This window comes from Calothrix anomala FACHB-343 (assembly GCF_014696435.1).
Taxonomy (GTDB): Bacteria; Cyanobacteriota; Cyanobacteriia; order Cyanobacteriales; family Nostocaceae; genus Aulosira; species Aulosira anomala_A.
Genome location: NZ_JACJQG010000022.1, coordinates 57672 through 115342, shown reverse-complemented (window position 1 = coordinate 115342; position 57671 = coordinate 57672). Strand labels below are relative to the sequence as shown.

Annotated in this window: 53 protein-coding genes and 1 CRISPR repeat array (2 of these 54 cut by a window edge); of the genes, 20 read left to right on the top strand and 33 right to left on the bottom strand. The window is 41.0% G+C overall.

Annotation, left to right across the window (positions count from 1 at the left end; translation table 11 throughout):
• Positions 1–497 carry the 5' portion of a dienelactone hydrolase family protein gene (locus H6G08_RS14770; RefSeq protein WP_190543779.1) on the bottom strand. It extends 244 nt beyond the left edge of the window, so 497 of the gene's 741 nt are visible here — the first part of the coding sequence; its start codon is at positions 495–497; its stop codon lies off the left edge, out of view.
• A gap of 177 nt (positions 498–674) precedes the next feature.
• Between H6G08_RS14770 and plmA the strand changes: the two genes are divergently transcribed.
• The 3 genes from plmA to H6G08_RS14755 all read left to right on the top strand — a co-directional run bounded on the left by plmA (position 675) and on the right by H6G08_RS14755 (position 3426).
• Positions 675–1658: a transcriptional regulator PlmA gene (gene plmA / locus H6G08_RS14765; RefSeq protein ID WP_190543776.1), complete on the top strand. Its 984-nt coding sequence runs from the start codon at positions 675–677 to the stop codon at positions 1656–1658.
• A gap of 77 nt (positions 1659–1735) precedes the next feature.
• Positions 1736–2320: a Uma2 family endonuclease gene (locus tag H6G08_RS14760; protein WP_190543773.1), complete on the top strand. Its 585-nt coding sequence runs from the start codon at positions 1736–1738 to the stop codon at positions 2318–2320.
• A gap of 317 nt (positions 2321–2637) precedes the next feature.
• Positions 2638–3426 carry a DUF4058 family protein gene (locus H6G08_RS14755; RefSeq protein ID WP_190543770.1) on the top strand — a complete coding sequence of 263 codons (789 nt, stop codon included), beginning with the start codon at positions 2638–2640 and terminating at the stop codon, positions 3424–3426.
• Between the two features lie 175 nt (positions 3427–3601).
• Positions 3602–5377: direct repeats of the CRISPR family, unit length 37 nt; unit sequence GTTTCAATCCCTAATAGGGAGTAAATGAAATTTCAAC.
• A gap of 252 nt (positions 5378–5629) precedes the next feature.
• Here H6G08_RS14755 and H6G08_RS14750 read toward each other — a convergent pair.
• The 5 genes from H6G08_RS14750 to tig form a co-directional block, all read right to left on the bottom strand.
• The gene (locus H6G08_RS14750) at positions 5630–6541 is read right to left on the bottom strand and encodes an alpha/beta fold hydrolase (protein WP_190543767.1); all 912 of its coding nucleotides are present in this window, start codon (positions 6539–6541) and stop codon (positions 5630–5632) included.
• 188 nt (positions 6542–6729) lie between these two features.
• The gene (gene clpX, locus H6G08_RS14745) at positions 6730–8073 is read right to left on the bottom strand and encodes an ATP-dependent protease ATP-binding subunit ClpX (protein WP_096644909.1); all 1344 of its coding nucleotides are present in this window, start codon (positions 8071–8073) and stop codon (positions 6730–6732) included.
• Between the two features lie 9 nt (positions 8074–8082).
• Positions 8083–8781, bottom strand: a complete 699-nt coding sequence (gene clpP, locus H6G08_RS14740) for an ATP-dependent Clp endopeptidase proteolytic subunit ClpP (RefSeq protein WP_190543764.1) — start codon at positions 8779–8781, stop codon at positions 8083–8085.
• Positions 8782–8885: 104 nt separating this feature from the next.
• Complete coding sequence (locus H6G08_RS38190) at positions 8886–9017, bottom strand: hypothetical protein (RefSeq protein ID WP_277877829.1); 132 nt, start codon at positions 9015–9017, stop codon at positions 8886–8888.
• Between the two features lie 108 nt (positions 9018–9125).
• The gene (gene tig, locus H6G08_RS14735) at positions 9126–10538 is read right to left on the bottom strand and encodes a trigger factor (protein WP_190543761.1); all 1413 of its coding nucleotides are present in this window, start codon (positions 10536–10538) and stop codon (positions 9126–9128) included.
• Positions 10539–11361: 823 nt separating this feature from the next.
• Here tig and H6G08_RS14730 point away from each other — a divergent pair.
• The 3 genes from H6G08_RS14730 (at position 11362) to H6G08_RS14720 (ending at position 15483) form a co-directional block, all read left to right on the top strand.
• Positions 11362–12399, top strand: coding sequence for an aspartate-semialdehyde dehydrogenase (locus H6G08_RS14730; protein ID WP_190543759.1), 1038 nt, complete (start codon positions 11362–11364; stop codon positions 12397–12399).
• 138 nt (positions 12400–12537) lie between these two features.
• The gene (dapA, locus tag H6G08_RS14725; RefSeq protein ID WP_190543756.1) at positions 12538–13422 is read left to right on the top strand and encodes a 4-hydroxy-tetrahydrodipicolinate synthase; all 885 of its coding nucleotides are present in this window, start codon (positions 12538–12540) and stop codon (positions 13420–13422) included.
• A 288-nt stretch (positions 13423–13710) separates the two neighbouring features.
• Positions 13711–15483 carry a ribonuclease J gene (locus H6G08_RS14720; protein ID WP_190543753.1) on the top strand — a complete coding sequence of 591 codons (1773 nt, stop codon included), beginning with the start codon at positions 13711–13713 and terminating at the stop codon, positions 15481–15483.
• Between the two features lie 350 nt (positions 15484–15833).
• Here the strand turns inward: H6G08_RS14720 and H6G08_RS14715 are convergent, their stop codons facing one another.
• Positions 15834–16397 carry a hypothetical protein gene (locus tag H6G08_RS14715; protein WP_190543750.1) on the bottom strand — a complete coding sequence of 188 codons (564 nt, stop codon included), beginning with the start codon at positions 16395–16397 and terminating at the stop codon, positions 15834–15836.
• A gap of 251 nt (positions 16398–16648) precedes the next feature.
• Positions 16649–17845, bottom strand: coding sequence for an anion transporter (locus H6G08_RS14710; RefSeq protein WP_190543728.1), 1197 nt, complete (start codon positions 17843–17845; stop codon positions 16649–16651).
• Between the two features lie 568 nt (positions 17846–18413).
• Between H6G08_RS14710 and H6G08_RS14705 the strand changes: the two genes are divergently transcribed.
• The gene (locus tag H6G08_RS14705; RefSeq protein WP_190543725.1) at positions 18414–18791 is read left to right on the top strand and encodes a Mo-dependent nitrogenase C-terminal domain-containing protein; all 378 of its coding nucleotides are present in this window, start codon (positions 18414–18416) and stop codon (positions 18789–18791) included.
• A 458-nt stretch (positions 18792–19249) separates the two neighbouring features.
• Here H6G08_RS14705 and H6G08_RS14700 read toward each other — a convergent pair whose 3' ends face one another.
• On the bottom strand, positions 19250–21271 hold the full coding sequence (locus tag H6G08_RS14700; RefSeq protein WP_190543722.1) for a caspase family protein: 2022 nt from the start codon (positions 21269–21271) through the stop codon (positions 19250–19252).
• Between the two features lie 193 nt (positions 21272–21464).
• Between H6G08_RS14700 and H6G08_RS14695 the strand changes: the two genes are divergently transcribed.
• From H6G08_RS14695 to H6G08_RS14675, 4 genes are all read left to right on the top strand, one after another.
• Positions 21465–21929 (top strand): hypothetical protein, encoded by a 465-nt coding sequence (locus H6G08_RS14695; protein WP_190543719.1) that lies wholly within the window; start codon positions 21465–21467, stop codon positions 21927–21929.
• 255 nt (positions 21930–22184) lie between these two features.
• Positions 22185–22361, top strand: coding sequence for a 50S ribosomal protein L32 (gene rpmF / locus H6G08_RS14690; protein WP_190543716.1), 177 nt, complete (start codon positions 22185–22187; stop codon positions 22359–22361).
• 294 nt (positions 22362–22655) lie between these two features.
• Complete coding sequence (locus H6G08_RS14685; protein WP_190543713.1) at positions 22656–23249, top strand: sulfite oxidase-like oxidoreductase; 594 nt, start codon at positions 22656–22658, stop codon at positions 23247–23249.
• Positions 23250–23541: 292 nt separating this feature from the next.
• Entirely contained in the window at positions 23542–23949 is a 408-nt protein-coding gene (locus H6G08_RS14675; RefSeq protein ID WP_190543708.1) for a helix-turn-helix domain-containing protein, read from the top strand.
• 205 nt (positions 23950–24154) lie between these two features.
• On the opposite strand, the gene H6G08_RS14670 is transcribed toward H6G08_RS14675, so the two are convergent.
• The 3 genes from H6G08_RS14670 to H6G08_RS14660 form a co-directional block, all read right to left on the bottom strand.
• Entirely contained in the window at positions 24155–25537 is a 1383-nt protein-coding gene (locus tag H6G08_RS14670; RefSeq protein ID WP_190543705.1) for an aldehyde dehydrogenase, read from the bottom strand.
• A gap of 147 nt (positions 25538–25684) precedes the next feature.
• Positions 25685–26830: a hybrid sensor histidine kinase/response regulator gene (locus H6G08_RS14665; protein ID WP_190543702.1), complete on the bottom strand. Its 1146-nt coding sequence runs from the start codon at positions 26828–26830 to the stop codon at positions 25685–25687.
• Between the two features lie 310 nt (positions 26831–27140).
• A complete protein-coding gene (locus H6G08_RS14660; RefSeq protein ID WP_190543699.1) occupies positions 27141–27371 on the bottom strand; it encodes a hypothetical protein in 231 nt (76 codons plus the stop codon).
• Between the two features lie 155 nt (positions 27372–27526).
• Between H6G08_RS14660 and H6G08_RS14655 the strand changes: the two genes are divergently transcribed.
• Together H6G08_RS14655 and H6G08_RS38185 are read left to right on the top strand one after the other, a co-directional pair.
• Positions 27527–29914: an NACHT domain-containing protein gene (locus H6G08_RS14655; RefSeq protein ID WP_190543696.1), complete on the top strand. Its 2388-nt coding sequence runs from the start codon at positions 27527–27529 to the stop codon at positions 29912–29914.
• 147 nt (positions 29915–30061) lie between these two features.
• Complete coding sequence (locus tag H6G08_RS38185; RefSeq protein ID WP_277877830.1) at positions 30062–30193, top strand: hypothetical protein; 132 nt, start codon at positions 30062–30064, stop codon at positions 30191–30193.
• A 117-nt stretch (positions 30194–30310) separates the two neighbouring features.
• Here H6G08_RS38185 and H6G08_RS14650 read toward each other — a convergent pair whose 3' ends face one another.
• The 4 genes from H6G08_RS14650 to ureC all read right to left on the bottom strand — a co-directional run bounded on the left by H6G08_RS14650 (position 30311) and on the right by ureC (position 33786).
• Positions 30311–30766: an HNH endonuclease gene (locus H6G08_RS14650; protein WP_190543693.1), complete on the bottom strand. Its 456-nt coding sequence runs from the start codon at positions 30764–30766 to the stop codon at positions 30311–30313.
• Positions 30685–31008 carry a hypothetical protein gene (locus H6G08_RS14645; RefSeq protein ID WP_313941855.1) on the bottom strand — a complete coding sequence of 108 codons (324 nt, stop codon included), beginning with the start codon at positions 31006–31008 and terminating at the stop codon, positions 30685–30687. The genes H6G08_RS14650 and H6G08_RS14645 overlap by 82 nt, the downstream gene beginning before the upstream one ends.
• 105 nt (positions 31009–31113) lie before the next feature.
• Positions 31114–32067 (bottom strand): RpnC/YadD family protein, encoded by a 954-nt coding sequence (locus H6G08_RS14640; RefSeq protein ID WP_190543690.1) that lies wholly within the window; start codon positions 32065–32067, stop codon positions 31114–31116.
• A gap of 3 nt (positions 32068–32070) precedes the next feature.
• Positions 32071–33786 (bottom strand): urease subunit alpha, encoded by a 1716-nt coding sequence (gene ureC / locus H6G08_RS14635; protein ID WP_190543687.1) that lies wholly within the window; start codon positions 33784–33786, stop codon positions 32071–32073.
• A 79-nt stretch (positions 33787–33865) separates the two neighbouring features.
• Between ureC and H6G08_RS14630 the strand changes: the two genes are divergently transcribed.
• Positions 33866–34243, top strand: coding sequence for a GxxExxY protein (locus H6G08_RS14630; protein WP_190543685.1), 378 nt, complete (start codon positions 33866–33868; stop codon positions 34241–34243).
• Between the two features lie 63 nt (positions 34244–34306).
• Here H6G08_RS14630 and H6G08_RS14625 read toward each other — a convergent pair whose 3' ends face one another.
• The 3 genes from H6G08_RS14625 to H6G08_RS14615 are packed head-to-tail and all read right to left on the bottom strand — an operon-like array spanning position 34307 to position 35830.
• Positions 34307–34612: an urease subunit beta gene (locus H6G08_RS14625; RefSeq protein ID WP_190543682.1), complete on the bottom strand. Its 306-nt coding sequence runs from the start codon at positions 34610–34612 to the stop codon at positions 34307–34309.
• 18 nt (positions 34613–34630) lie between these two features.
• Positions 34631–34933: an urease subunit gamma gene (gene ureA, locus H6G08_RS14620; protein WP_190543679.1), complete on the bottom strand. Its 303-nt coding sequence runs from the start codon at positions 34931–34933 to the stop codon at positions 34631–34633.
• A 39-nt stretch (positions 34934–34972) separates the two neighbouring features.
• Positions 34973–35830, bottom strand: coding sequence for an urease accessory protein UreD (locus H6G08_RS14615; RefSeq protein WP_190543677.1), 858 nt, complete (start codon positions 35828–35830; stop codon positions 34973–34975).
• 79 nt (positions 35831–35909) lie between these two features.
• Between H6G08_RS14615 and H6G08_RS14610 the strand changes: the two genes are divergently transcribed.
• Complete coding sequence (locus tag H6G08_RS14610) at positions 35910–36233, top strand: hypothetical protein (protein WP_190543674.1); 324 nt, start codon at positions 35910–35912, stop codon at positions 36231–36233.
• Positions 36234–36356: 123 nt separating this feature from the next.
• Here H6G08_RS14610 and H6G08_RS14605 read toward each other — a convergent pair whose 3' ends face one another.
• From H6G08_RS14605 to groES, 3 genes are all read right to left on the bottom strand, one after another.
• The gene (locus H6G08_RS14605; protein ID WP_190543670.1) at positions 36357–37169 is read right to left on the bottom strand and encodes a DUF4351 domain-containing protein; all 813 of its coding nucleotides are present in this window, start codon (positions 37167–37169) and stop codon (positions 36357–36359) included.
• 313 nt (positions 37170–37482) lie between these two features.
• Positions 37483–39120 carry a chaperonin GroEL gene (gene groL / locus H6G08_RS14600; protein WP_190543667.1) on the bottom strand — a complete coding sequence of 546 codons (1638 nt, stop codon included), beginning with the start codon at positions 39118–39120 and terminating at the stop codon, positions 37483–37485.
• Positions 39121–39230: 110 nt separating this feature from the next.
• Complete coding sequence (groES, locus tag H6G08_RS14595) at positions 39231–39542, bottom strand: co-chaperone GroES (protein WP_096644939.1); 312 nt, start codon at positions 39540–39542, stop codon at positions 39231–39233.
• Positions 39543–39984: 442 nt separating this feature from the next.
• Here groES and H6G08_RS14590 point away from each other — a divergent pair, with 442 nt between their 5' ends.
• Both H6G08_RS14590 and H6G08_RS14585 read left to right on the top strand, forming a co-directional pair.
• Positions 39985–40443, top strand: coding sequence for a ferredoxin (locus tag H6G08_RS14590; RefSeq protein WP_242046159.1), 459 nt, complete (start codon positions 39985–39987; stop codon positions 40441–40443).
• A 348-nt stretch (positions 40444–40791) separates the two neighbouring features.
• Positions 40792–41469 (top strand): response regulator transcription factor, encoded by a 678-nt coding sequence (locus H6G08_RS14585; protein ID WP_010997804.1) that lies wholly within the window; start codon positions 40792–40794, stop codon positions 41467–41469.
• A 569-nt stretch (positions 41470–42038) separates the two neighbouring features.
• Here the strand turns inward: H6G08_RS14585 and H6G08_RS14580 are convergent.
• The 9 genes from H6G08_RS14580 to H6G08_RS14540 all read right to left on the bottom strand — a co-directional run bounded on the left by H6G08_RS14580 (position 42039) and on the right by H6G08_RS14540 (position 53836).
• Positions 42039–43367, bottom strand: coding sequence for a sensor histidine kinase (locus H6G08_RS14580; RefSeq protein ID WP_190543666.1), 1329 nt, complete (start codon positions 43365–43367; stop codon positions 42039–42041).
• A gap of 235 nt (positions 43368–43602) precedes the next feature.
• Complete coding sequence (locus H6G08_RS14575) at positions 43603–44601, bottom strand: chemotaxis response regulator protein-glutamate methylesterase (protein WP_190543663.1); 999 nt, start codon at positions 44599–44601, stop codon at positions 43603–43605.
• 2 nt (positions 44602–44603) lie between these two features.
• Positions 44604–46874 carry a hybrid sensor histidine kinase/response regulator gene (locus tag H6G08_RS14570; RefSeq protein WP_190543660.1) on the bottom strand — a complete coding sequence of 757 codons (2271 nt, stop codon included), beginning with the start codon at positions 46872–46874 and terminating at the stop codon, positions 44604–44606.
• Between the two features lie 485 nt (positions 46875–47359).
• Positions 47360–48058 (bottom strand): chemotaxis protein CheW, encoded by a 699-nt coding sequence (locus H6G08_RS14565; protein WP_190543657.1) that lies wholly within the window; start codon positions 48056–48058, stop codon positions 47360–47362.
• The gene (locus H6G08_RS14560; protein ID WP_190543654.1) at positions 48058–49740 is read right to left on the bottom strand and encodes a methyl-accepting chemotaxis protein; all 1683 of its coding nucleotides are present in this window, start codon (positions 49738–49740) and stop codon (positions 48058–48060) included. Before H6G08_RS14560 ends, H6G08_RS14565 begins: the two co-directional genes overlap by 1 nt.
• Before the next feature lie 339 nt (positions 49741–50079).
• Positions 50080–51273: a CheR family methyltransferase gene (locus H6G08_RS14555; protein ID WP_190543651.1), complete on the bottom strand. Its 1194-nt coding sequence runs from the start codon at positions 51271–51273 to the stop codon at positions 50080–50082.
• Positions 51270–51764: a chemotaxis protein CheW gene (locus tag H6G08_RS14550; RefSeq protein WP_190543647.1), complete on the bottom strand. Its 495-nt coding sequence runs from the start codon at positions 51762–51764 to the stop codon at positions 51270–51272. The genes H6G08_RS14555 and H6G08_RS14550 overlap by 4 nt, the downstream gene beginning before the upstream one ends.
• A gap of 125 nt (positions 51765–51889) precedes the next feature.
• Positions 51890–53281 (bottom strand): asparagine--tRNA ligase, encoded by a 1392-nt coding sequence (gene asnS, locus H6G08_RS14545; protein ID WP_190543643.1) that lies wholly within the window; start codon positions 53279–53281, stop codon positions 51890–51892.
• Positions 53282–53467: 186 nt separating this feature from the next.
• Positions 53468–53836, bottom strand: coding sequence for a sll0565 family protein (locus tag H6G08_RS14540; RefSeq protein WP_190543641.1), 369 nt, complete (start codon positions 53834–53836; stop codon positions 53468–53470).
• A 116-nt stretch (positions 53837–53952) separates the two neighbouring features.
• Here H6G08_RS14540 and H6G08_RS14535 point away from each other — a divergent pair, with 116 nt between their 5' ends.
• Entirely contained in the window at positions 53953–54243 is a 291-nt protein-coding gene (locus tag H6G08_RS14535; protein ID WP_190543639.1) for a DUF6439 family protein, read from the top strand.
• 85 nt (positions 54244–54328) lie between these two features.
• Here H6G08_RS14535 and H6G08_RS14530 read toward each other — a convergent pair whose 3' ends face one another.
• Positions 54329–54784, bottom strand: coding sequence for an ATP-binding protein (locus H6G08_RS14530; protein ID WP_190543637.1), 456 nt, complete (start codon positions 54782–54784; stop codon positions 54329–54331).
• A gap of 424 nt (positions 54785–55208) precedes the next feature.
• Positions 55209–56576, bottom strand: a complete 1368-nt coding sequence (rlmD, locus tag H6G08_RS14525) for a 23S rRNA (uracil(1939)-C(5))-methyltransferase RlmD (protein ID WP_190543634.1) — start codon at positions 56574–56576, stop codon at positions 55209–55211.
• Positions 56577–56870: 294 nt separating this feature from the next.
• Between rlmD and apcD the strand changes: the two genes are divergently transcribed.
• Together apcD and H6G08_RS14515 are read left to right on the top strand one after the other, a co-directional pair.
• Positions 56871–57356, top strand: a complete 486-nt coding sequence (gene apcD / locus H6G08_RS14520) for an allophycocyanin subunit alpha-B (protein ID WP_096644945.1) — start codon at positions 56871–56873, stop codon at positions 57354–57356.
• A gap of 241 nt (positions 57357–57597) precedes the next feature.
• Positions 57598–57671, top strand: partial view of a hypothetical protein gene (locus tag H6G08_RS14515; RefSeq protein WP_190543632.1) — the 5' portion only. It continues 106 nt past the right edge of the window; only the first 74 of its 180 coding nucleotides appear in the window; its start codon is at positions 57598–57600; its stop codon lies off the right edge, out of view.

Below are 57671 nucleotides of genomic sequence, written 5' to 3'. Positions count from 1 at the left end.
ACAGTCGGTTCACCTCCCCCTGGTGTACGGGTAGTAATTCCTGCACCATAAAATGAAGCAGTGGCTTTGATATCTGGTATGGTAGCAGCAAGATATGCTACATGAGCGCCAAAACAGAAGCCAATACAGCCAAAGCTATCTTGCTTAACATTTGGCAGTGTTTTGAGGTAATCGATTGCAGCTTGAATATCGCCCAATAACTCAGAGGCTTTGGTTTGCATGGCATAGCCTCTACCAATTTCGATATCTTCAGAAGTATAGCCAGTTTCAAAGCCCGGTGCTTGGCGTTGGAACAGTGCAGGAGCGATCGCCACATAACCCTCCTTGGCGATCCGTTCTGTGACATCGCGAATATGCTCATTCACCCCAAAAATCTCCTGTAACACGACAATTGCTGGGTAAGAGCCTGATGCCTGTGGTTGTGCTAAGTAAGCTACTATTGAAAGATTATCTTGAGAAATTTGAACTGTTGTGGTGTCGATTGCTTGCTCTGTCATAATAGTTTTTACCAGGGTTGCACGAACATTTGATATAAATATGCCAGTATCTCGAAGCTTTCTGCCATCAGATTATCAACTAACAAAAGTCAGTATACGAAAGATTTTCCTTAGAGAAATTCCAAGTAGCAGATGCAGCTGGTAACATGCCGCTATTAGCACTTAAGAGGTTTGGTGATGATTCAGTTCCGTATTCAGCCAGACAGTGAAATTCCCGCATCCACCCAGCTGTTTAATCAAATCCGGTTTGCGATCGCTTCCCGGCAATATCCACCTGGGTATAAACTACCAAGCACGCGGGCACTGGCAATGCAAACAGGTTTACACCGCAATACAATTAGTAAAGTTTATCGTCAGTTAGAAGAAGACGGATTTGTCGAAAGTCTAGCTGGTTCAGGGATTTATGTCCGCGCCCAAGGACATGAGGGTGGTAGCAAATTGCAATCACCCATTCTCAAACAACATCCCGAAGCAGATAAAATTGTCCAGCAAGCACTTGATGAACTACTTTCTCAAGGCTGTTCGCTGTCGGAAGCGCGAGAATTATTTTTAGCAGAAATAGATTGGCGCTTGCGTTGTAGCGCCCAAGTGCTTGTAGCTGTACCTGCTTACGACATCGGTGCAGGGGAGTTAATGGTTTATGAATTAGAAAAAGACTTGCGCATACCGATCCAGTTGATCCCAATGGAAGAATTATCATCTGTTCTAGATAAAACTTCCTCGGCTACAGTCGTCACTAGTCGGTATTTTATTAGCGAGGTAGAAAGTATCGCCGCGCCAAAAGCGGTGAGGGTGATTCCTCTAGATATCTACGACTATTCTAAAGAACTAAACCTGCTGAAAACCTTACCTAAAGAAAATTGCGTCGGCATAGTTAGCCTTAGTTCTGGAATCGCCCGCGCGGCTGAAGTGATTCTTCACGGGTTGCGGGGAGATGAACTACTGGTGATGACTACCCAACCAAAAGACGCTTACAAACTGCAAGCGATTGTCAAGCGGGCTGAGGTAATTATCAGCGATCAACCAAGTTTTGCCCTAGTGCAAGCAGCAGTACAAGCTGCTGTGGAAGATATTATTCGTCCGCCCAAGTTGATTAAGGTTGATAATTATATTGGTGCTAAGTCGATTAATTTATTAAAACGGGAATTGGGTTTAGGTTAATTTTTATCTCTGTGTCCTTTGTGGTTATTTTTGCTCGCCCAAAGGCGCAGAGAAAAGAAATTAGGAGAGCGATCGCTATGACCGCAGTCACCAAAAAACTAACTTTTACAGAGTATCTTCAGTATAGGGATGGTACAGATACCCAATATGAATTAGTTGATGGAGAATTAATCCCCATGAGTCTTGGTACTGGTAAGCATGGCGGAATTGCCAAGTTTTTAGAGCGAACCTTTGATGATGAAAGTACCAAAATGGGGAAAAATTGGACAGCACAAAAGTTTGCTGTCGGGATTCGTTCGCCTCGTGGGGGACGTTGGGAAACTTCGCGCATACCTGATGTAGTAGTTTTACCTACAGAGCAATGGGAAGCACTCTTTAACCGAGAAGCGATAATAGAACTCAACGAACCTCCACCAATACTAGTTGTGGAAGTAGTGAGCGAATCTACTCAAACCACAGATTACCGCAGCAAGCGTTCTGAGTATGCTGTCTTGGGAATTCCTGAATATTGGATTGTCGATCCGATTCAAGGGATAGTAACAGTATGTACCTTAGTAGAAGGGTTTTATGATGCGATCGCATTCCCCAACCAAGAACGCCTCATCTCTCCCACCTTCCCAAACTTGGATTTAACTGCTGCACAAATTCTGGCAGGACGATAAAATAATTCGTAATTCGTAATTCGTAATTCGTACAGCGAATTGCAAGTTGGTGAGGTACAGATAATCGTTAATTGTAGGGGCATTGGCACTGCCATGCCCCGAAGCGCGTACCTCATTTACCTGAAATATGCTGTAATTCAAAATTGACTATTCTGAATTGGCGATCGCTATTTAAATTTTAGTAATTAAATAATATTTTGACGCCCTTAGTAAATGAGCTATTTTCTCAATTCTTAATTTCTCAAAAAACAGTAAACCGAATGCAATTTACCCAAAAATTACGAATTACGAATTAGTAATTATTAAAGGTTGTAATCATGGCTTCACCATTTCCGGGGATGAACCCATATTTAGAGAATCCCTTATTTTGGTCAGAAATCCACAATCTGCTCATAGCTGCTATTTTCCGAAAATTGAATCCCCAATTGCGTCCTAAATATAAAGTTGCTATTGAAAAGCGAATCTACCAAACAATTGATGAAGATTCCCTACTAGTTGGTGTTGCTGATGTCGCGGTGCAGAATACGCAACAAAAATCATCACTAGAACCAACTAATATCGCTGTTGCATCACCATCTATCGCAGCTGTAACAGTTGATGTTCCTATGCCAGAAACCGTCAAAGAGACTTACTTAGAAGTGAGAGATGTAGCTACCCAAGAAGTCGTCACTATAATCGAAATTCTCTCGCCAAAAAACAAACGTCCAGGTGAAGGACGAAATGCATATACAAAAAAGCGGTTACAAGTTTTAGGAAGTTATACCAATTTAGTAGAAATTGATTTGCTGCGAGATGGAAAGCCAATACAGCAACTACAAAATAATTTGCAAACTGACTATAGAATCTTGGTAAGTCGCGCCACCAAACGTCCTAAAGCCGATTTATATCCATTTAATTTACCAGATTCTATACCTTCTTTTCTGTTACCTTTACGTGAAGGTGATACAGAACCTTTAGTAGATATTCAAACCTTAATTAGTGAACTCTACGATGAAGGTAATTATGATTTAGTGATTGATTATAGTCAAGAACCTGTACCTGGGATTTCACCAGAAAATTTAGCTTGGTTAGATGAGGTTTTAAAAGAGAAAGGATTGAGAAATTAATAAATAAGACTTCCGAAAATGTCACAAAAAACTCAACTTTTTCTTGGTAGTAAGGGCTAAAGCCATTACTATGCTGAAAAACAATTTGGATTTTCTAACCTTGGTTTAAATCCCTAATTAGGAATTAATAGAAATGTCAACTGTGATCACCGGCTCACTTACTTGTCTCAATTCTGTTTCAATCCCTAATAGGGAGTAAATGAAATTTCAACTACTACAACAGATTTTAGTTCTGTTAGCGCTTCTTTGTTTCAATCCCTAATAGGGAGTAAATGAAATTTCAACAAAAAGGTGGCAGATAGCAAAATATATTTACTGCGTTTCAATCCCTAATAGGGAGTAAATGAAATTTCAACAACAACCAACCACCGATAGTCTCAGATTGTCTCTGTTTCAATCCCTAATAGGGAGTAAATGAAATTTCAACATTGTGAATGATTTATGGCAGTATTTTGAGTCTTCGTTTCAATCCCTAATAGGGAGTAAATGAAATTTCAACATTATGTTCAGTACATCGACAACGATCGCGTTTATTCGTTTCAATCCCTAATAGGGAGTAAATGAAATTTCAACCCCTTTATACCTTGTTCTTATGGGTATGGGCATTTTTGTTTCAATCCCTAATAGGGAGTAAATGAAATTTCAACAATATTCAAGCTATATCCCCCTAAGCATTGGAAATCGTTTCAATCCCTAATAGGGAGTAAATGAAATTTCAACTTTGTGGGCTGTCCCGTGGTTGCGGCTACCAAAGTGTTTCAATCCCTAATAGGGAGTAAATGAAATTTCAACTTCTAATAAATACCCGGCATTACGGATGGTACGCGTTTCAATCCCTAATAGGGAGTAAATGAAATTTCAACTTGATATTTAATATCTCCATCTTTAGTTATGAATATGTTTCAATCCCTAATAGGGAGTAAATGAAATTTCAACGAAGGGGCTTGATAAAGCTAATAGCTTATGGAGTGGTTTCAATCCCTAATAGGGAGTAAATGAAATTTCAACTTCAGGACAATCAGTTAAGTCAGAAATGGTTAAAAATGTTTCAATCCCTAATAGGGAGTAAATGAAATTTCAACTTGCTAAACCTAGCTTATCAGTGGGTGTCTTGAGTTTCAATCCCTAATAGGGAGTAAATGAAATTTCAACCTAAAGCCCCCGCAATAGCTAAAGAAATCTGCGCAGTTTCAATCCCTAATAGGGAGTAAATGAAATTTCAACCTAGTTTCCCAAAGTCCGATTGTGTCTTGGTTGTTTCAATCCCTAATAGGGAGTAAATGAAATTTCAACCTACGAATCTTTCAAAAAAATGGGATTGCCATTAAATGTTTCAATCCCTAATAGGGAGTAAATGAAATTTCAACTTTTCTGGCTTGTAACTCGTGCCATACGCTAATCGGTGCAGTTTCAATCCCTAATAGGGAGTAAATGAAATTTCAACCTTAACTTCTATTAATAATTCTACTTTATCCTGTTTCAATCCCTAATAGGGAGTAAATGAAATTTCAACCTAAATCCTCTGAACTAAAATGTTCCGGCTTCATTGTTTCAATCCCTAATAGGGAGTAAATGAAATTTCAACAGTAAAAGTTTTAGGCTCAATAGGATTAATATCAGGGTTTCAATCCCTAATAGGGAGTAAATGAAATTTCAACCAGACATGCCAGGAGGAACGGGAACACCAGCAGCTTTAGTTTCAATCCCTAATAGGGAGTAAATGAAATTTCAACTTTTTAGCATCTGAGGGGAAATGCCCATATCTAAGTTTCAATCCCTAATAGGGAGTAAATGAAATTTCAACATTACAGTAACACATTGAGAATTTACACGTTGAATTTTGTTTCAATCCCTAATAGGGAGTAAATGAAATTTCAACACCATTTTGCGATCGCCCGGAAGCATCATATTTTTGTTTCAATCCCTAATAGGGAGTAAATGAAATTTCAACTGCGGAAGCCTGAAAGTTAAGCAATATGAGGTTTTCAAGGTTCTGGTGCGCGGATGAGTAAATCATAACACAAGCAATAGAAAACAAGCAAACCCAAAATCGCTGAAAGCCAGTCTGTGTAAGGTGCGCGGGCGATAGATAAGTAATTAACCTGTGAAAGTCTTACAGATAAGGAGTTTCAGCTATGTGTGCCAAAATCCTATTTTCCACACCTACCCATCCGCGCATTCTGCGGAGAAAATCGTCATTTCCTCAATCAACTGCTACGGGAATTTGCAAAAACTCCCCCACCATTCGCAGGTAAGTAGAAGCATCTTCTAACATTGGGAAATGCGCTGTATCGGGAATCATCGCAAACTCAACCTTATCACTCATCGCCGCAGCTTGTCGTCCCATTTTTGCGGGAATAATCTTGTCATACTCCCCCGCAACTAACAGTACTGGTACTGTCAATTTAGCAAACTCCTGGGGCATAACTTCCGATTGTGCTTTACTCACCGAAGTAAAAATTGTCCCTAAAGCCGCATCATAATCAGCTTCGAGAAAATCTTGTAAAAAAGCTTGGCGTTCTGCTTTGGGTATGGAGCGATGCAGAAACCTCGCCATAAACATCCTGTCAACAAAGGGTATTTTTCCTAACCACTGAGGACGAAATTTAACTACATAGCCGCCGAATTTATGAAAAGCTGCAAAGGCTTTTTCGTCGTACTCAAAAATTCCGCTACAAGTCAAAATTCCCCGTTCAACTTTTTGCGGATAGCGGTTAAAAAACAAAGCTGCAACAGATGCGCCCATCGAATGAGCGTTAATATAAACACGCTGAAGCTGCAATTGTTCTAACAATGCAGCCAAATCATCAGCATATTCTTCTAATTCATAAGTTAATTCTTGAATTGCTGCGGCTTCTTCAGCAAGCGATCGCGATTCGGCAACAGATTCGCTAGCTTGGACTATACTTGGTTTACCACGAGAACGCCCAAATCCTCGTAAATCGTACAGTAAACAATCAAATTGATCTACTAAAGCGTTAGCTGTACTGCGCCAGTACCTAGCCGAACCAGCCCAACCGTGGATGAAAACCATCACTGGCTTTACCCAGGAATTAGATGGTTTTTTCACCCACTCGTAATAATGCTCAACACCACGAACATTAATGTAAGGCATTTATCATTTGTCCTCTCTTACAAAGTTCGGATCGCCGGAAGCCGGCGCTCCGACTTTGCGCTTTGTCATTTGTTCTTTATTATTTATTATTGCTTACTAATGACTAATGACTAATGACTCTTGTACAGACAAGGGTTATCGCGTCTCTCTTGTACAGACGCGATTAATCGCGTCTCTACTCTTGACTACTATGCCGATTCTGGCTTGGGTAGGGAAGAGGGATGTACTAAAAGTTCGGCTGTGGAACGCTTCTCTACCATTTCTCGTGTCACTGTACAGCGAGTTACGTCTTTACGGGATGGTAACTCATACATGACATCTAACATCAGTTCCTCGACAATGCCCCGTAATGCTCTCGCACCAGTTTTCCGGCGATAGGCTTCTTGAGCGATCGCTCGCAAAGCTTCTGGTTTAAAGTCTAATTGGACATTATCCATCTTCAGCAGTTTTTGGTACTGCTTAACTAAGGCGCTGCGTGGTTGGGTGAGAATCGCCATCAAAGCTTCTTCATCTAACGGATCTACCACAGCTACCATGGGTATCCGTCCGATAAATTCCGGAATCATGCCAAATTTGACCAAATCGTCCGGTTCTAGATACCTTAGGGTATCTGCTGCCCGTTTTTCTTTGGTTTGCCCTTCTCCAGGTTGTACAAAGCCAATTGACTTTTTACCCACTCTCTGATCTACAACCTTTTCTAAACCTACAAAGGCTCCACCACAGATAAACAGAATGTTGCTGGTGTCAATCTGGATGCAATCTTGATAGGGATGTTTCCGGCCGCCTTGGGGTGGTACATTAGCGATTGTGCCTTCGAGCATTTTCAGCAAAGCTTGCTGCACGCCTTCACCAGAGACATCGCGGGTAATTGAAGGGTTCTCACTCTTACGGGCAATTTTATCAATTTCGTCGATGTAGATAATTCCCCGTTGCGCTTCTTCCACATCCAAATCTGCCACCTGTAACAGTCGGAGCAAGATGTTTTCCACATCTTCGCCGACATAGCCTGCTTCTGTTAAAGTTGTGGCATCAGCAACCGCAAAGGGGACATCAAGAATTTTTGCTAGGGTTTGCGCTAAGAGTGTTTTGCCACAGCCAGTAGGGCCGATTAACAAAATATTTGATTTTTGCAGTTCTACAGCGTCTTCTGTCCCTGGTTTACCACTAGCTTTAGACTGAACTATTGCCAGCCGCTTATAGTGATTGTAAACCGCCACTGACAGGACTTTTTTGGCTTCGTCTTGACCAATAACATGTTCGTCTAGATACTTTTTAATCTCTCTAGGTTTAGGTATTTGGTTAAACGAAAGACTGGAAGAGCGGGTACGGCGTTTTTGCGGAGGCTCAGACTTAGGTGCTGGTTGCGACGCGGCCGCACCATTGGTATCGAGCAATTCCTCATCAAGTATTTCATTACACAAGTCAACGCATTCATCGCAGATGTAGACTCCCGGCCCTGCGATCAACTTACGCACCTGCTCTTGAGACTTGCCACAAAACGAACATTTTAAATGGGAGTCGTACTTAGACATACCAGCCTCTTATTTCAGAATGGTGACGTTTTCCCCTGGTGTGGGAATATTTTGTCTGGAAATGACTTGGTCAATCAAACCGTAGGTTTTCGCTTCTTCTGCCGACATAAAAAAGTCGCGTTCTGTATCTGCTTCAATTCTTTCTAAGGGTTGACCAGTATGCTCAGACAGTAACTGATTTAATTTACCCTTAATGTAAAGAATTTCTCTGGCTTGAATTTCGATGTCAATGGCTTGCCCTTGCGCACCACCAAGCGGTTGGTGAATCATAATCCGAGAGTCGGGTAAAGACATACGCTTACCCTTAGTCCCTGCTGTGAGCAAAAAGGCCCCCATGCTAGCGGCTAATCCAAAACAGATAGTTACAACATCGGGACGGATTTGTTGTATTGTATCATAGATTGCCATACCTGCGTAGACCGAACCACCAGGAGAATTAATGTATAGCTGAATATCTTTTTCAGAGTCTTCAGCATCCAGGAATAATAATTGAGCAACAATCGAATTGGCAACAGCATCATCGATTGGCGTTCCCAAAAAGATAATCCGCTCTCTAAGCAGGCGGGAGTAGATATCAAATGCCCTTTCTCCCATACCCGATTGTTCTACCACCATCGGTACAATGTTGTTTGGGCTGCTCAAGTGAGAATTGATATTGATTCGACTTAAGCTGTTAATTGGGTAATTTCCCGACTGCGATAAAAGCATAAAAAAACATTTGACAACTAAGTGGGACAAACATCGAAGCAGCAATACACTGCCTCTTTCACTAATTTAGATTTTTATTTGGGCTATGTGTTAACCATTATGCCTCATCTAAATTGTTCTCGTGTAACCCAGTATCTCGCGAAGATAGCACCAGATGTGGTGATTTCTTTAACATTTGTTAACCATTCTAGCGGGAAAATTGGGATGTGGGGCATGGGGCATGGGGCATGGGGCATTGGGCATTGGGCATTGGGTAGAGACGCGATTAATCGCGTCTTTACAATTGTCTCCCTTGTCTCCCTTGTCTCCCTTGTCCCCTTCCCTGCTCCCCTACTCCCTAAAATCTATTCCCCTTCAGTTGCAGCCGCTTCGCTAGTTTCTGCTGTGCTTTCTGCTTCTGCTTCTGCTTCCTCGTCTGGGGTACTCAAAGAACCTTCAGGAACAAGTTCAACTGTTGAGTGTTCTAAAAGCCAGTCCATGATTTTGTCTGTGGCTAGTTCGTTTTCCACGACTGAACGTAGTCTATCTTCGTCTACTTCTTCGTCTGGGTACTCCTGAATTAACTCTGTGACTCTAGCTTGAATTTCTGCGTCTGTCACCTGGAGAGATTCGCGTTTGCTGATTTCCCGTAAGGCGAGGGAACGTTGTAGGCGTTCAATGGCTTCATCGCGCGATCGCGCCCGTAACTGGGAAATAATATCTTGGGTGAATAATTTCCGCACATCCAATCCTTGCTGTGACAGCCTGATAGCTGTTTGTGTCAGCATGGCATCGACTTCTTGCTCAATTAAAGTTCCGGGTAAATCAACTTTAACCTGCTTGAGTAGTTCTGCTAATAAGGCTTCTTGCTGATTGGTTTTGGTTTTTTGTTCTGCTTCTTTTTGATAGCGCTCTTCTAAAGAAGCTCTTAATTCCGCTAAGGTATCAAAGTCGCTGACTTCTTGGGCAAAGTCATCATCTAATTCTGGTAATTCTTTTTCCTTGATTTCCTTAAGCGTCACGGTAAACACAGCGGGTTTACCTGCTAACTCTTCATTGGCATAAGGATCGGGGAATTGGGCGGAAATTTCTTTGGTTTCCCCAGGATTCATTCCCACAATTCCCACGACAAATCCGGGAATAAACCGATCTTCGTATAATTCCACTTGAAAATCAGATGCTTCGCCGCCAGGAATCGGGGTAGGTTCTGCGGATTCGTCTTCACCCTCAGCTTTAGCCAATACGCCTTTAAAATCTAAAACCGCAGTATCGCCAATTTGGGCTGCACGCCCTTCCACAGGAATCAAAGTGCCGAGTTTTTGCCGTTCTTGATCGAGAACTTCATCAACGCGAGCCGGATCGTATTTAATTTCCTCAGCTTTGGCTTGTAAGCCTGTGTATTTCTCTAGCTCGATTTCTGGTTCTACATCCACAGCCGCAGAAAAAGTTAGCGGTTGCCCTGGTTGATAATTTTTAATTAATTCTTCAAAGTCAGAGCGTAACTGAGGTTGCCCAATAGCTTTAATGTCTTCTTGTTTAACAGCTTTTTCTATGCCATCTTGAATTAATTCTTCTAAGGCGGCTGCTTTAATCCGAGTGGTACCTAGTTGCTGTAGCAATATTTGCCGAGGCACTTTGCCTTTGCGAAACCCAGGAATATTGGCGGTACTGGCTAGGTTTTTAATTACCTGTTCGTAGGTTTGTTTGGTAATCTCTGGTGTAATCTCTATTTCCAGCCCTATTTGACTGGCGGGAAGTTTTTCCTGGGTGACTTTCATGCTTTGTCTCTGAATTTCTGGTATTTTTAACTCCGAGTACAGACACGCACGCGATCGCTCGCTGCTGTTCGTTGCTATCTCTTGGCTGGATCGGGGATGATGAGAATCCTACTCTCAATCTCTGCCCGGCAGCAGAGATCCAGTGTACTGCTAATGGCAAATGACTGAACACTTTAGTGCAATAAGTTTACCCATCGCCTCCATCCTCAAGACTGTTGCCCGATCCCCAACCACAAAGTTATCTACTGATATTGGGGGTTGCACACTCCATATCTAAGCACATAAGTGGATTTATGATTCAGAGGGCTAACAGCGTGATATCCTGGTCTTCGAGTAGAAATTTGCATTTCCAGTTGGGATTTATTGCCACTGATGGCACTACTGCATCGCTCAGTTGATTGTTTTGCTGGTTTTCGTTCACTTGGATCATAGTACATCCATCATCTAGACAGCACAATTTCTCAGACAAAATTGTTGACTGAACTGGAAAATTATGAAACTCCCACAATAATTAATTACAGAATTTTAATTCTTTGATCGCTAATAAATTCGTTGTATAATAATATAACTTAAATAAAAGTAACAAAATATGAATGTCAGCAAAAGAAAGTAAATAAGCAAAAAGCAAAGCGTTACTAAATTTATTAAAATCAAAAAATCTTCATCAATGTCCATCGGCAAAGCCTTTGGAAGCATAAAAAGTAATAAAAATATATTTAATGTTAATGTTTTTTACTACTACTATTCCTTAATGAAATAAGTTTTGTATTTTTTGCATCTGTTCAATAAATCATAAAATAACCTCTTAAAGGAGGAAGTAAGGTTGTCTAAATCCTATAATGTAGCTATTTTGGGCGCAACTGGTGCCGTGGGTACGGAGTTGTTGGAATTACTGGAAAGTCGGAATTTTCCGGTAGCAAATTTAAAATTGTTAGCCTCCGAGAGGAGTGTAGGGCGCACAATCTCCTTTAAAGGAGAAAGTTTAGCAATAGAGGCGGTAAGCGATCGCGCCTTTGAAGGTATAGATATAGTCCTCGCCAGTGCTGGCGGTTCCACATCTAAAACTTGGGCACCAAAAGCCGTAGAAAAAGGCGCAGTCGTCATCGATAACTCCAGTGCCTTCCGGATGCAAGAATCTGTACCTTTAATCGTTCCAGAGGTAAATCCCCAAGCCGCAGAGTCCCATCAAGGTATCATTGCCAACCCCAACTGCACGACAATTTTAATGGCAGTGGCAATCTGGCCGTTACACCAAATTCAACCAATCAAAAGGCTGGTAGTAGCAACCTATCAATCTGCCAGTGGTGCTGGTGCCAAAGCAATGGCAGAAGTGCAAACCCAATCCCAGGCAATATTAGACGGCAAAACCCCAGTTGCAGAAGTATTACCTTATCCGTTAGCATTTAATCTCTTTGCCCACAATTCCCCCTTAACCGATTGGGGCTATTGTGAAGAAGAAATGAAAATGGTCAACGAAACCCGCAAAATCTTTGGTAACCAACAAATAAGAATTACTGCCACTTGTGTGCGGGTTCCCGTACTGCGCGCCCACTCAGAAGCAGTTAATATAGAATTCGAGACCCCCTTTAGCCCAGAGTCAGCTAGAGAAATTTTAAGCCACTCTCCTGGAGTTAAGTTGGTAGAAGATTGGCAGGCAAATCACTTCCCCATGCCAATTGAAGCCACTGGTCGAGATGAAGTTTTAGTAGGCAGAATTCGTCAAGACATTTCTCATCCTTGTGGCTTAGAACTATGGCTATGTGGCGATCAAATCCGTAAAGGTGCAGCATTAAACGCAGTGCAAATTGCTGAGTTATTAGTAGAGAAAAATCTACTAAAACCATTAGCTATTAGTCATTAGTCAATTGTCATTAGTCAATTGTCATTGGATTTAGACAACTGTACAGACAAGGGTTATCGCGTCTCTGACAAATGACAATTATGAAATAAAACCACCAAGTGACAAACAATAAGAAGGATAATCAGGAGTAGAAAAAGGGTGGGAGATTTTGGTAGAGTTTTAACCGCTATGATTACGCCGTTTAAAGCAGACGGCAGCGTCAACTATGATGTAGCGGCAGAACTAGCAGCACATCTAGCGAATAACGGTACAGATACATTGGTGGTATGTGGTACAACAGGTGAATCTCCTACCCTAACTTGGGATGAGGAGTATCAGCTGTTTGTGGAAGTGTTGCAGGCGGTAGCAGGAAAAGCCAAAGTCATCGCCGGCTGTGGTTCTAATTCCACCAAAGAAGCGATCGCCGCCACCCAAAAGGCAGCTAAAATAGGAGTACATGGGACTTTACAAGTCGTGCCCTATTATAATAAACCGCCCCAAGCTGGACTTTACCAGCACTTTCAGGCGGTAGCGCAAGCCTGTCCCGACTTACCTATCCTGTTGTATAACATTCCCGGTCGTACTGGACAAAACCTCAGTTCAGAAACAGTTGCCCGGTTAGCGGAGATTAATAATATTGTTGGTATAAAAGAAGCTAGTGGGAGTTTAGACCAAGCCAGTGAAATTCGCCGCTTGACACCCAAAGAATTTCAGATTTACGCTGGAGATGATTCTTTAACTTTGCCTTTGTTAGCGATCGGTGCTAAAGGTGTGGTGAGCGTAGCTTCGCATCTGGTAGGCAACCAACTACAGCAGATGATCCAAGCCTTTGGTGTGGGAAAAATTGAGGTGGCGACTGAAATACATCTGCAACTTTTTCCACTGTTTAAAGCTTTATTTTTAACGACAAATCCCATTCCCGTAAAAACAGCATTAAAAATTCAAGGTTGGGAGGTTGGTTCAACTCGGCTACCTTTATGTGAAGCTGAACCAGAAATTAGTCACAAGTTAGAGGTGGTTCTCAAAGAACTTAGTTTAATCTAAGTACCAGCTTGCTATTTACTAGCAAGTTCAGTGTTACTACAGATACATAAGAAACAAGGAAAATACATAATTTTTACCAGGTACAGTAGCAACTCCTGTGTTACGACTGAATAGCTATAATATGAATCCTTCAGCGTAAAATCCATTTTTATTGAACAAACAATAGAAAAATCAGATTTAAATTAGGCTGCTTTGGGAATGTCCGGATAAGACAGCTAATGTTGTCTTTGATACAAGATGCTAACTTTATTAACTTAAATTAACCACAAACAACAATTCAAGGAGCAAATGGCTAAAAACGATACAAGCTCCGCCCTAAAAATTATTCCTTTGGGCGGATTACATGAGATTGGTAAAAATACCTGTGTTTTCGAGTACGATGACGAAATTATTTTATTAGATGCAGGTTTAGCCTTTCCCACAGAGGCGATGCATGGTGTAAATATTGTCCTGCCAGATACCACCTATCTCCGGGAAAATCGCCATAAAATCAAAGGCATGATTGTTACCCACGGTCATGAAGACCACATAGGCGGGATTGCATTTCACCTCAAACAATTTGAAATACCTGTAATTTATGGCCCCAGACTAGCAATGGCCATGCTAGAAGGGAAATTAGAAGAAGCAGGAGTACGCGATCGCACAGAGTTAAGATCGGTTTTACCCCGCGATGTTGTCAGAATTGGCAAATCCTTCTTTGTCGAATACATTCGCAACACCCACTCCATTGCTGATAGCTTTACCGTAGCGATTCATACACCCATAGGTATAGTTATCCACACCGGAGATTTTAAAATTGACCACACCCCAGTTGATGGGGAAAGATTTGACTTACAACGACTAGCAGAACATGGCGAAAAAGGCGTGCTTTGTTTGTTGAGCGATTCCACAAACTCAGAAGTACCCGGATTTACCCCTTCAGAACGTTCTGTCTATCCCAATCTTGACCGGGTATTTGCACAAACCCCAGGACGATTATTTGTCACTACCTTTGCTTCTAGCGTCCATCGCATCAACATGATTTTGGAACTGGCGCAGAAGTACAACCGCACAGTGACAGTTGTCGGTCGTTCGATGCTGAATTTGATTGCCCATGCGCGTAATCTAGGCTACATCAAATGTCCCGATCATTTGTTGCAACCGCTACATACTGTCCGCAGCCTTCCTGATGAGAATGTGTTGATTCTGACTACAGGTTCTCAGGGCGAACCGATGTCAGCAATGACGCGAATTGCGAATAAAGAGCATCCCCATATTAAAATTCGCCCAGGGGATACAGTAGTATTTTCCGCTAACCCAATTCCGGGAAATACCATCGCCGTTGTAAATACTATAGATAAACTGATGCTTCAAGGCGCAAACGTTGTCTATGGACGGGAGAAAGGAATTCACGTTTCAGGACACGGTTGTCAAGAAGACCAAAAACTGATGATTGCTTTAACCAAACCGAAGTTTTTCGTACCATTTCACGGCGAACATCGGATGTTAGTGAAGCACGCGCAAACAGCGCAAAGTATGGGTATTCCCGAAGAAAATATGGTGATTCTCCAGAATGGCGATATTGTTGAGTTGACAGAAGACGCAATTCGTGTATCTGGTAAAGTGCCATCAGGAATTGAATTGGTAGATACTACGAGTTCTGGGATGGTTAGCGCTAAGGTATTACAAGAACGCCAGCGCATGGCTTCAGAAGGTATTGTCACTATTGCCGCAGCTATTGATTGGAGTGGTAAATTATTAGCCAAGCCAGAAATTCACCTCAGAGGTGTGGTAACTAGTATAGAGCGATCGCTTTTACAAAAATGGGTACAACAGCGAATTGAAGAAATTTTGGGCGTTCGTTGGTCAGAATTTACACAACCCGGTGAAGGAGAGCAAACGGAAGTCGATTGGGGTGGTTTGCAAGGGATGTTAGAAAGAGAATTGCAACGCTCTATCCGTCGGGAATTGCAATGTCAACCTACAGTAACATTGTTAATGCAGATTCCTGATGAGCCACCTGTCAAAGTCAGCGATGGGAGAAGACGCCGGCCTAGGACTGCTGCGCAGGTAGCTTCGTAAAGAATTTAAGATAAGAAATCTCACGCATTCGACGAAGTCGTTCCCGCAGGGTAGACGCAAAGACGCAAAGTTTTTCTGAGTGTCTTTGCGTTTTGGCGTGAGAAAAATACACTCAAATGGCTTAATTTCGTATCGGATTTTATAGTGACTCATAAAATCTGTTTTTTCTCTATTCTCTCTGCGTCCTCTGCGGTTCAAAAGAAATTTATCTAACCACAGAGAAAACAGAGATAAGTTGAGTAACGAAACTCAAAATTTTTCGTGCTTTGTTACCTTTCACGAAGTGAAACTCAATTTATGATTATAATTATTGGTGAATTAAATTTAATTCAACCTGTAAATATAATTTATTATTTCATTGTTTCTAATATTTGTTCGCAAATACTTGGATTTTGACTATATATATCACTTCTACAAAAGAACGCAAATTGATCGGACATACTTGTGATTACTTCTGCTTTAGCTACTGGGACTTCGTAGCTTTTAATAGGCTTATAAAGCTTGTCTACTACTCTCTTTTTATAGGATGAAAAACCTTCTAAAAATAACATAGCCTGTCTCGCTTCCTTACAAGTTCTTGTATATTTTTCAGTTTTTCCAGCAGAGTATTTATAAGTAAAGTTAAATTTTTGAGTAGTTAATAACGAATCTTTTTGACATAAATAATGAGTAATAGCATCACCTTGAATAATAACAATATTATTGATTGATATTCCTTCTTTCTGTTTATCAAAATGACCTTTATAAACTAGTTCATTATTTTTTTTAGAAGTTTTAATAACAAAATTAAATTTAGAAGTTTCTTGAATTTCCAAATCTACAATTGATGCTTCCATTGCATTAACATGATTGATTAGAAAGCTAGATAGAAAAATAGTTCCTACAAGTAAATTGCTGAATTTAGGTAAGAACATTGACTTTTAACTCCTAGTTTTATTTTCTAAATGCTTTATAACAACTTAAAAATAACTGTTTTTCAATAAAAAAATAATGCTAAAAATACTGAAATAGCTTATATGGCTGATTTTTGAGTAACCGATACCAGTTCCAAGAATATTTGCGACACATAAATTATTGATAAGGCTACAACAATGTTGTGCCCCTACCAATATGTCGCATTTTTTTTCAAATTGGTATTATCTCTAGCCCAATAATCTTCTTTTACCTAGTGAATCCACAGATAAGCTAAAATTAAAGTACATAATGTTAGCGGTACACCAAAGCGTAGATGCTCGATAAATGTTAACTTATAGCCTAAATTTGTAGCAGCTTCGACAACTATTAAGTTAGCGACTGAGCCAAACAAAGTAAGATTACCTGCTAATGTAGATCCGGCTGCTAGCAATAGCCAATATTGGGTATTATCCTTGGGGATCAAAGGATGCAATAAGAGTACAGCCGGAACATTGGAAATTAGATTAGATAAAATAACAGTTACACTCAAAAAACTTGCAGAAGTATTAACTGCATGAGTAAATAATTGCAATAAATTTAATTTTTCTGTAACTCGCGTCAAAATAAACAAGCCGGAAAACATCACTAGCAAATTCCAATCGATTCTTTGGAGAATGCGCTGAGGTTTGATTCGTCGCGTAATCAACAGCAAACTAGCAGCAACTAAAGCCGACTCCGCTAGCGGTAAACCAACAGCAAAGGCGATAAGTAATCCTGTGGTGATGACTAATGTTTTATTAAATAAAGGTTTGTAAATCCGATGATTTCCAGTCGCTAATTGTTGACAAGGTTGAGTGGAACGAACATCAGGATAAAGTAACCATAGCAAACCTATCTGTATTATTAAGCCAATTAAGGCGACTGGAGCGAGTGCGCCCAGAAAATTTAGGTAGGGAATTCCAGAGAAAGAACCTATTAAAATGTTTTGGGGATTACCACTTAAAGTGGCTACAGAACCTATATTAGTTGCACCTGCGATCGCTAATAAATAGGGTATGGGATTTAAACTCAAGGCTTGAGTTAAGCCTAAAACCAATGGTGTAAAAATTAATGCTATGGTATCGTTGAGAAATACGGCAGATAGGATACCGCTAGCAAAGGTTAGAGCAATTAATAATCCCAGAGGACTGCGGGTAATGCTCAATAATATAGAGAGCGATCGCGCAAAAAATCCGGCGTAAGTTAGACTAGCATTGACTACCATCATACTCAGCAAAAACACGATGGTGTTAGCATCAATAGCTTGCCATGCTTCTGTTAAATTTACAGCGCCCAGCGCAATTAAAAAAGCAGAACCCACTAGGGCAATTGTGGCACGGTTCATGCGTAATCCAGGAATGTAGCCCAACGCTAACCCCAGGTAAGTTAAGCCTAGTACGCCATAGATTGCAAATTGTCGGATAATCACTCGCGTTACTTAGTCTTGAAGGAGACAGGGACTGGAAAGTAGGAAAAAGAGGAAAAGAAATTTTTTTCCTGATAGTTGACATATATAACAGCACATGGTAGAAAACTGCTGTCCAGTTAATAACAGTTCTCCAAAATCTTGCTATATCATTCACCCCATCTTTACTTCCCTATAACCTTGTATCTGTTTAATTTTTACAGACAGGAAGCGCAATAGGATTCTGCATCAGCTGTGAGATTTGTATAGAATCTAGCAGTTAGTATTTTTACTCAGTGTTATACTATCTAATAAAGTTTTGTAACAAATATTGCAAAATCAATCCAAAGATAGATGTCTTCACTAAAATCTTAACTATGTCAAGTTATGAACAAGATCGGAAGATCACACTTCCGCTTCCGGGAAAATTGCGTTTAACTTGACGTAGTTATAAATGAGTTCCAAATTAAGTGGCTACGGATAACAATCAGATTGCATCTAGTAGAAACAAGATTTTTCCGGGAACGGTCTAAGCCACTATGTATATGTTCATCGTAAAGGTGAATACCCTCCATCAAATAGAGGAGTAACCATGAAGGTATTCGATAATACCACAAAAAGAATTTTCTTGGCAAGCTGGGTATCTATTAACCAAGCAGAAGCTACTAATACCCCAGTAAACCAGCTGCCACATCCTGCTACTAAGTCTTCTGGCCATATCCTCCAGCCCTTACGACAAAAAGTAGACAACATTCAAGTACGCGATCGCGATTTGGCGCACCGCTTGTGTAAGTTAATTCCGGCTCAGTGTCCTTTTGAGCGTGATGTCAAGTTATTTGGCAAAACTTTATTTCATATTCCGCCAATGTGTAAGCTGAATCCTTTGTATGAAGAATTAGTCAGCTTACGTTTCCGGGCGTTATGCTATCTAGCTGATGAATGTGGAGAGGATGTTTCTCAGTACTGTTAGGGGCTAGGGACTAGGGACTAGGAGCTAGAGGAGAGAGATTTTCTGGTGATTAGTTGATTTGTTATTTGCAAGTTATTATTTCTCAAATCTGAGTCAATAAATTAAACAAGAGTCCAGAATTAAAGCAAGCTGCTAGTTAATTCTGGACTCTTGAGCAATTTGATACCAATTTGAAAACAGAATGCGACAGATGGTAAGGACATGGCAATGCCCACCTGTGTCAACTTAACGCAAAACCCATCTACCGCAAGGAACTGAAGTTCCTTGCTCATAGCCAAAGTCATCTTTAGATGACTAAATATCCTTCAAATCTTGAGTCTACTTTAGTAGACTTGGGCTTTGGCCCTGAGAATTCATTCTCAGGCGGGTGACAAAGCTAAGACAGAGGCTATTTTTAAATTAAATTGACACCAATGGGCAATACCATGCCCTGTAGAATATATTAATTGCCGCTCAGACTAATTTTTGATCCGCCTTACTTGCCATTTTTGAATAGCTTCTTGCGCATCTTCATAAGCTGATGTCATTTCTGGGATTAAAGCTGCAGTTTCAATTGCGGCATTCAGTTCACCTTTGACAGCACGATTTTTTGCCAAATCCAGAATCTTCTCGCTCCATTGATTAATGGATTTTTGCGCAACATCGAAGCCTGGTTGTCCTGGTGGAACTTTCTTTGCTACTTCAATAGCACGATTATATGTAGATGCTTGTCCTGGTCTAATTAAAGCATTAGCGGCGTCTAAGAGAGTTTTATTACTAACATATTGCTTGGCTTCTAGTCGCCATTGGTTAATCAGTGCTTGGGCTTTGGGATACAGTTCTTCTTCTTTAGTAATTAATTGTGCCGCAGCGATCGCATTTGCATACTGTTTTTGTTGGGCGCGACCTTCTGCTAAATCTAAAATCATCCGACTCCAGATTTTAATGTCTTCTTGGGCTTGTTCGTAAAGTGGTTCCCCTGATTGTATTTTCCTCGCAGTAGCGATCGCTAAACTTAAATCGCTGGCTTGAGTTTCCCGCAAAGACATTTTCGCCAAGTCCAATACAGCTTGATTGCGCTGTTGCGATTCGGAATTCGTAACTGTTGTTGTAGATGTTGCTGTAGATGTTGTTGTGGGTGCTGGTTTTGGCGTTGGCGATTGAGTTGGTGTTGGGGTAGTGGAATTAGAGACTGCGGTACTATTATTAGGCAAATTAGTTAGGTCTTTCGCCTCATTAGTCGCCGTATTAGCCGATGTGGTCAATACTTGAGACGTTTTCAATCTGGTTTGATTGCGGAGAAAAACTACTGCAACTAAACCTAAGATTAATAAACTTCCTCCTAGCCACCACAAAAGCTGGCTCCAAAATGATTTTTTTACCTGAGTTGCAGGTGCTTGAGAAATAAAACCTGAGGAAGAGGTGGGAAGAAACTGTTCCTCATTACTTGTCTGTGATGCTGCTGGGAGTACCTGAGATTGCTTTTGTGTCACTGATTGGGAAGCTACATTCCCCGCAAACCCTTGGGCTGCTTGATTTGGAGATTTCTGGCTGATGGCTGTAAATTGTGGTGGCTTTCCTGGGGGAGATTTGGGACTAATAGTAGTTTCTAACCCAGGAATTGTTTGATTATTGCTCGTTGTTTGGACTTTTGTGGCAGTTTTGGCAGAATTCACAGCGAGAGAAGGTGCTGCACGGGCTACCGCAAAAGATTCTTCAGGAAAAATAACGTTTCCTACGTCGCTTCTAGCTGGTGTAATCTTACTGCGCAATGGCGGTAAAATTACTTGCTGCGGCGATGGTACAACCGCAACGGGGTTTTGTGCTGGTCGCCAATGATGCTGACATAATTCTGGGGTGAGTATGCTCAGTTGATTAACTAAATTCCCCAGGTTACTACCATGCCCAGAACCTAAAGCTTGTAATAATGCTGCGGTGAAAAATCCGTGACCTAGTTCTCGGCTTTCATGGGAAAATTGCTCTGGTTGGCAAGAAAGAATTGTTGCTAATTGTAGCTCTTGAGCTAGTTCGAGAGTTTCTTGACCAACGGGAGCATCAGCTTGGGTACCAAAAGCGCGGTTGATATCCAGGATGAGTAATACATTTAACTCAGTTAGCTGCAAACTCTGTAAGAGCGATCGCAATTCTATGCCAGTTTCCTGAACTAAATCGGGATTTCCCTCGACCGGCATTAAATAATCTTGTCCCTTGTAGTTAATGGCATAGCCGCTAAAGAATAACCAAAGATAGTCCCGTGGTTGCCAATAATTTGCGGCTAAATCTTCTAATAACAGCAGGATATTCTCGCGCGTCGGATAAGTAGATTTGTCTCTCATTATCGGTGGCGAGGTATCCGTCATCAGTAGGCAGTTTTGCGGTAAAAAACCTGCCTCTGTAGCCAAAAAGTCTTTCAGCGCTTCGGCATCGGCTTGAGCGCAACTTAAAGGTTGAAATAAATGATATTGATTGATGCCAATAGTAATCGCCCAGTAATTTACCATCCCCTCTGTGTCGCTTCTTGTTTGCTTGAAATTGCTGTTGGCTTTGCGGAAAAAACAAAGTTAACCTATGTCTTATAGTCTAGGAGATTCTTATCGTCACCCCGATAGTATGTGATTTTTATTACATAAAATAGCCGGAAATTACTTTCACTCAATTTAAATTAAAGATTCTGTAGACAGGAGCGAAAAAATCATGAGTAGAAGTGTTGCTCATCAACTATCATCGATCATTTCCTTTTCAGTTATTAGCCAAATTGCCAGAAAAATCCGGATAGTTCAGTTAGGAGTTTTGCTATTTTCGGCGGTTCCGGTGTGGTTTGCTTATGAGGCGATCGCCCCGCAGATGGTAAGAGCTTACACAGCCAGAGTTGACTTGGCAATCGATCGGCTACCAGAGGAAACTTACGAAACCATACTCAGAAGGGCAGAAGCAGTAGCGAGAGCCGCAGCTCAAAGGAGCTTCGACCAAGATATTTTAGTTACAGATGTATCCGTAATTGTCTCCGTACAAAGTCTAGGAGCGATCGCCCCAGTTTTAGCCTTAGAAGTCACTCGTCAACAATGGCGTACTCGTCCCGATGCGCAACGTTGGGCAACTTATTTTAAAACAGCGCGATCGCTTTTGTTATTTGACCCCAAGCCCACAGAGAAAAAGTAGGGAAGAGAGACAAGGGAAGGGAGACAAGGAGGACAAGGGGGACAAGGGGGACAAGTAAGACAAGGAGGACAAGGAGGACAAGGGAGACAAGGAATTTTAGATTTGAAATTTGCAATTGTGGATTCCAATCTAAAATCCAAAATCCAAAATTGTTTCAATGCCCCATGCCCCATGCCCAATTCCCATTTTTATGTTGCCAGTGTCAATTGATGGCTTAGAATAAAAAGGTTGTCAAGAATTGCGATATCCGCTATCATGGCTGTTCCAAAGAAGAAAACATCTAAGTCTAAAAGAGATAAACGCCGAGCTAACTGGAGACATAAAGCTGCTGTTGAAGCACAAAAAGCTCTTTCCCTAGGCAAGTCGATTTTGACTGGACGCTCTACATTTGTCTACCCATCTGCTGAAGACGAAGAAGCAGAAGACGAATAATAATGTCGATGGTTAAGAAAGGCACGAACAGCGCTGTTAGATTGGCGCTTTTTCGTTGCTTTTCTCATGGCATTATCCATACATAGTTATAGTTAATTGGACAAGCTCCATTAACTATTGCCTATGGGTGATGAGCAAATAATTTATCGAAATTAAGCTATCTGTAGTTTCTGGATTTTTAGTATTCTGTGCAATTGATATTTTTTATCCTTTTTGAGTAGCGCAGATGCTCAAATCCTTAGAAAATTATCTCAAGAAAACCAATTATCTTGAAAAATTAATTTTTCTGAGATTATGTTAGGAAAATTTTTTCAGAAACCAGAGCAAGAAGATAACGAACGGGTTCCGCCTGGTCAATATTTGGCTAAAGGCTTTCCCGTTTTAACTTATGGTGCAACACCAAAGATAAATATAGAAGAATGGGAATTTAAAGTTTGGGGTTTAGCCAAACCTGCTACCTTTACTTGGGCAGATTTTATGGCTTTACCTCAATCTGAATTCACAGCAGATTTTCACTGTGTAACGCGCTGGTCTAAACTTGATGTTAAATGGACTGGGATTAAAGTTACAGAGTTTATGAGTTTGTTAGAGGTTGATCCCCAAGCAGTTCATGTGATGGAACATTGCTATGGTGGCTACACTACTAACATCTCAATGGCAGATTTTGTCAGGGAAGAAAATTTCTTTGCTTTTCAACTATTTGGTGAACCTTTACCAGCAGAACATGGCGGGCCGATGCGCTTAGTTGTTCCCCATCTTTATGCTTGGAAAAGCGCTAAATGGATTAATGGTTTAGAGTTTCTCAAAAGTGAAGAACTGGGTTTTTGGGAACGTAATGGTTACCACCAACGGGGTGAACCTTGGGCAGAAGAAAGGTATAGTTACTAACTAGAAAATGGGCATTGGGCATTGGGCATTGGGCATGGGAAAGAAAGATTTTCATGTTTGGTTGTAGTTTTTCCCATGAGGGGCTAATTTGTAATTCTTAATTCGTAATTAATTAATTAAGAATTGCTGAGAAATAGTCTAAAAAAAACACTACCGAGCATGTCAATTTTTTGGCTGGGTAGTGTCTTTGTATTTGCGAAAATTTATGACATTAATATTGTTTTCATCCGCTTTATAGGTACGCACTCTGAATACGATAACGTCAATGCGGCAACAATTTGAGGTAATATGTATGCTCGAACTCCGACCAATCCGAAATGAAGCTGATTATCGTGCTGCACTTGATGAAATAGAAAGATTATTCGATGCAGAACCTAATACAATAGAGTGCGAAAAGCCCTTCGGGCATGGCTTCGCTTACCGCTTAGAAGTTTTAACAACTCTAGTAGAAGCATACGAACAACAACACTATCCAATTGCAGCACCAGAACCAATAGAAGCTATTTTGTACTATCTTGAATCTCGTGGTTTATCTACTCACGATTTAGAACCTATTATTGGAAGTCTGGAAGAGGTTGCAGCAATTTTAAATCGCCAGCAACCTCTAACATTAGAGATGATTCGGCGTTTAAATCAACAATTGGGAATTCCTGCTGATGTGTTGATTCAACCATACTCTCTCATGAAAAATTCAGCTTAACCCTCTTCTATCACTTTGGGAAGAGAACAATAAATGTAGGTTGGGTTGAACGGAGTGAAACCCAACAATACCAAAGTTTTCGGGTGTTGGGTTTCGTGCCTCAACCCAACCTACACCTAAATTGGTAAAAGTATTGAAAAATAAAGGTTTGAGATTTTTATTTGGCAAGAGTGATTAAAGAGGGTTAATGCAAAATGTGAACTAATTAACCCAGGAATCGCTTGAGGAAAGCTAACTTTCCTTGATAGGGAGCGTAACGCCAATTTAAATCAAATAAAAATGAGTTTTGCAAGACGCTTTTGCGGTGGGAAAAGGTGTCAAAACCAGCTTTACCGTGATAACTACCAATACCACTATCACCAACACCGCCAAATGGTAAAGATGAAACACCATATTGCATGATTGTATCGTTAAGACAAACTCCACCGGATGTAGTTTCCTGCAAAATGCGCTGTTGCAGGTTTTTGTTTTGCGAAAATAAGTATAAAGCTAGGGGTTTTGGTCGAGAGTTAATTAGAGCGATCGCTTCTTTGATGTCATCATATTCAATAATGGGTAAAATCGGACCAAAAATCTCTTCCTGCATAATTGCATCATCCAAAGAGACGTTCTCAAGCAGCGTGGGAGCTATATAACGTTCCGCCGGGTTCGTTTCTCCACCAATGATAACTTCACCATTTTTTAGAAGATTTACTAATCTATCAAAGTGTTTTGCAGAGATAATACGAGCATAATCAGGACTCGTTTCTGGCTTATCTCCATAAAATTCTTTGATAGTTTTTTTCAGCCCTTCTACTAAATTTGTTTTGATTCTTTTATCAACTAAAATATAGTCAGGGGCGATACAAGTTTGTCCAGCATTGACAAACTTACCCCAAATAATCCGCTTGACGGTGTGTTCTAAATTAATTTCTGTATCTACAATACAAGGGCTTTTACCACCTAATTCTAAAGTAACTGGTGTGAGGTGTTTAGCCGCCGCTTCCATAACAATTCTGCCGACATTTGTACCACCAGTAAAAAAGATATAGTCAAATTTTTCTGCTAACAGATTTTGACTGGTTTCTACACCACCTTCTACTAGTGCAATATATGCTGGATCAAAATATTTAGCAATTATCCCAGCCAGCAAACTAGAGGTATGAGGCGCAAGTTCTGAAGGTTTGAGAATTGTGCAATTTCCCGCCGCGATCGCACCAACTAAAGGCCCTATCATTAAGTTAAATGGATAGTTCCAAGGGCCGATAATTAAAACTACTCCTAAAGGATCTGGATAAATTTTAGCTGAGTATTGCAAAAATTCCAGAGAAACGGCTGCTTTTTGAGGCTTAGTCCAAGTTTTGATATGCTTAATAGCGTAATCAATTTCTTTATATACTAAAATTTCTGTAGCATAAGCTTCAAATTCTGGTTTATTTAAGTCAGCTTTTAATGCTTGAATTATTGCTTGTTCATTTTCTAGAACTGCTTGTTTGAGAATTTTAAGTTGTTCAATCCGAAAAGCAACATCTTTAGTTTTACCAGTTTGAAAAAATTCGCGTTGTTTACGAATAATATCGTTGATAGAAATTGATGATTCAGTAATCATGTTTTTTATAGAGGCTAGGGGCTAGGGGCTAGGGAAGGGAGAAAAGAGGGATAAGGGAAGGGGGACAAGGAGGACATGGGGGACAAGAAAGAAAGGATCAATGACTATTAACTATTGACTATTGACTATTGACTATTGACCATTGACTTATATTTTTACAGGTAGCATAACAATAAATACACTACCTTTACCCAACTCAGATTTAACTAAAATATTTCCTTGATGAGCTTCAACAATTCGCCGGGAAAGATACAGCCCTAAGCCACTACCAGAACTCTTGTGACTTCCTTGGCGAAAACGCTCAAATAATGTGGTTTGTTCTTCAGGAGAAATACCGGGGCCTGTGTCTTCTACTTCAACAATTAGGAATTCACTAAAAGCGGAATTTTCCACAGCATCTAAATACGACTTTTTGCTGTTTTGGGTTGTTGAACCAAGATGAATATTTACTGAGCCAGAATCGGTAAATTTTATAGCATTACCAATTAGGTTAGTAAATAGACGATGCAATTCTAAGCGATCGCCCATGACTGAGTTGCTGGTTAACTCTTGAGCAATTCCTAAATTTATCGATAGTGATTTTGCTTCAGCTAAAGGTGTTAATTCTCCTACTACCTCCTCTAATAATTGGCGGAGGTTCACTGGTTGAAAAGCCAAGGTTTTGCGACCAGCTTCAAAGCGGTACACTTCCAGTAAGGTATTAACCATTGACAGCAAATTAGTATTGCTACGCGCCATGATCGCGATCACTTCCTCCATTTGCGGCGATAATGCTCCCAAAGCACCCTGCTGAAACAGCATGAGTACGCGATCGGCAGCTACAAGGGGGGTGCGTAAGTCGTGGGTGAGACGGGAGACAAAATCTTCGCGCTGGCGAGCAATTTCATCACGTTCATCGATACTATGTTTTAAACGTAAGAGCGATCGCACTCGTGCTAGCAATTCATCCACCGTCACAGGCTTGCGGATAAAGTCATCAGCACCTAAATCTAATCCCTTGGCAACATTTGGCGCATCATGAGCAGTAATCAGCAGTATGGGGATATATTGCTGCATGGCAGTATTTCCACGTATGCGCCGAGTAACTTCGTAACCATCCATTCCCGGCATCATTAAATCCAGCAATACCAAATCACAAGGAGATGCTTCTAATTGTGATAAAGCTGAAGCACCATTTTCTGCTGTGCTAACTGTGTAGCCTTCTTCCTCCAAAATAGTTTTGATTAAAAACACATTATCTGGAGAATCATCTACAACCAAAATTTTGTCAGAGCGAGAATTTTGTGAGTTCATGTAGCGGGTCTCGGTAAAATTTTCGGGGTTTGTAATCTTAGATATATTTATATCAATTTTAGTTAACCTTCTCTTGAATAAAGATTATTTACCTAAAAGCTGCAATAGATTTTTTTATTTTATCTTATATAAGATTTACTAGTTTTTCATAGGTAAATAATTACTTGCTAATCTAACTATTTTGGGTTAAATTTTCAAACTAAATGGGTAGCTAGTTGATATATCGTAAACCTTTTGATAGTTGGACATAGACACAGGTTTAGCTGCGAAAGTAAGCCTTGAGCCTGTGCCATATTCTCCCTATTTGATACTAATCATTAATTTCTGAATTACTCTCTTGTACGGATTCAGGTAGATATTTTAGAGGTTTTTTGAGCAAAACCCAATTGAGATACAGTGCTAGAACCTGCATTTTCAGGAATTGGTTCAGGCGTTGATAGTTATTATCCTTCAAAACCCAAGCCCAGAATTTTTCCAGCAGTAGCCCCAGAATAATTTCTACAGACTTGTTGATAACTAGGGGAATTAGTGTTTCGAGCATTGCGATCGCCTCAGTAAGCAATAGTGTATTTACGCCCTTCTAAAATCCCTCAAACTATGTAATCACAAGGCTTCCTGGGTGTGTGAGTTATGTACGCGGTAAGTATAACTTTTGTTTTAAGTCGTTAAAATGGGTAAAAAGTTGTTCATCAAAATATGGTCAAGCGATCGCTTCAGGCTTCTCATCAAGGTATTCAGTCTGCAAAGTTAGCTTTAATCGACAAATTTGGAACACAGCAAAAGCTAGCGGACGCTTTATCCGTTACCCGTCAACCAGTCAATAAATTTTTTAACCGTAAGCCTGTTGATAGCAGCTTATTTGTTGAAATATGCAAAAAATTGGGGCTGGAGTGGCAAGAAATTCAAGAAAATCGACAATCTGAAGTAAAACAAACTTCAGAGCAAGACTCTGATATTGATGCTCTAGTTCAAGAAATCCGCGAACAGGTTAAATCCAGCATTAAAGAAAAGTGTGGAACCATGCGGGTGCTAGATATGCCCCAACCAATAGAGTTAACAGGTGAACGGGGTATCTATACCAACGTCAACATTCTGGAGAAAATCACCGGACGTAGGCGATTAGATATCTCTGAACTGTTGCAAAATTCTGAGCCAGATAACTTTGAGCGGTTTGGACTTAACAGAGTTAAAGAGAAGCGAATACCTGGTATAGAAGCAGTACAGCGTCATTACAAACTGATGGTATTCGGTAAACCGGGCGCAGGAAAGACTACATTTTTGAAGTATCTGGCTATGCAATGTATTGAGGGGCAGTATTTGACAAATCGAGTTCCCTTATTTATCACCCTAAAGGATTTTGCAGAAACGCCCAAACAACCAGATTTATTGGAATATATTGCCCAAAAATTGACAGTTTGTGGAGTACAGGATGCTAGCGTTAAAGCAAACAAGCTTTTGAGACAGGGTAAGCTATTGGTTTTATTGGATGGTTTGGATGAAGTTCGAGCGGAAGATACAAAACGTGTCTTACTGCAAATTAGAGATATTTCTGATCAATTTCATAGCAATCAGTTTGTCATTACTTGTCGGATAGCTGCCAATGAATACACCTTTGAAAGTTTTACAGAGGTGGAAGTAGCAGATTTTGATAAAGAACAGATTACCATCTTTGCTGAAAAGTGGTTCCGACTAACTGATCTAAACGAAGCAAAACGATTCATCAATAAATTGGCAGAGAACAAGGGAATTCAAGAACTGGCAACTAGCCCATTACTGCTAACTTTGCTGTGTCTGGTGTTTGCAGAGAAAAAAGATTTTCCTAAAAAGCGTTCTAAACTTTATCAAGAGGGCTTGAGAATTTTACTAAAAAAATGGGATGCAAAAATTTTCAATGAACGAGATCATGTTTATAAAAATCTCTCAATGCAGTGTAAGGAAGACTTACTCAGTCAAATTGCTTTGGCTACATTTGAACAGCAGAACTATTTTTTCAAGCAAGAAACAGTAGAGGTATACATTACTGAGTTTTTCCGCAAACTATATCATCCTGACCTAGACACAAAAATATTAAGACTGGACAGTGAAGCAGTTTTAAAATCGCTTGAAGCACAACATGGGCTGTTAGTAGAAAGAGCAAAGAGGATTTACTCTTTTTCTCACCTGACATTTCATGAGTATTTTTCAGCCAGAAAAATTGTTGCTAATTCTGCCTGGGAAAAAATAGTTGATTATCTTACGGAAAAACGCTGGCAAGAAGTAATTTTTATAACTACTGAAATGATGCGTAATGCTGATGATTTGCTACTCTTGATCAAGCAAAAAGTTGATAGTTTATTAGCGCTTGATGATAATTTACAGGAGTTTTTAGTATGGGTAGATGAAAAAACAAGGTCAGTTAATACACCTTACAAATCTGTTGCAGTTCGAGCTTTCTACACTTCAGAGTTAATAGATTATATTCATTTTCTTGACGGCGCTCTGAGTTGGGAACTTGCTGGTTACTATGAACCTGCTATCGATCCTGATTATGAGAGGGGTTATGATGAATGGCTACAACAACAATTACAAGAAATAGAAGCTTTTAGATTTGGGGATGATGACTCCAGCTACAATCCCACGCAGTGTACTAGCCAAATAGATAGAACTCCCTTTAACTGGGATCTTGCAATTGATTTTGATCTTGAGCAGATTCTGTCTCAAAATTTAAAATTTATTAATTATGACGGACTTTCTACTCAACTTGAACATGCTATTTCCCACGCTCTTGATTTCCAGTTACAGCAAAAATTGCAAATTTTACATATCAAATTGTCAACTTCTGTAACTAATAATTGGGAGGATTGGTTGCAGGAAAATAGTCAAGTCTGGATTGAACAACTCAGAGATATTATGATAGAGCATCGTAATATTGGACACGATTGGCAATTCAACTCTTCTCAGAAGCAAATGTTGCAGCAGTACTATGACGCTAATAAGTTGCTAGTCAATTGTATGAATAAATATTCTAATATTAGCTGCAAAATTAGGCAAGAAATCGAAGATAGTTTGCTTTTACCAGTGACGAGATTAAAACATAAAAATTAGAGATTTGTTAGATTAGATAGATTTTTATTATTACCAAGATAGGTATATATTTTGTTCAGAATAAATTGGGCGGTCACTCTCTGATCACAAAACAGGCGATCGCTCATTCTCCAGAAGGCAGATTATCTAATAGTTGCTGAAATTCTGATGTGGAAGGAATTGCGTAGACGCAAAGCGGCTTGTCGTTCGCGCAGCGTCTCGAAGAGAAGACATCGCATTCTCAGCACAAAACAGGCGATCGCTCATTCTCCAGCAGTGAGATTATCTAAGAGTTGCTGAAATTCGGCTGTGAAAGGAATTGCGTAGACGCAAAGCGGCTTGTCGTTCGCGCAGCGTCTCGAAGAGAAGACATCGCACTCTCATCACAAAACAGGCGATCGCTTGTTTAAGCTTAAATTAATTACCACTTTCTTGGCGTGGATCTTCCCGAGGAGGATGCCAACCTACTTGCACCCAAAGCCGACGAGATTTTTGAATGAACCCGTTACTATGACGTTGATCGTTCATATCAAGTCGATTACAGGTAGCTCTACCTGTTGGGGTTATTCCTACGATGTTTGTTCCATTTACAGACCAGATAAAATGTTCTGACCACTGTTGTGTACGAGGATTAAATAGAGGTATTTCCTTTTGAGTTTGCGGGTCAATTCCTGATGTAAAATTATAGCGACGTTCATTGCAACGACGGCAACATAAAGCTAGATTTTCCAGTTCATCTGAGCCACCTAAAGACTGTGGAATGAGATGATCGACAGTGAAGCGGTCAGTATTTACAAATTCTGGGGAGTGGCAATATTCGCAGAGGTATTTTGCTCTGTCAGCGATGATTTCTCGGATGGATTGGGGAACCATTTTGATTCAGCAGCTAAAACAGAATTAGCGTAGGTAAAAATCTGCGCTAAATCAGATATACCATCTAATTCCGCTTTTTCTTCTACTGTGATTAATCCAGATTTGCTCCGTTCTAATAGTTCATCTGAACGTGCTTGCAGTTCATCGGTAAACTTAAAAAAATTAAGATTATTAACTTTTTCTAGTTTGATTCCTGTTCCCAACCAATATGAAGGTTCAATCATCAATTTCGGAGTCATCATAAATTGAACATGGAATGCTGCACTTTGATTTTAGCTTTTAAAAAGTGCTAATGCTGACGCTCTCAAGAAAAGCGATCGCTCTCTCAGCACAAAATAGGCGATCGCTCATTCTCCAGTAGTAAGATTATCTAAGAGTTGCTGAAATTCAAATGTCGAAGGAATTGCGATCGCTCTTTTATGAAGTGTCTTTAATACCGATGGTTCTTCTATCCCATTGATAGCTTCCACAATAACACTTGGCACTTCTCCAAAGCGAGTTTCTAGAACTTCAATCACGCTTTCTCTAGCAGTCTCAATAATCCCTTCTTCTTTTGCTAACCTTTCAATACTCGTTACGTACCGCATTCTATTTGTCTCCTCGTAATTTCTCACTTCAGTTTTGAAACTACTTGTCAATTCTTTTGGTAAAACCATCACCCAGTCGATAAACCGGAAGATTTCTTGAATATCTCCCCGGCTGTATCCCTTTTCAAAAAGTCGTCTAACTAGGCTTAGTTTCCACTGTAGCCGACTTTCTGGGTTTCGTTGCGTCGCTTTGGTTTTGAGATGTGCCATCACTATTATCCCAAAGGGATTGGTGGTTTGCTCTAGGGTTTCCCAAGCTTGTTCATAGTCCAATAACTTCGCGACGGGAAACTCTAAGCTGACACGACATCCCGCCAGTTCATAGCTGTAGCTGCAGGGTCGCCAATTTGCTTGTTCATCGGCTAATACCGCCAAGCTGATGACTCGCTGTTTATGGCGGTCAAACAAGCGGTAATTGTAGGTGTACATCCGTTCAGCAAATTGGCTGTCATATTGTCCTTGGACTTCTACGTGAACTAATACCCAAGCTTCTTCTCCATCAAGTAACCAAACTTTGGCGACTTTATCAACGAAACGCCGCCCAATTTCCGCATCAGGTTCTAGCTGTTGCAGTTCTGTGTCCAGAAATTCATAGGGTCGCGTCCAGTCGATCGCGTCGTAAGCTAGGGTAAAAAAGAATTCCAGAAACCGGGGAAAATATAACTCTATGATTTCTTTCCAAGGACTATCGTAATCGGTAGATTGCTCGGTCATGGATTAAAACAAAAAGTATCTTTGCGCCATTGGTAAAACTGTCGCAGGTTCACAAATCAACAATTCGCCATCAGCCCTAACTTCATAGGTTTCGGGATCTACTTTAATATGAGGTAGCGCATCATTTAGCTTCAAATCTCGCTTAGTTATTTGGCGTGTCCCGGAAACTGCTACGGCTGATTTTTTTAAACCTAACTGGCTGGGAATCTCCCTTTCTAACGCCGCTTGGGAAACAAAAGTTAATGATGTGGCGTGACGCGCCCCAGCAAAACTACCAAACATCGGTCGCATGTGTACTGGTTGCGGTGTGGGAATGCTGGCGTTAGCGTCGCCCATTTGCGACCATGCAATCATTCCGCCTTTAATGACTATCTCTGGCTTCACCCCAAAAAATGCCGGTCGCCACAAACACAAATCTGCAAGTTTACCCTCTTCCACTGACCCGACATACTGGGCTATTCCGTGGGTAATTGCTGGGTTAATGGTGTACTTGGCAACATATCTTTTCGCTCGAAAATTATCTGCCCGTTGCTCATCTCCTTGCGGGTTAAGGATTCCCCGTTGCACCTTCATTTTATGAGATGTCTGCCAGGTGCGAATTATTACTTCGCCTACACGCCCCATCGCTTGGGAGTCGGAAGAAATCATGCTAAACGCGCCTAAATCGTGCAAAATATCTTCGGCGGCGATGGTTTCCCGACGAATGCGGGATTCAGCAAAAGCGACATCTTCCGCGATCGCAGGATCGAGATGATGACATACCATCAACATATCCAGGTGTTCGTCTAAGGTGTTGAGGGTGTAAGGGCGTGTGGGGTTGGTGGAAGATGGGAGAACATTCACCTCGCCACAAACTTTGATAATATCTGGTGCGTGTCCGCCACCTGCGCCTTCGGTGTGGTAGGTGTGGATAGCACGATTTTTGAAAGCGGCGATGGTATCTTCAACAAATCCGGCTTCGTTGAGGGTGTCGGTGTGAATTGCCACTTGTACATCATACTCATCGGCGACGCTGAGGCAAGTGTCAATGGTTGCGGGTGTGGTTCCCCAGTCTTCATGCAGCTTTAACCCCATTGCACCGGCTTGTACTTGTTCCACAAGTCCTTGGGGTTGACTGGCGTTACCTTTCCCTAAAAATCCCAAATTCACGGGAAACGCATCAGCAGCTTGCAACATCCGGTACATATTCCAAGGGCCTGGGGTGCAGGTGGTGGCGTTTGTCCCTGTAGCGGGGCCTGTACCACCGCCAATCATCGTGGTAATTCCGGAGGCGATCGCAACTTCTATTTGCTGTGGACAAATAAAATGAATATGGCTATCGATACCGCCAGCCGTGAGAATCATCCCTTCCCCAGCTAAGGCTTCAGTTCCAGGGCCAATAATAATATCGACATTATTTTGAATATAAGGATTTCCCGCTTTACCAATTTTAAATATCTTCCCGTCTTTAATGCCAATATCGGCTTTAACTACGCCCCACCAATCAAGAATTAAAGCATTTGTAATCACTAAATCTACAGCACCATCGGCGTTAGAAATGGGGGATTGTCCCATCCCATCGCGGATGACTTTACCGCCGCCAAATTTCACTTCATCGCCGTAGGTAGTGAAATCTTGTTCTACTTCAATAAATAATTCTGTATCCGCAAGTCGGACGCGATCGCCTACTGTGGGGCCATAGGTTTCTGCGTAGGCGTGGCGAGACATATTGTAAGGCATATTACATTCCTGGTAAGTGAGAGTAGAATTGAGTTTAAACGCAAAGTAGCGCGAAGGTAAGCGCAAAGGTACGCGGAGTATGGATGAGAATGATTTGAGTGGGGCGATAATTGGTTGTGGGATGCGAGTGCATACAGCATTGGGGCCGGGGTTGTTGGAGTCAGCTTATGAGGAGTGTTTGCATTACGAATTAAAGAAGAGAGGATTTAATGTTGGTAAACAAGTTCCCGTACCACTGGAATATGAAAGAGTGCAATTAGATTGTGTATATCGATTAGATTTAATAGTAGAAAATAAAGTAATTATTGAAATTAAATCAGTAGCATCTATTCACCCAATCCACTCCGTACAACTTTTAACTTATCTCAAACTCACTAATTGCAAACTCGGTCTCATTCTCAACTTTAACGTTCTCCACCTCAAAGACGGCATCAAACGTGTCGCTAACAAACTCTAACTCTCTAACTCCGCGTACCTTTGCGTTTCCCTTTGCGCCCCTCTGCGTTAAAAACCTCTTCCTTTAAAGTCCTCCATTAACTCTGCCATTAAATCCATAAACCTGACGCATACCAACCAGCGGTACAAGAGTAATTTCCTTTTCATCCCCTGGTTCAAAACGAACTGCTGTACCTGCGGGAATATCCAGACGCATTCCTCGCGCTTGTTCTCTATCAAAATTTAAGGCTGAGTTAACTTCAAAAAAGTGAAAATGGGAACCAACTTGTATGGGGCGATCGCCTGTATTTCCTACTATTAATTTAATAGTTTCACGCCCAGCATTTAATTCAATTTCTCCATCTGCTGTAATAATTTCCCCAGGAATCATACCTTACTCCTTTGCAAATTAACGAATCGGATTATGCACAGTCACCAACTTTGTCCCATCAGGAAAAGTTGCTTCTACCTGGACTTCATGCACCATTTCCGGCACACCTGACATCACATCATCTCGCGTTAACAAAGTAGTGCCATAACTCATTAATTCCACCACAGTTTGCCCATCTCTTGCACCTTCTAAAATTGCAGCAGAAATATAAGCAACTGCTTCAGGATAATTTAATTTCAAACCTCTATTCTTACGTCTCTCTGCCACTAAAGCAGCAGTAAAAATTAACAACTTATCTTTTTCCTGCGGCGTAAGTTGCATTTCTCCCTCCTCTGTGTTCTCTGCGCCTCTGCGGTTTAATCAAACCTGCCAAACTCTAGGTACACAGCTACCACGACTCAAAAAATTAACCCGTAGCATCTGCCAAACAGACGTAAACCAGTTTCGCACCTCAGATGACGAAGCACCGCGATATCTACATAAAAGTCCATGTTGTAGTCGCGACACCCCCACCTCTCCTGCACCATCCCATAAATTACGGGCTTTTGCCACTATTTCTGAGTCAACTGGATTACCCACCCAGACTAGACTACCGACAATTGGTTGTCCAGCCAAGCCGTGGGGACTGTGAAAAACTTCCTCGCTACCAGGTAAATATTGCCGATCGATCCACAAGGGTACACCTTGCTGCCAAATTTCGGTATGCGATCGCCATTCTCCTTGCAAGAATTTCTCTCCTCTAGCACTGCGCCCTAATCGCGTAATTTCCCAGCCTAGCCAACTGGCTTCGGTTGCTAATTCTACCCGTAAATGTTGCCGATAAATCGCACTGTTAAACAAAATTGTTTCTTGGGGTAACCACTCTAAACAAGCGCCAGCATCGACTTTGATATCGATAGTTTGTCTAGCTTGCTGTCCATTACTGCGGTAGATTTTACTCGCGGCGGCTGTAGTGATTAATGCTTGGGCGTGGGGTTGGAGGTGGAAATTGAGAGAAAGGCGATCGCCTCCCACAACTCCCCCAGCCGTATGTAAAATGACGCTATGACAGACTTTTTCCCCTTCTGGATAAAACGGACGCTGTACCTTTAGCGGTGCTTGCTGGTGGTTGTAAATTAGCTGGGTGGCATTTTTGCGATCGGCGTAGACTAAATTAAGTTTGCCATGCCAACTATCTAAGGTCTTTGCTGTTGCTGGAAAATCAGGCTGTAAATTCACAAATTAACAATTAATTGATAAACACACATGAGAACTTCAAAAAATCAATGTATTTGTTACAACATTAAGGAATAAATCCATGACAATTCGTATTACTCTAGATGAAATTAAGCAAATATTCGAGCTTTTATTTCAACGAATAAAGGATGACAAAATTGAATTTGTAGATGTTGAAACCGATTTTTACTGGCTCATTACAAGTGATGAGTGGAGTTATTTTGATTCTTCTCCCGAAGCAGTAGTAGGCTCTCTAGTAGATGATTGGGATTCATTACAAGAAGTATTAGAAAGCGAACGTATAGTGACTTACTTAGATTACGAGCGTTTTGCTAGTATTCTTAGAGCAATGTCTGAGACGATTGCTCCCTCAAAGAAAAAATCTGTAGAAGAACATAGTGATTAGAATCACACCAATTTTTTAGTAGAATCGCAATTCCTCATAGGTTGGGTGGAGCAAAACAAACCCCAACATTAATATCCTACACTTACGATTCGGTTACATCCTTTTTGTTGACAGTACCTAATTCTACTGTTCTAACCAAGTCTCTAAATCAGTAATTGCAGAAAAATCAAACAACGCTTCCCCCAATTCTTCTAGCTTTTCAATAGATAATCCCCGAATACGTTCAATTAGTGACGTACCTATTTCACCAAAACGCCTATTAAGTTGGCGTAGAATCAAACTTTCTTCACCTTGTTTTTTACCTTGTTGCAAAATATCTTGATAAATTACAGATTCTTTCATAATATCCTCCCGCAATAATTGGCGAATCAAATCTTTTTCAAACCGCAAACCTGCCAAAATCTCTATACAACCAGCTATATTTTGTCGCTGCTCTCTATTAGAAATTGTAGCGACTCGTTCGGCAACTTGTGCTAGCAATCCTTGAGGCGATTCAGTTCTGGTTAATGTTGCTAGAGGTAACAGTGCAGGATTTGCCAAAAATGCTGCTGAATCTTGCTCCCATAGACGAACTACTCGATATTGATGAATTGTTGTGTCATCTCGGTATTCTTCAGTGAAAGCTATTTCGTTAGTAGTTTCCTGTAAAAAGATGATTACTTGGGTTACAGGACATCGATATTGACGCTTCAACCTCACGGAATAATCAAGCATTCGGAAGTTCAGTGGCGGATCGGATATCGTTAATGTTTGAAATTCAATATGTAAAATTTTGTTAGCTGCTTGCAAAAATGTCACAGAATCTGCACGAATTGGTTCTAGTGTCAGTTCAGTTTTTAAGATTTCAATTTGTGGCGCGTCTACTCCCAGTAACCAACGGACAAAATCTCCTGGGTACTGTTCGGCTAAATATTTACAAGCGTTGTCGTAACTCAAGTTATTTGGGTGTTACACGATATTAATTTATTTACCAAAAACCTGGGTCTACAGCCCCGTCCACTTCGGGTGTAGCTCTCAGTGCGCCGCTTAAAGGACGGCTTTTTGATAGAATTGTGGAAACAGGCAGGGCATTGTCTGTCGGGCGAGATAGTGTAAGACGGGCTATGCCTGCAACTGTTGTTTGAAACCAGAATCCCCACGCCTTTAGGCTGGGGAATATGTCAATATAATTCTGCGATTTGATAACACAAAAAAACAGCCGCCTCCGCAAGGGAAGCAGCTGTTTTGACAAATAGGGGGCTAGAAAATATTAGTAATCGAAGTCGCCGCCACCCATACCGCCGCCACCAGCAGGTGCAGCGTCTTTAGGTTCTGGCTTATCAACTACGATGCATTCGGTTGTCAACACCATACCAGCGATGGAAGCTGCGTTTTGCAGTGCAGAACGAGTTACCTTAGCAGGGTCAACGATACCAGCATCAAACAAGTCAACGAATTCGTTGGTAGCAGCGTTGTAGCCGACGTTGAAGTCTTTTTCTTTCACACGTTCAGCAATTACAGCGCCGTTTTGACCTGCGTTTTCAGCAATTCTCTTCAGAGGTGCAGGTAAAGCACGAGCAACAATCAACGCACCGGTTAATTCTTCACCGGAGAGGTTGCTGTTAGCCCATTCTTCCAATTGAGGAGTCAAGTGAGCTAGGGTTGTACCACCACCGGGAACGATACCTTCTTCTACAGCAGCTTTGGTAGCGTTGATAGCGTCTTCTAAGCGCAGCTTCTTATCCTTCATTTCGGTTTCGGTTGCTGCACCGACTTTAACAACTGCGACACCACCAGCCAACTTAGCTAGGCGTTCTTGCAGCTTTTCTTTGTCGTAGGAAGATTCAGTTTCTTCAATTTGACGGCGGATTTGGTCAATCCGAGCCTTAACAGCAGCTTCGTTACCTTCAGCAACAATTGTGGTGTTGTCTTTGGTAATGGTAATGCGGCGAGCTTTACCTAAGCTATCTAGCTTGGTGTTATCCAATTTCAAACCAGCATCTTCGGTGATCAGTTGACCGCCGGTGAGGATAGCGATATCTTCCAGCATAGCTTTGCGGCGATCGCCAAATCCAGGAGCTTTAACAGCAGCAACGTTGAGTACACCACGCAGGCGGTTAACTACCAAAGTTGCTAAAGCTTCTTTTTCAATATCTTCAGCAATAATTACTAAAGGACGACCAGCACGCGCTACTTGCTCAAGTACGGGTACGAGGTCTTGTACCAATGCGATTTTCTTATCGGTTAACAGGAGGAAAGGCTCATCGAAGACAGCTTCCATCCGTTCTGCATCGGTAGCAAAGTAAGGAGAGATATAGCCTTTGTCAAAGCGCATCCCTTCGGTGATTTCCAATTCGGTGGTCATAGATTTCCCTTCTTCTAGGGAAATTACGCCTTCCTTACCTACCTTATCCATTGCTTGGGCAATCATCTGACCGACTTCTTCGTCGTTACCAGCAGAGATTGAACCTACTTGAGCAATAGCTTTGGAATCTTCTACAGGACGAGCGTGTTCGGCAATTTTGTCTACTAAGAAGTTAGTAGCTTTGTCAATACCGCGCTTCAACAAAATAGCATTTGCGCCAGCAGCAACGTTGCGTAAGCCTTCTTTAACGATCGCGTGGGCTAAAACGGTAGCTGTGGTGGTACCATCACCTGCAGCGTCGTTAGTCTTAGAAGCAGCTTGGCGAATTAAAGATACGCCAGTATTTTCAATATGGTCTTCTAATTCAATTTCTTTGGCAATGGTGACACCATCGTTGACGATTTGGGGTGCGCCAAATTTCTTCTCTAGCACGACGTTACGACCTTTAGGGCCAAGGGTAACTGCCACAGCTTCTGCTAGAATGTCCATGCCTCGCTCAAGGGCGCGACGGGCGTTTTCGTTGTAGATAATGCGCTTTGCCATAGGTGTCTAATTGAGGGAGTAAATCAAGTAAATCAAGTTTGTCTGTAAATTTTGGTAATAGATTGCTGGACATTGGGCACGATCGCCATGCCACAGCCTGCAAGACCTAATTAGCTCACAACTGCTAAAATATCTTTTTCAGAAAGCAGGACGTACTCTTCAGTGCCTAGCTTGACATCAGTGCCAGCATACTTAGAGTAGAGAACTTTGTCACCGACTTTGATTTCGAGTTCTTGACGAGAACCGTCATCATTGCGCTTGCCAGGGCCTAAGGCGACTACTTCACCTACTTGGGGCTTTTCCTTAGCGGTATCGGGCAAATATAGACCACCTGCGGTCTTTTCTTCGGAGGCGCTCACTTTCACGAAAACGCGATCGCCTAATGGTTTAACTGTAGAAACGCTTAAAGATATTGCTGCCATATTAATTTCTCCAGAGTTAGCACTCTCAACTCCTGAGTGCTAATTTACCGAAGACCAGCGTACAATGGCAACATTTTTTTGTGTACGGGTTTCCGAACTAGGGGCAGAGGGTATGGGGCAGGGAGCAGGGGGCAGGGGGGCAGGGGGCAGGAGGACAAGGAGAACAAGGGAGCAAGAGTAAATAACAAATCTCTATGCTCCATCACAAATGACAAATGATAAATGACAAAATGACAAATGACTAAATGACAAATTATCCAATGCCCAATGCCCAATGCCCCATACCCACTTATCGATACTCTTCAAACATATACTTAAGTATAAATACTTATTTATTGTAAAACTTCAGGTTCTGTTTCTTAAGTTACGAATATTTTTATATCCACAAATTTATTTGCAAAGCTAGGAAATTGTTATAGAACTGTAATCAGGGAGCCGCTCGATGAGTGACAATACAGTGATCCAGTGCAGCCATAAAATCTCCAAAACCACTCAATTTCTAGACAATAAAGCTTGGCGTAATTGTGTAGAAACTGTAGGACTTGCAAAGATTCAAAGACATATTTCCCTTTGTCCTGAACAGACAGTTAGCCACTGCTGCTCAAAACAAGCTAGTCTGGAATCCGGGGAATACTTAAAAAAGCGATTGCCCAAGCCCAAGCGCTATCAGTCGCTAAACAGTAATCCCACTTGTACCTTTACCTTGAAAACTCAAGTCAATAGCTTGCGGGTTTCTGGTTCTAGACCGATAATGGTGGTTTACCCGGATGATGTCTGGTATCGTCAAGCAACCCTAGAAGCGATTGAGCGGATCGCCCAAACACTTGATAGGCATAATGGTGGTGGAAGAATATGCATTTTTAACCCATCCTTTGCCAGAAACTTCTCTGGTTGCTTGTGAATATCTGAGCAAGGCTTAACATCCGAAGGATTTCGTAATTAAGTAGTAAGCGCTCTGAAGCGGTGGTTGGTTTTGAGCTAGGGTCATCTTCAGCCAATACTGATCTTGTGAATCGGAAGGATTATTATTTAATCAGCATTTTTTCACCCGCCACTTTCAAAGCGATATATAATAACGCATTATAATTACTACTGCTCTACGTATCCTTACTGGACTATCGCCTATAAGTTAGTAGTTTCCTAAACAGTGGTTTTCACTGGTAAAACTTCCGACAAGTACTAGGCAAGTTAAGTGGGAAAGACAACATCTCAAATAATCCACCATAGAGGATAAATATACAAGACCTTGATGGACCGAAGCGCGACAAGTGCCACTGCTATGAAAGAGCCCAGCATGAAAGATCACAAACGACTTCTACTGATTGATGATGACCCTAACCTCATCTTGCTGGTGAAGGATTACTTGGAATTCCGGGGATATGAAGTCATCACCGCCGAAAACGGAAGAGAAGCTCTAGAAATTTTAGAGCATGATGTTCCAGATATGATTATCTGCGACGTGATGATGCCGGAAATGGACGGATACACTTTTGTAGAACAAGTCCGGCAAAATGAACGTACTAGCTGGATTCCCGTTCTATTCCTTTCAGCTAAGGGACAAAGCGCAGACCGAGTGAAAGGTCTCAATAAAGGTGCTGACGTTTATATGGTCAAGCCCTTTGAACCAGAAGAACTCGTAGCGCAAGTAGAATCTTCTCTGAAGCAAACTATCCGTTGGAAAGAACACCAAGCAAAAGGAGGGGAAAATGGTTCCCGTATCCAGGTTCCCTTCGATGTGCAGCTAACTCCCACCGAACTGAAAGTAGTACAGTTTGTGGCTAGGGGTTTAGCTAACCGCGAAATTGCTGAAGAATTAAATGTTAGTCAGCGTACCGTTGAAAGCCATGTGTCCAATATGTTGGGCAAAACCAATCTCCATAACCGCACTGAACTAGCGCGGTGGGCGATTGAAAATCAAATGGCGTAAATAGCTATCAGCATTCAGCTGTCAGCTTTTAACTGTATACTTGACTGCTGATAGCTGATAGTTTATTTCGATATCCTTCTGCTCACAAGATGAATTAGTGACAAAATCTCAACCCAATTCGTACAATTTTGGCATCTAATTCCTAGACCGATAATTTATGAATTGTGAAGCTGAAGATTAAATTTCCTAATTGCTACTTCATAATTCATAATTCACAATTGAGTCCTGGCTCCCTGATTCTGGCAACTCTACCATATTTGATGAATTACAAATGCGGCATCTTCGCCCGCGATCGCAATTTAGGAGAGAAAACTGGTAGTTTGCTTGTGGACTGTTATTGGTATTTTTCTGGCTCACAAAGTAGCCACTCTCTTTGCTTTCATTAATTCACAGCCTTTGGCTCAGGGCAAGCTTGATGGATAATGTAAATTTGCCTGATTTTGGCTGAGATGATGATTGAGAGATATGACTATTATCAATAGATAGCACTCGCTTGTTTCTATCTGAATTAAGGTCAGCATCGCCTCATGAGATTGCACCATGAATTGAAGCAAGCGGGTGTTTATTTACTATGCTAGGGCTATGGGAATTTCAATGACAAATTCTGTTCCTATACCAGGTTGAGAATGGCCATGAATAGTACCTTTATGTCTTTCGATAATTTGATAGCTAATTGCTAATCCTAGCCCGGTTCCTTGGTTAACTGGTTTAGTTGTAAAAAAGGGATCGAATATTTTGTTTTCTATTTCTGCTGGAATTCCACCACCGTTATCTATGATATAAACTTGGATTGTTTGTTTCTCCGTTACTTCAGTTTTAATTATAATTTGCTTCTGTATTTGGCTTTCTGGCTTATCTAATAAGGCATCAATAGCATTACTCAGAATATTCATAAATACCTGGTTAAGTTGTGCTGGATAACATTCAACTAAGGGTAAATTGCCATATTCTTTAATAATTTGAATTTCTTGCTTCAGGCGATGATTTAAAAGTAATAACGTACTTTCAAGTCCTTCATGAATATTCACAGCTTTTTTTTCAGCTTGATCGAGGCGGGAAAAGTTGCGCATGGAAAGAACAATTTCGCGAATTCGTTCGGTACCAAGCTGCATTGATGAAAGGATTTTTGGTAAATCTTCGATAACAAATTCCAGATTGATATCGCCAATTTTCTCTTGAACAAGATTAAATAATTCAGGATTTTCTTGTTGGTAACATTCCATCACATCTAATAAACATTGAATATGACTATGGAGATGGGTGAAATTACCATGAATAAAATTAATGGGATTATTGATTTCATGTGCCAAACCTGCAACCATTTTCCCCAAACCGGACATTTTTTCTGTTTGAATTAATTGCACTTGGGTAGTTTGCAACTCTTTTACAGTTTTCTCTAATTGACGGGCTTGTAATTGTGCCGTGGCGGTGGCTGTAATTAATGCTTTGAGGTTGTTGTAAGCACGAGAATGATACCTGATTCTGGCAATTAACTCAACAGCATCAGGTAACTTAATTAAATAGTCATTGGCACCTGCAGCAAAGGCTTCTGCTTTGAGTCTAGGTTCTTCTTTACTGGAGAGCATAATGATAGGAATGTCACGAGTTGCTGGATGAGAACGCAGCCAACGTAGCAACATTAATCCATCCATATCTGGCATCACCATATCCAAGAGAATCACCGTTGGTTCAATGGCGATCGCATTTTGCATAGCTTGGGTAGAGTCATCGATATAGTAAACAGATATATCTGCTTCGTTAGCGAGAAGGCGATGGATGGCTTCACCAATAATTATTTGGTCATCAATCAGCAGAACTTTGACTAAATTTGTTTTCAACTCAAACTCAGATATCCCATTGGGCACGGATACTTGCATACTAAAGGTAGGTAATAACATACCAGTCTTTTGGGGTTATTTAAAAAGTAATAAATTTCCGGTCTAAATAATAAATTTGTCTGATAACTACGATTAATAATAGCTTGGTTTCACCAAAAAAACTTCATTAGTTTCCGCATTATCAAAACGTGGAAGATTTAAAAAATCGATTTTTTGGCAAATAAAAATCAGTGTTTGCCGCACTTAAAGAAACTTAATGAGTGAATTTACTTGCGTTAAAAAGAATATTTAATAGTTAGATAAGTAAGAACTTGGTACAAGCTGAAGCGATCGCTTCTACAGGTAAAATCTGCACGGCTGCATTCAATTCTACTGCAGCTTTAGGCATCCCATAAACAACGCAAGTTTTGCTATCTTGGACAATAGTTTGCCAACCTGCTTCGCGCATGAGTTTTAAACCTTGGGCACCATCTCGCCCCATACCTGTAAGTAACACCCCAATTCCTGTTTCCGGCCAATGATTGGCTAAACTGCGAAACAAGACATCAACTGAAGGATGGTAGAAGCTTTCCGCAGGTTCAGCATCATAATCCAAGCTGAGATCGGAACGCATAATTAAATGACGATTAGTACCAGCCATGAGAATCTTTCCTGGCTGTGGTGTAGAACCTGCGATCGCAATTTGCACAGACATGGGAATTTGCTCGTTCAACCAACTAGCAAATCCAGGTGCAAACTCAGCATCCAAATGTTGCACCACAATCACCGCTGCGGGGAAATTTTGGGGAAATTGGCTGAGAATCTTCACTAAAGCTTGGGGCCCCCCAGTGGAAGCACCAATGGCAATGATTGGCGGTAATGGTTTCTGCCAAAACTGGGATTTTGGCGCTATTCCTGAGACTAATTTCTGCCGGGAAGACTTACCAATTAAACTAGCGATCGCAGCAATTTTCTTCAGTAACCCTGCACTACCCTCAGTCGGCGTATTGATGGCATCTAAAGCACCATAGCCCATTGCTTCAAACACCTTAGCTGCATAGCGATTGACGCTAGCTGTAACTAGCAAAATTGCACAAGGTGATTGATTCATGATGCAGCGCGTGGCTTCTACACCATCCATCGTCGGCATCAGTACATCCATCAAAATTAAATCGGGGGTATCGACTGCACATTTCTGCACAGCTTCCAAACCATCGTAAGCAACCCATGCTAAATCGTACTCTGGTATTTTGCTGAGAATTCGCCGCAATACTTCTACTGCCATGAGCATATCGTTAACGATGGCAATTCTCACAATTAGCTTTCTCCAATCAGGTCAATTACTGCTTTTACTAGTGTGTCATCATGAAAACTACTTTTAGTTAAATAATAGTCTGCACCAACTTCTAAGCCTTGCATTCTGTCTTCTTCTCTATCTTTGTAAGAAACGATAATTACAGGTATTTGTTTTAATTGGGTATGGGTTTTGATTTCCTTGGTGAGTTCAAAACCATTCATCCGCGGCATATCAATATCTGTAATCACTAAATCGTAATCGCCACTGCGGACTGCGTTCCAGCCATCCATACCATTGACTGCAACTTCAACTTTGTAACCATTATTTTCTAGGAGTTTGCGTTCCATTTCCCGGACGGTAATGGAATCATCTACAACTAATACTCGCTTGAAGGTTTTGCTAATAACTTGACGGCTAGACTGATTGACTTGGCTAGCTTGTCCGCTAGAAAAGACTTTAGCAATGGAACGCACTAAATCTTCGACATCAATAATTAACACTGGCGAACCATCATCCATCATAGCGGCGGCGCTAATGTTGGGAACTTTGCCCAGGCGGGGATCTAAAGGTCGAACTACTAAACTATATTCGCCAATAAATCTATCGACAACTAATCCATAATGATTTAGGCGATCGCTGATCGCAATCACTGGTAAAATGTCTGGATTGACTACAGGTGACGGTAATTCTAAAACTTGCCTAGCAGAAATCAATTCCACAACTTGATTATTCATCAGAAAAAACGGGCGATTTTCGGATGTAGCAATTTCTCCACGAGATAACATCAACACCTGTTCAATTCTTGTTAACCCAAAAGCGTAAGGTTCGCCAGCAATTTCTACTACCAAAGTCCGCACGACAGATAAAGTCAGGGGTAACTGCAAGTAAAATGTCATGCCTTTGCTTGGTTTGGAGACAGCGCGCAATGTCCCGCCAACTTCTCGCACAGTGCTGTAAGCAATATCTAATCCCACACCTCGTCCAGAAATTTCTGTGACAATCTGCGTTGTAGAAAATCCTGGTAAAAACAGAAATTCCATTAGCTCAGTTTCGCTTAACTGAGTTGCCATTTCTGCATTTGTTAGTTGCTTTTTGACGATTTCTTGGCGTAAAAACTCTGGATCTATGCCTCTACCATCATCAGCAACGGTAATAAATAACATACCGGCGCGATGGACAACTTCTATGCGAATGCTTCCGAATTCTGGCTTACCCAGCTTTAAACGTTCTTGGGGTGATTCAATCCCATGATCTACAGCATTGCGGAGAATCTGCGTCAGAGGAGCCTCTAAGCGTTCGAGAATGTCCCGGTCTACTAGTGTATACTTACCCGTAATTTCTAACTGGACTTGCTTGCCTAACTGCCGGGATAAATCGCGTACCATACGCGGAAATCCTTGTCCACCCTCAGCAAACGAACACATCCGCGTAGCAATGACTTCCTGATAGAGACGCTGGGCGAGATTACTAGAACGCTGAGAAAATAATTCTATTTCGTTTTGGCGATCGCTAATTATCTTTTTACATTCACTAGCTTTTTGATGTACAGCGAGCAGATTTTCTTTGATTTGCCGATCCAACGAGTAATTGCGCAGTAATTCTTGTAACTGTTCCAGCAGACTCGACAATTCTAGTTGAGTAGCTGTAGCTTTGAGTAAAGAGTTGGCAAATGGTTCTAACCACTTAGTCGCCACTATCGACTCCCCTGCTAAACCCATCAAGCGATTGAGATTATCTGCATTCACTCTTACTCCTCGGTTAAGAGTAATATTTGGCTCCTCTGGAGATTTAGGGACATAAACTGGGGCAATTTCTGGCGCTAGGTTGATTTTTGGCTGTCCTTCTACAATTGGCGTTGTTTCATTGAGATTTACGGCTGTAGCTGTGACAGAAATATTTGTGATCGCTGTCACTAAAGATTGAAGACTAACATCTTCCACTAACTGCAAATTAGGGTTAGCTACAGCAGTTTCCGCCAAATACAGGAGCATATCTACTCCTTTTAGCAATACATCAATCGCATCAGCAGTTAACGTCACTTTTCCTGCTTGCGCTGCAGCAAAGCAGTCTTCCATCACATGGGAGAGAGTAACTGCGGGATCTATGTGTACAATTCTGGCTGCGCCTTTAATACAGTGAGCAGAACGCATCAAAGCTGCGAGTTCTGGTTGAGAATTAAAGTTTTTCTCTAAAGCCAACAGATTGTTATTGAGCAGTACAACCTGAGTTTTGACTTCCATATTAAATAAATCCAGCAAAGAAAGCTGGCTAATATCCGATCCTTCTAACATTTAAATTTTCCACATTTAAAAGACTAAAAATTATCCCTTTCCAGGTGAATAAAAAAATCTTGACTCTCTGCGTTCTCTGCGCCTCTGCGGTTAAAAATATTTTTCACTCTTATTTTGACGTATAAATTACTGACGATTAAATTCAAATTTATTTAAATGTAACCGCCTTAGCGTAGCGTATCGCAGAGAAGATGCCAAAGACACAGAGAGAAGAAATAGAAGAAATTAATGCTAATCCTAAATTGCAGTCTGTTGTAGTACCTTGAGATTAATGAGATTGCTTCTCTTCACTGCGTTCCGGTCGCAATGACAGATACTACCTTTGATTAAAACTTGGTATTAAATGAACTAGATTAATTTATAACTAAAAATATCAATTAGCTGGAAAGTTTCAGGTAGAAAAATAATTAACATTGCACAATTTCATTCTTTTAACCTTTGACTATTGACTATTGACTATTGACCATTGACTATTGACCATTAACTTACTGCACCTTCCTCGCCAAGCTGGTGAATAATAATTCATCATCTAAGTAGGTGACAGTACCACCGTGCCAAGAGAAAATTCCTTGAGCGTAAGCTTGAGTTTGATTTCTCGGCGCATCTCGCAATTCTTGTCGATGCAAGCGATGTATACCATAGAGTTCATCAACAGCAAATACCCAAGTATTACCTGGTTTTTCTACCACTACCATGCGTGAATGTGCTATTGCGCTGACGGTTTGCATGGTGGTATTAACAGCCTCAATATGCAATAAATGATTCAACGTCACGCACAGTAACATCTCGCCACGGATATTGATCAATCCCCGGAGAGTTTGGTTGCCGCGATGGGGTATGGTGTGAATTTGGCTGGGTGAAGCGATTTCTTTGAAGATTTGGGCTGGAAGTGCCAACCATTCCCGTTGTAAACGAAAAATCACTACTTTGAGCGTTTCACTAGCCAACAAAGCAGACGAATTGGGAGAATTTTCTACACTTCTTAATTCTGCTAATAATTGCGTCCATTCATGGCGATAGTTTTCCAGAGTGGGACGTTCTAGCAACTGGCGTCCAGCAGCGGAGTAAACTGGACAATTACGACAATGAGCATAGGTAGGAAGCTGTGAACAGGAGCGATCGCCTGTAACACCAATGATATCCCAGCAGCGCTCTAGATTTGATGATAAATTAACACTATTCATTAGGCTGGCATATCTATTGGGTTTAAATATTGGCTAACAGCAGAAAAATCATCAGTTTTGACTTTAAAACGCGAAATTTCTTGCCGCATACCCTGAGAAACTTGATTGAGTTGGGCGATCGCATTATTGATTTCCCTTAAGGAATCTGCAGTTTGTAAAGAAGTACTGCTAAGTTGTACCATCGCATCGCTAATCTGTTGCGCACCCACCGATTGAGTTTCCATTCCCTTATTTACCAATTCAAAGTGGGGGTTCAAATCTTGTACTTTTGTAATAATCTGCCCAATTTGCGTGCTGATATTACCAACATCTGCCATACTGCGTCCGACTTCCGCCGCAAATTTGTCCATTTCCATCACTCCTGTAGATACTGAAGATTGCATTTGCTTCACCATCTGTTCAATATCTAAAGATGCGATCGCTGTTTGATCTGCGAGTCTACGGATTTCTCTCGCTACTACCGCAAATCCCAAGCCATATTCCCCTGCTTTTTCCGCTTCGATGGCTGCATTCAGCGATAGAAGATTAGTTTGGTCGGCTACTTTGGTAATCGTCAGGACGATATTATTGATATTATTCGCTTTTTCGCTAATTACGCCCAATCTAGCAGCAATACTATTAGTAGCTATTACTAGCTGCTGCATACTACCTTCCATCTTTACCAAGTCTTTTTGACTAACGCTGGCAGCTTGGGTGGTGATTTGTGACATTGTTGCTACTTGTTCCATCGTATTTACCAGTTCTCTGGAAGTCGCAGCAATTTCTTTGGCTGTAGCTGTTACCTGATTTGTTGAGGCTACTTGTTCCGCTAAAGTAGCTTCCAATTGTTTACCAGAAGCGGCTATTTGTGTTGCTGAAGTAGTTACTTGAATCCCCGAACTTTGCACCTGACGAATCAGACTGCTCAATTTCTGAGTCATACTTTTTAGCGTAGCCATTAATTTGCCAATTTCATCGTTAGAAGTAACTTCTACATGACTAGTCAAATCACCAGCAGACACTTTTTCTGCTAAATTAAATGCTGTTTGTAAAGAACGAGCTAAAGCCCGACTAGGAATAAGAATAATTGCTAATGCTACAGCCAAGGTGACGATGAAAATACATAAGAAATTTCCCCAACTCACAAAGCCAGCAAACATTTGAATTTGATTAGCTTGCTTTTGCCTTTCTTCTAAAGTTTGGTCTTCGATGAGGAGCATTTCATCCATTTGCACCCTAATATCATCCATGATAGTTTTGCCTTCATCGGAATTTATTAGAGCTAAAACTTCTTTTTCTTTACCAGAATTTCTGAGTTGAATTGTTTCTTCTAACTCTGCCATTTTTTGGCGAGATAATTCTTCAATTTTGATCAGCTTTTTTACTTGTTCTGGATTGTTAGATAATTTGTTTTTTAATCCGATAAAATTATCTTTGATAACGCTTTTAGCTTGATTGTAAGGCTCTAGATATTGAGGCTTATTAGTGATAATAAATCCTCGTTGTCCCGTTTCAGCATCAATTAAAATTTTCGATATTTCTTTGAGTTCTGTCTTGACAGCATAAGTATGGCTTAACCATTTATTAGATTCTATCAATGATTTATTTGTGGCATTAGCTAAAATGCTCGTAACGCCTGTTAAGGCAACAATGATTGTACATCCGCCGATGACAAACTGATTGATTTTTATGCCTTGTTGCATATAATATGTTTCCGATTCTGTATGGATTGTTGGGTAGAATTGGCGTCCTGATTTTAATTAAAAATTCAAAAATATAAAAGCCGATTTTTTGAATCTGAGATATATTTTTGTTGGCTAATAAATAAAACTAAAAAGTCCTCAGTTTATACAATTCCCAAAAAATCAATGAAATTCACAGTTTTTATAATTAAGAAATTTGAAATTTTATTAAGTAGTTTAAATATATAATAATAATTATTATTAAAATTCTAATTTTGCACTGTAAAAGCGATCGCTAGTTTTTTTTCGATAACGATAAACAAGGGAATCTGGCTAAAAAATACTAGTCTCTTCTAATTCTTAGGCTTCCTTCTGATCTAACCTTTGAATTCTTTGCCAAAGGAGATTAGCACTAGCAACATCTCCTTGATGTTCTTTAAGTAATGCGAGATGTGTTAATGCTTCTTTGTGAGTCGGTTGTAAGTAAATCGCTTTATGAAAATACTGTACAGCTTGCTCGTTATTTCCCATCGCTTGCTGTACCTCACCCATGAGAACATAAGCCTCAACACTCATTTGATTCTCATTGAGGTATTTTCGACATAATTTGACTGCTTCATCCAAGCATCCTCGATCGGCTGCTGCTTGAGCGGTTTCTAACAAGTTTGTCTGCAAGTCGTTGACAATTATTTTGTTTTGCGGAGCAACTGCTAAACTCTCTTTAATCGGCAAATAAATTTTATCTTTCAAGCTTTGCTGCTTGCTCATCTTTTGATAAGTGATAACTGAAGATTTACGCCAGGAATTAAATTTAGTTTGCAGTAATAATCCGGCTTCAGCATGAGCTACAAATAACAAACCATCAATGGTGATTAACCTTTCTAAAACACGAAGAGTTTGCTCTTTAAAGGCTTGGTCAAAGTAAATTAATAAGTTACGGCAAAATATAATATCGTAAGGCGGTTGATCAATTAAAAAATTAGGATCGGCTAAATTACCGTGAATAAAATTCACCATGCTTTTGATTTGTTCTCGCAGGCGATATCCTGACTCAGTTGGCTGAAAATAGCGCCATTGAAAGTCAAGACTATTACCACGAAACGAGTAGCGATCGTAAATTGCTCTTTGAGCCTTAAGTAAACACTGTTTACTAATATCAACAGCATCAATGTGAATTTTTGTTGCAGACAATCCGGCTTCTAACAATGCGATCGCAATCGAATATGGTTCTTCACCCGTAGCACAGGGTACACTCAACACCCGCAACACTCGCTGCGGTTGCTTGAGTAGCCACTGAGATGAGATATATTGCTGCAAAATAGCAAATGTTTCCGGCTCGCGAAAAAACCAAGTTTCTGGGACAATTACAATATCAATGAGTGCTTCCCATTCGGCTGGGGATTGCTGTAAATACTCCAAATAGCTAGATATATGGGTAATTTTACAAGCTGCCATGCGTTGAGCAATAACATTAGCGATCGCACCAGCACCGATTGAGTTTGCATCTAAGCCAATTTTCTCTTTAAGTAAGGCTTCGCCTGCGGAATATGTCATGTGTTTAGCAATGTGCGATCGCTGTTAAAACTTTCTGGTAAAAGATGAATTTCTTCTGAATCTGATAACAAGCCTTCAAGACGTAGGCATTGAATCATCCCTTGTTCGTCTACGATCATCTTACCCAAGTAAGGCGCTGTACCTATCTGAATATTAATATCAACTAAATCCAAATCGGATTTATGTAAGGTTTCTACAACCCTTTCTGCCATCAAACCGAGAATATAGGAATTGTGCGATTTTAAGCTACAATCACCGCGATAATTAACCAGAATAATTCGCGTACTTAAATAATCACGGCTGCGTTTCCCATGCAGTAATTGACACAAATCAATTACAGGTACAATCTGTCCGCGATAATTAAAAACCCCTGCAAAATAATCGGGTTTATGGGGAAGGGTTTTGAGGTTAACAAGCGGCACTATTTCTACTATTTGTTCGCTTGCCAAAGCGTAACGTTCATTCTCAACACAGAAGAGCAACATTAACATTAATTTTCCTCAAGCATAATGTCAGTTACCTTCCCCATTACCGAAAAAAGGCAGAAGGACAAAAATACTACTTCTGCCCTCTGCCTCCGTACTTCTGCCTTCTTACTGGCTAATATCTGAATTAGTTAAAACTCAGCATTTTGCGGGGTACGGGGGAAGGGTATTACATCCCTAATATTTCCCATTCCCGTCATGAATTGCACAAGTCTTTCAAAACCTAAGCCAAAACCTGCATGGGGAACTGTACCATAACGCCGTAAATCGAGATACCACCACAAATCTTCTGGCTTCATTCCTTGCGCTATAACGCGGCGTTCTAGCACATCTAAACGTTCTTCCCGTTGAGATCCGCCAATGATTTCACCAATTTTCGGCGCGAGAATATCCATTGCCCGCACGGTTTTTTCATCATCGCTGAGACGCATATAAAAAGCTTTAATTTGCGCTGGGTAATCGGTAACAATCACAGGCTTTTTAAACAATTGTTCGGCTAAATAGCGTTCGTGTTCCGATTGTAAATCCAAGCCCCAACTCACAGGATAATCAAACTTCACATCGGCTTTTTCTAACAGCTTGATGGCATCTGTGTAAGTCAGGCGTTCAAATTGATTATTAATAATATTTTCTGCTGTTGCTAACACAGAATTATCAATTCGTTGATTGAAAAATTCCATATCTTCTGGGCATTTTGCTAAGACATATTCAAATATATATTTGAGAAACGCCTCAGCTAAATCCATATCGCCTTCTAAATCGCAAAAAGCCATTTCTGGCTCAACCATCCAAAATTCAGCTAAGTGACGGGAAGTATTAGAATTTTCCGCGCGGAAGGTGGGGCCAAAGGTGTAGACGTTACCAAACGCCATCGCCATAACTTCGGCTTCTAACTGTCCGCTAACGGTTAAATAGGTGGGTTTACCAAAAAAGTCTTGGCTGTAATCTATGGCTTGGTTTTCTGTGCGGGGAATATTTTTTAAATCCAAGCTGGTGACGTTAAAAAGTTCACCTGCGCCTTCGCAATCGCTAGCGGTGATAATGGGCGTATGTACCCACAAAAAGCCTCTTTCTTGGAAAAATTGGTGAATTGCGGCGGAACAAGCGTTACGAACGCGGAAAACTGCACCAAAGGAATTAGTACGCGATCGCAAATGTCCAATAGTACGCAAAAATTCAAAGGAGTGGCGTTTCTTTTGCAGTGGGTATGTTTCGGGATCAGCTTCCCCGTAAAGTTTCAGCTTCTCGGCTTTGAGTTCAATTCGCTGTCCTTTACCTTGAGAAGCGACTAAAACCCCAGCGACTTCTATCGCTGCACCTGTATTTAAATTTTTGATAGTAGTTTCGTATTCTGGTACATCCTCGTTAATCACAACTTGTAAATTAGCTAAGGATGAACCATCGTTAATTTCAATAAAAGCAAATCCCTTCAACTCGCGTTTTGTCCTCACCCAGCCTTGAACTAAGAGGGACTCATCAGGTTTACCACTACGTAATATTTCTGCAATGCGTCGGTTCAGCATCTTATACAACTTATTTTTAGCAACGTCAAGAATACGGATATTAGAGAATCTTAACAATTATCCCCAGTGAAAATCCAAAATTTCCCATAGGTTCAAGGGAGACAAGGAGGACAAGGGGGACAAGGAAGAAAATGGATTATTGACCATTGACCATTGACCATTGACTATTGACCATTGACCAATGTCTTATCTCACCCAGGACTTTAATATCCAGCCTATGATAACGCCCATTCCGCCAAAGCGGACGGCTTGCCAGAAAGGTTTCTTGAAAGTACGCCAAGAAAATAACTGGCTTTCTAGATTTATTTCTAGCACTTCCAATTGCTGTTTAATCTGCCGTAACTCGGCTTTGATTTCTGAGGTGAGGTTTTTAGATTGCTGTAAGTCTTGACGACGCTGTTGTAGTTGTGCTTTGTGTTCCTTGTCGCTTTGTACTTGATTGTAACGTTCTTTTAACGAGACAAGCGATCGCTCTACTTCTTGCAATTCTTGTACAAATTCTGAGTCTGAATTGTCCTCTGGCGAAGAATGCGAAAACTGTTGAGGCGGCTTCATTTTGCAATAGTAAACTATGATTAAATGTGAGTCTGCCAATAGTCAATAGCCTAAATTTAGACTATCGATTTACTCAGCACTTAGCACTCAGCATTTAGTACTCAGCACTTAGAGTCATGTCTCAACCTACCCAGCTGCCCAAAACCAGTCAACTGAATGAATTTAGCACTTTGGAACTAGCCCAAGCCCTCATGGAGAGGTTAAGCATTTCCCCTAATGATTGGCATCGCCTCAAGTCTAACCGCAATTCTCGCGCGCGGGAACAAGCCGCAGCCGCAATTGTCTTTCTTTTAAAGGATCAGCCACAAGAAGCACTGGCTAGATTAGAACAAGCCACAGGTTGGTTAGATCGTTCTATTTCCGCACCCCCCTGTCCGAGTCATGGGGAGAAGAAGTCAGCCGACTGATAATTCAGAGGACAAATAATTCAAAATTCAAAATTCAAAATTCAAAATTAAGAATTCTATTTGACTTTTGACTTTTGCCCTAAACTTAACGCCGCAGAGATAGCCGAGGTCGAGTTTCTAGCTGTTTGCAAAGTCTCAATTCTGTGCCTTTGCGATTCCACTCTACCTGATCGAAAATCTGATGGAGAAGGCAAAGGCCTCGACCACTTTCGGCTTCGTCTGGTGGTAGATAGTCTACTGGATCGATGTCACAATCAGCATCGGCAGCGGGAGCAAAGCCTCTGCCTTGGTCTGATATAACCCACCAATATTGATTATCTATTAACGAAAAGCGAACTACAACGGTTTTACCAGGATCGAGATTATTGCCATGTTTGGCTGCGTTGACTAAGGCTTCTTGCAGCCCTAGCCGCAGTTCTGCTTGTAGTTGTTCGGGAATTTCTGCCAAGAGTAGATCTAAGATTGGACACAGATAGAGGGTTGAGGCAAAACTAATAGTGCCCCAATAACGTCCAACTGGACGGAGCGAGATGGTAATCACAAGAGAAACCCCATAGCTTTCAGTTAGCTAGACATCAGTTTGCTAATCAGGCACCCTGATAAAAGTTGAGGTGGTCATGTTGCCTTCAAACTTGCGTCTTTAAAACTAAATATTGAAAATGCTAGGGAGCATTGACTCCACTTATGAATGCTGATTGCTAAATATTTAAATCGGTTCAGAGAAAACTCTAAATACAGTCAGTAACTCAAAAATGCTGGGATTTATAAATAGCATTTTATGTTATGTCTGTAGGCCGATTCACCATTGAAACAATCTGTTTCATAATTTTTAGAGTCGATGCAACGTCAGTTTTTTAAAGATATTCAAACTTATTTTTAGCTTAATTCAATTTTAGCATTTTTACTATGCAATAGACTACAAATTTAAAATTTGAGTTTTTTGTCAAGGTGGTAGTACCCCTGTTTTAATGTGATAACACAAGAAAAGCAGCGGCTTCTACATGCGCAGTTTGAGGGAAAAAATCCGCTGGCTGTACTCGTTTGAGCGTATAAAGTCCATCTTGGCAAAGTAATTGCAAGTCACGAGCTAGGGTAGATACTTTACAGCTGACGTAAACAATTTGGGATGGTTTCACCTGCCGTAAAGTTTCGATGACAATGCGATCGCATCCTTTGCGCGGCGGATCAAGTAATACCACATCTGGTACATTTTCCATCTGTGGCAGCAATTTTTCTACTGCTCCAGTTTGGAAGCTGACATTATTAATTCCATTACATTGCGCATTCAAAATTGCTTGTTGTACCGCCTCTGGCTGTACTTCTAGCCCGGTAGCTAGACGGACTTGTTTGGCCAAGGGCAAAGTTAAAGTCCCAATTCCACAGTAGGCATCCACCAACACCTCATACCCTTGAAGATTCAGCTCTGACTGAATTACTTGCAACAGTGCCTCTGCTGTTTCAGTATAAACCTGAAAAAACGTATCGGGTAGTATTTGGAATTCCAAATCAGCAAATTTTTCTCGCAAATATGGCATACCCGCAATACAGCGAGTCTCCTGTCCAAAAATCGCATTTGTGCGCGCTGGGTTGCGATTTAAGGACACTCCTACCAATTTCGGGTAGCGTTTTAGCCATTCTTGGGCTTGAGTTTCTATTCCTGGTAAATTCCAATCTTTAACTACCAAAGTCAGCAAGATTTCCCCTGTACGTCGTCCAATACGCAAACCGAGATGGCGAATTTGTCCTTGATGGCGTTGTTCGTGATAAATTGGCCAACCTCGATTTTGAATATCCTGCTTAACTTCAGCCAAGATGGGATTTAATCGCGAATCTTGGACGGGACATTGATTTAAGTTAATTAAATGGTGACTAGCTTTTTGGTAGTAACCAGCTTGTACCTGTCCTGTAGCTGATTTATCGAGGGGATATGTAGCTTTGTTGCGATATCCCAAATCGGAATTAGGGACAAGTACGGGATCTACAGGTGGTTGTTTAAAACCGCCAATGCGTTCCAAGGCTTGAATAACTTGATTGCGCTTGGCCGCTAATTGAAACTCATAATTAATATGTTGCCATTGGCAGCCGCCACATTTATCAGCCACAATGCAACTAGGTCGTTGACGGTGGGGTGATGGTTGCAATAACTGTTGCAACTTACCATGAGCGTATTTCGGTTTAACATGTACCAATCGCACGATCGCGCGATCGCCTGGTACAGTATCGGGAATAAAAACTACGCGATCGTCATATCTACCGACACCATCACCAGTATCGCTCAAATCCGCGATCGTCACTTCAATTAATTCACCCTGTTGCCAAATTGTATTAGTCATTAGTCAATGGTCATTAGTCAATGGTCATTAGTTGGGCATTGGGCATTGGGGAGCCACTGCGTTGGACAGGTTTCCCGGCAATCGCGCAAGTGGCGTCATTGGGCATTGGGCATTTGTCATTTAGCAAGATTTCTCCTGTCCCCCTGCTCCCTGCTCCCTGCTCCTCTGCTTCCCCTACTCCCCGATTCACATATTCAATCGTGTAATTTCAATACATACCGGCTTTTAGCCCTTCACTTGTGTACCTCAGAGTCGTTAAACTAGCAAATAATATTTCGCGTGATTGCAATAATCATGACTGTAATTAGCCAAGTTATTCTCCAAGCCGACGACGAACTGCGTTATCCCAGCAGTGGTGAACTAAAAAGCATCCAAGCTTTTATGCAAACCGGTGTAAAACGCACCAGGATTGCTAGCACTCTAGCTGAGAACGAAAAAAAGATTGTTCAGGAAGCAACCAAACAATTATGGCAGAAGCGTCCTGACTTTATTTCTCCTGGTGGCAACGCTTACGGCGAACGTCAGCGTTCTCTGTGTATTCGTGATTTTGGCTGGTATTTGCGCCTGATTACCTATGGCGTACTTGCTGGTGACAAAGAGCCAATTGAAAAAATCGGTTTAATTGGCGTGCGGGAAATGTACAATTCACTGGGCGTTCCCGTACCTGGAATGGTAGAAGCGATCGCTTCTCTCAAAAAAGCCTCCCTTGACTTACTTAGTGCAGAAGATGCTGCTGAAGCAGCACCATACTTTGATTACATTATTCAGGCAATGTCTTGATACAAAGTGTGCGCGCTTTCAAGTAGTAGATTTTTTATCTACTGAGCGTGAGTGCTAAATCTCAGTAATCAAATTCGATAACATTCCTAATTTGATCATACTATCCCCACAACAGGTTGTGGCTATGGCAAGTTCTCTGTCAAGTTATCAACCATTTGTGGGGAAATTTTATGGTTAGTCATTAGTCATTAGTCATTAGTCATTAGGAAAAGGAGAATAAAGAATCAATGCCCAATGCCCCATGCCCCATGCCCAATGCCCAATGCCCAATGCCCAATGCCCAATGCCCAATGCCCCATGCCCAATAAACAACAA

Excerpts from the sequence above, each read along its gene's own strand:
- rpmF (WP_190543716.1), top strand. The coding sequence starts at position 22,185 with ATGGCTGTTCCAAAGAAGAAAACATCTAAGTCTAAAAGAGATAAACGC.
- apcD (WP_096644945.1), top strand. The coding sequence starts at position 56,871 with ATGACTGTAATTAGCCAAGTTATTCTCCAAGCCGACGACGAACTGCGT.
- H6G08_RS14540 (WP_190543641.1), bottom strand. The coding sequence starts at position 53,836 with ATGAAGCCGCCTCAACAGTTTTCGCATTCTTCGCCAGAGGACAATTCA.
- H6G08_RS14610 (WP_190543674.1), top strand. The coding sequence starts at position 35,910 with ATGACAATTCGTATTACTCTAGATGAAATTAAGCAAATATTCGAGCTT.
- H6G08_RS14570 (WP_190543660.1), bottom strand. The coding sequence starts at position 46,874 with ATGTTAGAAGGATCGGATATTAGCCAGCTTTCTTTGCTGGATTTATTT.
- rlmD (WP_190543634.1), bottom strand. The coding sequence starts at position 56,576 with ATGACTAATACAATTTGGCAACAGGGTGAATTAATTGAAGTGACGATC.
- groES (WP_096644939.1), bottom strand. The coding sequence starts at position 39,542 with ATGGCAGCAATATCTTTAAGCGTTTCTACAGTTAAACCATTAGGCGAT.
- H6G08_RS14580 (WP_190543666.1), bottom strand. The coding sequence starts at position 43,367 with ATGTTATTACCTACCTTTAGTATGCAAGTATCCGTGCCCAATGGGATA.
- H6G08_RS14675 (WP_190543708.1), top strand. The coding sequence starts at position 23,542 with ATGCTCGAACTCCGACCAATCCGAAATGAAGCTGATTATCGTGCTGCA.
- ureA (WP_190543679.1), bottom strand. The coding sequence starts at position 34,933 with ATGCAACTTACGCCGCAGGAAAAAGATAAGTTGTTAATTTTTACTGCT.
- H6G08_RS14715 (WP_190543750.1), bottom strand. The coding sequence starts at position 16,397 with ATGTTCTTACCTAAATTCAGCAATTTACTTGTAGGAACTATTTTTCTA.
- ureC (WP_190543687.1), bottom strand. The coding sequence starts at position 33,786 with ATGCCTTACAATATGTCTCGCCACGCCTACGCAGAAACCTATGGCCCC.
- clpX (WP_096644909.1), bottom strand. The coding sequence starts at position 8,073 with ATGTCTAAGTACGACTCCCATTTAAAATGTTCGTTTTGTGGCAAGTCT.
- H6G08_RS14640 (WP_190543690.1), bottom strand. The coding sequence starts at position 32,067 with ATGACCGAGCAATCTACCGATTACGATAGTCCTTGGAAAGAAATCATA.
- H6G08_RS14665 (WP_190543702.1), bottom strand. The coding sequence starts at position 26,830 with ATGAACTCACAAAATTCTCGCTCTGACAAAATTTTGGTTGTAGATGAT.
- H6G08_RS14705 (WP_190543725.1), top strand. The coding sequence starts at position 18,414 with ATGAAGGTATTCGATAATACCACAAAAAGAATTTTCTTGGCAAGCTGG.
- H6G08_RS14625 (WP_190543682.1), bottom strand. The coding sequence starts at position 34,612 with ATGATTCCTGGGGAAATTATTACAGCAGATGGAGAAATTGAATTAAAT.
- H6G08_RS14720 (WP_190543753.1), top strand. The coding sequence starts at position 13,711 with ATGGCTAAAAACGATACAAGCTCCGCCCTAAAAATTATTCCTTTGGGC.
- plmA (WP_190543776.1), top strand. The coding sequence starts at position 675 with ATGATTCAGTTCCGTATTCAGCCAGACAGTGAAATTCCCGCATCCACC.
- H6G08_RS14750 (WP_190543767.1), bottom strand. The coding sequence starts at position 6,541 with ATGCCTTACATTAATGTTCGTGGTGTTGAGCATTATTACGAGTGGGTG.
- groL (WP_190543667.1), bottom strand. The coding sequence starts at position 39,120 with ATGGCAAAGCGCATTATCTACAACGAAAACGCCCGTCGCGCCCTTGAG.
- H6G08_RS14550 (WP_190543647.1), bottom strand. The coding sequence starts at position 51,764 with ATGTTAATGTTGCTCTTCTGTGTTGAGAATGAACGTTACGCTTTGGCA.
- H6G08_RS14760 (WP_190543773.1), top strand. The coding sequence starts at position 1,736 with ATGACCGCAGTCACCAAAAAACTAACTTTTACAGAGTATCTTCAGTAT.
- H6G08_RS14755 (WP_190543770.1), top strand. The coding sequence starts at position 2,638 with ATGGCTTCACCATTTCCGGGGATGAACCCATATTTAGAGAATCCCTTA.
- H6G08_RS14700 (WP_190543722.1), bottom strand. The coding sequence starts at position 21,271 with ATGGTAAATTACTGGGCGATTACTATTGGCATCAATCAATATCATTTA.
- H6G08_RS38190 (WP_277877829.1), bottom strand. The coding sequence starts at position 9,017 with ATGCCCCATGCCCCATGCCCCATGCCCCACATCCCAATTTTCCCGCTA.
- H6G08_RS14560 (WP_190543654.1), bottom strand. The coding sequence starts at position 49,740 with ATGCAACAAGGCATAAAAATCAATCAGTTTGTCATCGGCGGATGTACA.
- H6G08_RS14655 (WP_190543696.1), top strand. The coding sequence starts at position 27,527 with ATGGTCAAGCGATCGCTTCAGGCTTCTCATCAAGGTATTCAGTCTGCA.
- H6G08_RS14685 (WP_190543713.1), top strand. The coding sequence starts at position 22,656 with ATGTTAGGAAAATTTTTTCAGAAACCAGAGCAAGAAGATAACGAACGG.
- H6G08_RS14695 (WP_190543719.1), top strand. The coding sequence starts at position 21,465 with ATGAGTAGAAGTGTTGCTCATCAACTATCATCGATCATTTCCTTTTCA.
- tig (WP_190543761.1), bottom strand. The coding sequence starts at position 10,538 with ATGAAAGTCACCCAGGAAAAACTTCCCGCCAGTCAAATAGGGCTGGAA.
- H6G08_RS14555 (WP_190543651.1), bottom strand. The coding sequence starts at position 51,273 with ATGACATATTCCGCAGGCGAAGCCTTACTTAAAGAGAAAATTGGCTTA.
- H6G08_RS14670 (WP_190543705.1), bottom strand. The coding sequence starts at position 25,537 with ATGATTACTGAATCATCAATTTCTATCAACGATATTATTCGTAAACAA.
- H6G08_RS14585 (WP_010997804.1), top strand. The coding sequence starts at position 40,792 with ATGGACCGAAGCGCGACAAGTGCCACTGCTATGAAAGAGCCCAGCATG.
- H6G08_RS14535 (WP_190543639.1), top strand. The coding sequence starts at position 53,953 with ATGTCTCAACCTACCCAGCTGCCCAAAACCAGTCAACTGAATGAATTT.
- asnS (WP_190543643.1), bottom strand. The coding sequence starts at position 53,281 with ATGCTGAACCGACGCATTGCAGAAATATTACGTAGTGGTAAACCTGAT.
- H6G08_RS14645 (WP_313941855.1), bottom strand. The coding sequence starts at position 31,008 with ATGATGACTCCGAAATTGATGATTGAACCTTCATATTGGTTGGGAACA.
- H6G08_RS14590 (WP_242046159.1), top strand. The coding sequence starts at position 39,985 with ATGAGTGACAATACAGTGATCCAGTGCAGCCATAAAATCTCCAAAACC.
- H6G08_RS38185 (WP_277877830.1), top strand. The coding sequence starts at position 30,062 with ATGTGGAAGGAATTGCGTAGACGCAAAGCGGCTTGTCGTTCGCGCAGC.
- H6G08_RS14660 (WP_190543699.1), bottom strand. The coding sequence starts at position 27,371 with ATGCTCGAAACACTAATTCCCCTAGTTATCAACAAGTCTGTAGAAATT.
- clpP (WP_190543764.1), bottom strand. The coding sequence starts at position 8,781 with ATGCTTTTATCGCAGTCGGGAAATTACCCAATTAACAGCTTAAGTCGA.
- H6G08_RS14650 (WP_190543693.1), bottom strand. The coding sequence starts at position 30,766 with ATGGTTCCCCAATCCATCCGAGAAATCATCGCTGACAGAGCAAAATAC.
- H6G08_RS14630 (WP_190543685.1), top strand. The coding sequence starts at position 33,866 with ATGGATGAGAATGATTTGAGTGGGGCGATAATTGGTTGTGGGATGCGA.
- H6G08_RS14565 (WP_190543657.1), bottom strand. The coding sequence starts at position 48,058 with ATGAATAGTGTTAATTTATCATCAAATCTAGAGCGCTGCTGGGATATC.